The following is a 55,814-nucleotide window of genomic DNA, read 5'->3' on the forward strand; positions in this document are numbered from 1 at the left end:
TCGCCGAAAGCGCAAGGTTTCCTACGCAACGTTCATCGGCGTAGGGTGAGTCGGCCCCTAAGGCGAGGCAGAGATGCGTAGCTGATGGGAAACAGGTAAATATTCCTGTACCGATCAATAGTGCGATGTGGGGACGGAGAAGGTTAGCTCAGCCAACTGTTGGAATAGTTGGTTCAAGCGTGTAGTCGTGCTCTTTAGGCAAATCCGGAGAGCTTAGATGAGGCGTGATAACGAGTCTGCTTGCAGACGAAGTGAGTGATACCTGCTTCCAGGAAAAGCCACTAAGCTTCAGCTATTGACGACGTACCGCAAACCGACACTGGTGCGCGAGATGAGTATTCTAAGGCGCTTGAGAGAACTCTGGAGAAGGAACTCGGCAAATTGACACCGTAACTTCGGAAGAAGGTGTGCCTCTAGTATGTGTAGAGATTTACTCTCGAAGCAGAATGGGGCCGCAGAGAATCGGTGGCTGCAACTGTTTATTAAAAACACAGCACTCTGCAAAGACGAAAGTCGACGTATAGGGTGTGACTCCTGCCCGGTGCTGGAAGATTAAATGATGGGGTGCAAGCTCTTGACTGAAGTCCCAGTAAACGGCGGCCGTAACTATAACGGTCCTAAGGTAGCGAAATTCCTTGTCGGGTAAGTTCCGACCTGCACGAATGGAGTAATGATGGCCACACTGTCTCCTCCAGAGACTCAGCGAAGTTGAAATGTTTGTGATGATGCAATCTCCCCGCGGAAAGACGGAAAGACCCCATGAACCTTTACTGTAGCTTTACATTGGACTTTGAACAGATCTGTGTAGGATAGGTGGGAGGCTTTGAAGTGAGGACGCTAGTTCTCATGGAGCCAACGTTGAAATACCACCCTGGTGTGTTTGAGGTTCTAACCTTGGTCCCTTATCGGGATTGGGGACAGTGTATGGTGGGCAGTTTGACTGGGGCGGTCTCCTCCCAAAGTGTAACGGAGGAGTTCGAAGGTACGCTAAATACGGTCGGAAATCGTGTTGATAGTGCATTGGCATAAGCGTGCTTGACTGCGAGACTGACAAGTCGAGCAGGTACGAAAGTAGGACAAAGTGATCCGGTGGTTCTGTATGGAAGGGCCATCGCTCAACGGATAAAAGGTACTCTGGGGATAACAGGCTGATACCGCCCAAGAGTTCATATCGACGGCGGTGTTTGGCACCTCGATGTCGGCTCATCTCATCCTGGGGCTGTAGCCGGTCCCAAGGGTATGGCTGTTCGCCATTTAAAGAGGTACGTGAGCTGGGTTTAAAACGTCGTGAGACAGTTTGGTCCCTATCTTCCGTGGGCGCTGCAAGATTGAGAGAGCCTGCTCCTAGTACGAGAGGACCGGAGTGGACGCACCTCTGGTGTATCGGTTGTCACGCCAGTGGCATCGCCGAGTAGCTAAGTGCGGAAGAGATAACCGCTGAAAGCATCTAAGCGGGAAACTCGTCTCAAGATGAGTCTTGCCGGGGCCTTGAGCCCCCTGAAGGGTCGTTCGAGACCAGGACGTTGATAGGCTGGGTGTGGAAGCGCAGTAATGCGTTAAGCTAACCAGTACTAATTGCCCGTGAGGCTTGACCCTATAACTTTGACAGTTCAGGCGATGGAAACATCAGCCGATCTGATCAAGGATTATTGAGGACACAAGTTATACCGTTCTTCAGAAGTCAGATCATTCAACGAAATGATCCAACGTGTGAACGCAATCAAAACCAGCTGATTCGAAGTGCAATACATGACGAACTCATGTATACTGCGCAGCTCTACAAATTGGGCCTGTTGAAAATCTCTGACGAGACTTCAGCAAGCCAACCAGTTAAGCCTGATGACCATAGCGAGGCGGTCCCACTCCTTCCCATCCCGAACAGGACAGTGAAATGCCTCAGCGCCGATGATAGTGCGGGTTCCCGTGTGAAAGTAGGTCATCGTCAGGCTAATATCTAAGCAGCGCCCCCGGTTCGAAAGAATCGGGGGCGTTTTGCTTTACAGGTCGCAAATCCTTGTGACGATGAAAGCTTTGTCTTCGATCGGCCAGGCACCTTGCGTCGTGCCTTTGGATTCAATATGAAGCAAAGGCGTAGCGGGAAGATTGTTTCGGCGCGCTCTTTCTCAGGCGCTATCAACCCCTAGGCTCGCCCCCATGCGTTCGATACGTCGACGCAAAAAATCTTCGGCGAGGCCGGGTTCCGGTTGTAGGCGTTGGCCGATATAGAGCTCCTGGCGACGTTCTGCAATTTGGCTGCGCAGGCGTTGGACCATCACATGGAATGGGTCCAGCCCCAGTTTTTCGGCCCGACTGATGGCCTGCCAGAGTTGATGCATGGGGTGAGCTTCGAGCGCAACGCGGTGGGCTTGAACCACGCGGAGACGGCCTTGTACCGAGTTCTCGCAGCGGCTGAGCCATTCGTGCAAGGCATCGGCATTACCTCCGGTGACTTTGAGTGGATCTTCTCCGGCAGCCAGGAGTAGTGCTTCCAGGCGTGTTCGGTTTTCTGAGGCGTAGGCTTCGTTCACCAGCATCATGGCTTGCTCGCGGCGCTGACGCTCGTTCTCGTTGTCGGCGAAATCAGGATGCAGACGCATGGCTGCGCGCCGATACAAAGTCTTTAAGCTCGGCGGCGGCAGATCGATCACCCCGGCAGCGGGTTCCGCGGGAAGCGGTGGCGCTGTGGGCAAGAAAGGGATGGTTGGCAAGGCCGTGGCTTGCGGCGCACGTGGCGTGCGAGCTGAAATGCCATTGCGGCGCAAAGCTTCGGCCAAGTATTGGGTGGCCGTGTGTAACTGCGATTCCAGAGCATCCAATTCCAAATAGGAGGAGCCAAGCGTGGCCACATACCGGTCGACGAAAGCCCTCAGTTGGCCATGCAGTTCGAAGAATTCCTGCTCCTGGGCTTGCAAATAGCGCTGCAGCTCACGCAATTGAGCCCTTCGGCGGTCCAGTCCATGCCTTGAAAGCGCAGAATTGTTCATGGCACCGAGTGAGTGGGTTGGACGGTCATTCAAACAGTTCTATTGTGGCGTGACGAGTGAAGTTCCTGAAATGAAAACAGCCCCCGCAGGGGCTGTTTTATCTCGGGGCTAACCCGTGTGAGCCTGCCAATCGGCGAATCGCTCGCTCCAGTACTTTTGATTCAGTCTGTCAAGGTTGAGAGGCGGCGGCGCTGGCTTGTTCCGCAGCTGAGCCTGGCGCCGCGGTAAGCACCTTGGTGTCGGACGCAGCCTGTGGCGAATCGGTCGGTTGTGCAGCAATGGCGGCTGGGCTGTTCGTGCCGTGGGCTGCGGCCGGTGCCGTGGTGGGCAAAGGCAGCAGCGGAACGATCAGCAAGGCCACGATGTTGATGATCTTGATCAGCGGGTTGACGGCAGGGCCGGCGGTGTCTTTGTAGGGGTCACCGACCGTATCGCCCGTCACCGCGGCCTTGTGAGCTTCCGAGCCCTTGCCGCCGTGGTGGCCGTCTTCGATGTATTTCTTGGCGTTGTCCCAAGCGCCGCCGCCGGTGCACATGGAAATGGCGACAAAGAGGCCGGTGACGATGGTGCCCATCAACAGGCCGCCCAATGCGGCGGGGCCGAGCAGCAGGCCGACCAAGACCGGTACCACCACGGGCAGCAGTGAGGGCACGATCATTTCCTTGATCGCTGCAGTGGTCAGCATGTCGACGGCGGTGCCATACTCGGGCTTACCGCTGCCATCCATGATGCCCTTGATGTCGCGGAACTGGCGGCGAACTTCGACGACCACCGCGCCCGCAGCACGGCCGACCGCTTCCATGGCCATGGCGCCGAACAGATAGGGGATCAGGCCGCCGATGAACAGGCCCACGATGACTTTGGGGTCGCTGAGGTCGAAGCTCACGCTCAGGCCGCGGCTTTCCAGCGAGTGGGTGTAGTCCGCGAACAGCACCAGCGCGGCAAGGCCGGCCGAGCCAATGGCGTAGCCCTTGGTCACGGCCTTGGTGGTGTTGCCCACGGCGTCCAGGGGGTCCGTCACGTCGCGCACGCTGGAAGGCAGTTCGGACATCTCGGCAATGCCGCCGGCGTTGTCGGTGATGGGACCGTAGGCGTCCAGTGCAACGACGATGCCGGCCATGCTCAGCATGGAGGTGGCGGCCACGGCGATCGCGTACAGACCGCCGAGTTGATAGGTCGCCAGAATGGCGGCGCAAACAAACAGCACGGGCCATGCTGTCGAACGCATCGACACGCCCAGGCCCGCGATGATGTTGGTGCCGTGACCGGTGGTGGACGCTTGTGCGATGTGTTTGACGGGCGAGTACTGGGTGCCGGTGTAGAACTCGGTGATCCAGACCAGGGCCGCGGTCAGCACCAAGCCGACGGCGCATGCGCCGAACAAGCGCATGCGGGTGCCGGCACCCAGGGCGTCATCGGGCACGACTGCATTGGTGACGAAGTAGAAGGCGATCAGGGACAGCACGCCGGCCACTGCGAGGCCTTTGTAAAGCGCCGGCATCACATTCTTCATGCCAGGTGAGGCTTTGACAAAGTAGCAGCCGATGATGGACGCGATGATGGACACGCCCCCCAGCATCAGCGGGTAGAGGATGGCGGCCATCGGTGCAGCAGTCACCACCAGAGCGCCCAGCGCCATGGTGGCGATCAGGGTGACCGCATAGGTCTCGAACAAGTCAGCGGCCATGCCGGCGCAGTCGCCGACGTTGTCGCCGACGTTGTCGGCGATCACCGCCGGGTTGCGCGGGTCGTCCTCGGGAATGCCGGCTTCGACCTTGCCCACCAGGTCAGCGCCCACATCGGCGCCCTTGGTGAAAATGCCGCCACCCAGGCGAGCGAAGATGGAGATCAGCGAAGAGCCGAAGGCAAAGCCCAGCAAGGGCTTGAGCGTGGCGGAATCCACCTTCTCGCCACCACTGAGGTACCAGAAGAACAGGCTCACGCCCAGCAAGCCCAGGCCCACGACCAGCATGCCGGTGATGGCGCCGCCCTTGAACGCGACATCCAGCGCCGGGCCGATGCCCTTGGTGGCGGCCTGGGCGGTGCGCACATTGGCACGCACCGAGACATTCATGCCGATGAAGCCGCAGGCGCCCGAAAGCACCGCGCCCAAGACAAAGCCGATGGCGGTGCGCAGGTCCAGGAAGAAGGCAATCAAGAGGGTCAGCACGACGCCGACCACGGCAATTGTCTTGTACTGCCGTGCGAGGTAGGCGGCGGCCCCTTGCTGGATGGCCGCGGCGATTTCCTGCATGCGGGGATTGCCCGCGTCCTGACTCAAGATCCAGCTTCTCTGGATGAAGCCATACAAGACTGCGGCGATACCGCAGGCCAGCGCGAAGTACAGCGCCAATTGGGTCGTCATGAACGGGTCTCCTGTTGGTGTAACTGCCAAATCGGAATGCGCCTCGATGCCCCTACGCCAGACCTGCACGGTGGCGGCTCAGGTCGCTGCGTTTGATGCTACGGGATGGGCTTTGCGTAAAGCAATCGAGCGCTCTGGGTGTTTACCCAGTGTTTGCGGGTAAACGATGCGCTGACGTCCAAGTCCAGCGGTGTGTCGTAGCCTGGGGTGTTGCAGCTTGCGCCACCGCTGTCACGGCGGTGTAAGCGCAGCCCTTAGAATCCGGGTTTCCCCTCGCGTTAGACCAAGAGAATCATGAGCCTGCACAACGTCACACCCGGCGCCAAGGCGCCAGAACAGTTCAACGTCATCATCGAGATCCCGATGAACGCCGACCCGATCAAGTACGAGGTCGACAAGGAAACCGGCGCCATGTTCGTGGACCGTTTCATGACCACGGCCATGCACTATCCCTGCAACTACGGCTACATCCCGCAGACCCTGTCGGATGACGGCGACCCGGTGGATGTGCTGGTGGTGACGCCGTACCCGCTGACCCCGGGCGTGGTGGTGACCTGCCGCGCGGTGGGCGTGCTGAAGATGGAAGATGAAGCAGGCGGCGATGCCAAGCTGCTGGCCGTGCCCATCGAGAAGATCCTGCCGATGTACACCCACTGGCAAAAGCCCGAAGACGTGAACAAGATGCGCCTGAACGCCATCCAGCATTTCTTCGAGCACTACAAGGACCTGGAGCCCGGCAAGTGGGTCAAGGTGCAAGGCTGGGAAGGCCCGGAAGCCGCCAAGGCTGAAATCACCGCCGGCATCGAAAACTACGCCAAGGCTCAGGCCAAGGCCTGAGTGCCTGCTGGCTGAGGCTGGCTCCTCAGCAACGCTGCGTTCAGCCCGCCGCCGCAAAAGCGCCCGCACAGCCTTGTGCCGGCGCTTTTTTTGTGGCCTTTGAGGACGGCAAGCGCCGGACAGGGGTCAGCTGGGCTTGAAGGGCTGGTGCAATTCCAGCTCGTTGACGTAGGCATGCATTGCTTGCCCCTCGCGCCCGAGGAATTCCGCCACGGCCTGGCTGAAGTCCGGGTGTGCCAGCCAGTGGCTGGAGCCGGTGCTGACCGGCATCAGGCCCCGCGCCATCTTGTGCTCGCCCTGCGCGCCTCCTTCGAAGCGCTGGTAGCCCCGGGCGATGCACCAGCGCAAGGGCTGGTAGTAGCAGGCCTCGAAGTGCAGGCAGGAGATGGCTTCGGTCGCCCCCCAGTAACGTCCAAACGCCACGCCTTGCTCCGGGTCCAGCGCGATCAGTGAGGCGGCCACCGCCTGTCCCTCGCGCCGGGCGATGAACAGCAGCCAGTGTTCGGGCATGCGCTGTGCCATGAGCCGAAAGAAGTCCCTCGTCAGATAGGGCCGGCTGTGGTGGGCGCGGTAGGTCAGCTGGTAACAGCGGTAGAAGAAATCCCAATCCGCCTCTTGAATCTCCGTGCCCTGGCGAGCTTCGAAGCTCACGCTGGCCTCGCGCACTTTGCGTTCTTCCTGCAGAATCTTTTTGCGCTTCTCGCGCTGCAGCGAGGCGAGGAAGTCCTCGAAGTCTCGGTAAGGTGTATCTGAGCGATTGCTCCAATGGAACTGCACGCCGTTGCGCGTCATCCAGCCCCCCGTGCTTGCCGCGGACTGCTCCGCTTCGTTTGCAAACAGGATGTGCGCGGAGGACAGCGATTGTTGGCGCGCCAGAGTCAGCAGCGCATCCAGGAGCAACTGTCGCGCAGCCCCATCCGCGGCCAGCAGCCGAGCGCCGGGCACCGGGGTGAAGGGCACGGCCACCAGCAGCTTGGGGTAGTAGTCCAGGCCATGGCGTTGGTAGGCATCGGCCCAGGCCCAGTCAAACACGTATTCGCCGTAGGAGTGGCTTTTCAAATAGGCCGGGCAAGCTGCAATCAAGCGCTCGCCCTGCCAGACACTCAGGAACTGCGCTTGCCAACCGGTGGCCGCCGTGGCGCTGCCCGATTGCTGCAGCGCTTGCAGGTATTCCAGGCGCATGAAAGGCGTGGCCTGGGCTTGCTCAGCCAGCAAGGCATTCCAGGCGTCGAGAGGCAGCTCCTGCAGGTCGGAATGGACCCGGATGACATAATCGGCCGAGCTAGTTTTCATCTGTGTGAGGCCCATGTCCGTGAAAGTCGCGCTTGCGCAAATCAATGTCACCGTCGGTGATCTCGCGGGCAACGCCAGAAAGATTGTCGAGTTCGCGCGCCGCGCCCATGAGGCCGGCGCCCAGCTCTTGCTGACCCCCGAACTGAGCCTGTGCGGCTATCCGCCCGAAGATCTGTTGCTGCGGCCCGCATTCATGCAGGCCTGCGATGAGCAGCTGCATTGGATCGCCAGCGAACTGGCTGATTGCTCGGGTTTGCATGTCGTCGTCGGCCATCCACTGCAACGCGAGGGAGCGGCGGATCTTAGGTCCAAGAGCTGGGCCGTGCCGGCGCGCTTCAATGCAGCCTCAGTGCTGGCAGGGGGACAGGTCTTGCGCAGCTATGCCAAGCGCGAGCTGCCCAATTACCAGGTCTTTGACGAGCGGCGCTATTTCGTCTCGGGTCGTGATGCGGGCGAGGCGCCTCTGGTCTTTGATGTCGGCGGTTTGCGTTTTGGCTTGAACATCTGCGAAGACGCCTGGTTCGACGAACCCGCCCGCGCCGCCAAGGCGGCCGGCGCCCAGGTGCTGTGCGTGCTGAATGCCTCCCCCTTCCATTTGGGCAAGGTGGCCGAGCGCGAGGCGCGCATGGCCGAGCGGGTGGCCGATGTGGGCTTGCCCTTGCTCTACGCCCATCTGGTGGGCGGGCAGGACGAGGTGGTGTTTGATGGCGCGTCGTTCGCGCTCGACGCCCAGGGCCAGCTCGCTGCTAGGGCAGCCATGTTCGAAGAGGAACTGCTGCTGATCGAACTGGATGCCCAGGGGCGCGTCCAGGGTCAGGTCTTGCCTCTGCCGGAGCTGGAAGCCCAAGCCTGGGGCGCTTTGGTCACCGGCGTGCGGGATTACATCGGCAAGAACGGCTTCCCGGGGGCTTTGATCGGCCTGTCCGGCGGCATCGATTCGGCCCTTGTGTTGGCCATTGCGGTCGATGCGCTGGGCGCCGACAAGGTGCGCACGGTGATGATGCCGTCGCCCTACACGGCGGATATTTCCTGGATTGACGCCCGCGACATGGCGGAGCGCCTGGGCGTGCGCTACGACGAAAAATCCATCGTGCCCATGTTCGAGGCCTTCAACGCCAGCCTGGCTGAGGAGTTCCAGGGTCTGCCACTGGACGCGACCGAAGAAAACATCCAGGCCCGCATCCGCGGCACTTTGCTGATGGCGCTGTCCAACAAGTTTGGCTCCATCGTGCTGACCACCGGCAACAAGAGCGAAATGGCCACCGGCTACTGCACGCTGTACGGCGATATGGCCGGTGGCTTCGCCGTGATCAAGGATGTCGCCAAGACCTTGGTCTTCCGCCTGGCGCGCTGGCGTAACGAGCAGCCCACGCGGCGTGCCGATGGTACGGTCGGCCCCATCATCCCCGAACGCATCATCACCCGGCCGCCCTCGGCCGAGCTACGCCCCGATCAGAAGGATCAGGACAGTCTGCCGCCGTACGAGGTGCTGGACGCCATCCTCGCCCGCTATATGGAAGAGGATCAGTCTCTGGCCGAGATTGTCGCGGCGGGCTTTGATCCGGCCGATGTCGAGCGTGTGACCCGGCTGATCAAGATCAACGAATACAAGCGCCGTCAGGCGCCCATCGGTATTCGCATCACCCATCGCGCTTTCGGGCGGGATTGGCGCTATCCGATTACCTCGAAGTTCCGTGCTTAAATCCCCAGGTCCCCATCTTTCCAGGAGCATTCGTCCATGAAGCAGATCACCGCCATCATCAAGCCTTTCAAGCTGGACGAAGTCCGCGAATCGCTGGCCGAGGTGGGCGCATCGGGCTTGACCGTCACCGAAGTCAAGGGCTTTGGCCGCCAGAAGGGCCACACCGAGCTCTACCGCGGCGCCGAGTACGTGGTGGACTTCCTGCCCAAGGTGAAGGTGGAGGTGGTGGTCAAGGACGAAGATGTCGAGCGTTGCATCGACGCCATCCTCAAGGCAGCCAAGACCGGCAAGATTGGCGACGGCAAGATTTTCGTCACCCCGGTCGAGCAGGTGGTGCGCATCCGCACCGGTGAGACCGACGAAGCCGCGGTCTGAGACCTCGCGTCAGCGGTTCGCGCCGCTGACGCCATGAGGCGCTCGGCCGCCTTGGCTCAGGCCATGAAGCGCTGCCACAAGGCTGCGCCCCACACACCGACGCACAGCAGCAGAGCCAGCAGCACGGCGGCGCTGGCCAGGTCCTTGGCCCGCTTGGACAAATCGTGGATCTCGAAGGACACACGGTCGATCGCGGCTTCGATGCCCGAGTTCAGCAACTCGACGATCAGCACCAGCAGCAGCGAACCCAGCAGCAGCGACACCTGCACCCAGCCCTCGCCCAGCCAGAAAGCGGCCGGCGTGGCCAGGATCAACAGCCAGACCTCCTGGCGAAACGCACTTTCCCCGGTGTAGGCCGCCTTCAGTCCGGACATGGAATAGCCGGCCGCATGGATGATGCGGTCGATGCCGGTACGGCCCTTGTGCGGGTTGCTCATCTCGAAGTGCTCACTTGGATTTAGGAGTCGGGACCTGGCTGACCAACTGGGTGCGGCCGATCACATCATGCAAAAACTGCCCGCCAGGCAGTACCCGGCTCAGTGCGGCATAGCCCAGCAAACCGAGCAGGCCCACCACACTGATGGCGCCAAAGCCCAGGCCGTGCTGGCGCATCTGCAGTGCCGCCATCACCGGCAGCAGCCACCAGGCGAAGCTCAAAACATAGCGCAGCAGGGCCTGACCCACGCTCAGGGGCTGGCCATCGAGGCGCAGCACACGGATGTGCCAGGTCTTCATCGGCAGGGTCTGGCCGCTGCGGCTCCAGAAATAGACGAAGTAGGCGCCAAAGCTGCAAGCCAAGGCCAGCATCAAGCCGTTGCGGTGCTCCAGTGCGTGGCGTTGTTGCGCCAGCGGTGAGTACACCAGGCCCGTGACCATGGCCACCGCAAACAGCAGGATTCCTTCATACAGGAAAGCCGCCAGGCGTCGTGCCAAGCCGGGCGCCCGCGCCGGCGCGGGTGTCAGGGAATCAGAGTCGCTCATGGATCAGGGGGCGGAAGCGGCAGTGCTCGCTGCGAGAGGGGCGGAAGCCGTGGCGGCCGCAGGTGTGGCCGACGCCGGGCGCCGCTTGGGCAGCAAGGTCTTGCTGTCGACCAAGCTGGGGTCGGCCCACACCTTGGTTTGGCCCGCGCGCTGGTGGCTGGGGCGCAGCGCATGCTGTGTGATCAGCACCGTGCTGACCCCCGGTTTTGCTTGCAGCACAGAAGGGGCCACGGGCTTGACAGGCAAGCTCTTGGGCAGGGCTGGCACAAGATTGGACTTGGTCTGGCTTGCGATGGCGGCTGCAGCCGGAACGCCGACCTTCTTCGGCGCCTGCTTTTTGGCTGCCTTGTCCGCAAGTTGCTGGCGCTTCTCCGGCGGCAGAGCCTGGTAGGCCTCCCATTTGGCCTGGCGGTCACCTGGATTCAATTGCTGGGCGGCGGCTTGGAAGCCGGCTCGCGCTTGCTGGCGCTCGGCGGCACTGAGTCGCGTCCAATCGCGCATACGCTCTTGCATGCGCGCTTGCTCTTCCGCCGGCAGACCGGGAAAGCGTTGTGCCACTTCCAGCCATTTGCTCTTGCGGCCGGTGTCCAGACCGTCCCAGTCGCGTTCGAGCGGGGCCAAGATCTTCTTTTGCGCCGCGCTCAAGGCTGTCCAGTTCGGAGGTAGCAAGGCCGTCCCCGCACCGAGGATAGGAGCGGGCGCTCGCTTGACCGCCGAAGCGGCGGTGGCGGGGGGCAGAGCTTTGGGCGGTGGCACGGCGCTGGCCGCAGGAGCGCTTGCGCCCGGCACGCTGGCGGCTTCGCTGACCGGCGTCGGAATCTGCGCCAAGGCTGTCGACGTGATCAGGCTCAGCAAAGCGGCAGCGAGCCCGCCGCAGAAAGTCGTGGAGAGGTCGGACCGGATGGACGCGCCTTTCGAGGGGGCAATGGTGCGCATCCGTCAGTCTTGCTCGTCGCTCAAGAATTCAGAGAAACCTGGGTCGCTGTAAGCCGAAGGGGGCAGGTTGTCGGCCAGCAAGGCCGTGTCCACTTCGGCAGCGGCCAGAATTTGCTCGTAGAACTGACCATGCTGAATCAGTGCCAGGCCAAGAACCAGCATGAACAGCGGCATCAGCGAGGCGAACTTCAGCCAGCGCGGCGACCCTTTGCCCCCGAACAGGGCCAAGCTGGCGCCGTTGCGCACCAGCTGGGTGCTGGGCGCGAGTTCGCTCTGGGCCGCGCGGGCGCTGCGCGCCTTGAGCAGGGCCTGCTCGCGGGCGAAACGCAGGCGTTCGGAAACATCGGCCGGCAAGGCCTGGTTGCGTTCGCTCAGGCCAGCGGCCACGCGCAGGCCGAAACGTGCCACGCGGGCGTCCAGCTCTTGCGCAAACTGTGAGTGCTTCGACGTGTTCATAGTGTGATTCCCTTGGCCTTCAGCGATTTTGCCAATGCATGCGTGGCTCGGGAGCAGTGAGTTTTAACACTGCCTTCCGAGCATCCCATGACGCTGGCGGTCTCCGCGACATCCAGTTCCTCCCAGTAACGCAGCAGGAAGGCTTCCCGTTGACGCGCCGGCAGCTCCGCCACTTCCGCATCAATGACCTGCAAGATCTGGGCCCGCGACACCTCGTCGGCCGCGCTCAAGGCGCCCAGCGCGCCCTCCTGGCCTTCCAGCATTTCGAGCAGGTCGAAATCGCCGTCTTCGTCGCTGCCTTCGAAGTCCGACATGTTTTGCATCACCCCGTTGCGCACCTTCTTGCGCCGGAAGTAATCCATGGTCGCGTTGGACAGGATGCGCTGGAACAGCATGGGCAGTTCGGCCGCCGGGCGGTCGAAGTACTTTTCGGCCAGGCGGATCATGGCGTCTTGCACGATGTCCAGCGCGGCATCGTCGTCACGCACCATGTAGGCGGTGCGTTTGAACGCGCGTTGGTCGACGCTGCGCAGGAAATCGTTGAGTTCTTTGTCGGTGGCCAAGGAGGAGGAGGGCGGCAAGCCCGGACTGGCAAAACAGCGCGAAGTATCGCATTGCGTGGCGCTGGAGCGCCGTTCTAGGCGAGCAAGTCGACGGAGGCGCACCCGAGTCGGTGCATAATGTTGCTTCGCACAATGAAGTCACTGGTCTCAGACTGGCTTGCCCGACCCGGGTGCCAAGTTTTTTGATCGCGCAGGTTCCGAGTCCACCTCACAAGGGTGCGAGAAGGGACACCGATGGTTTTTCGTTAGAGAAATTCACAAAGGTTCGAAATGGACATGTCTAGCGCGGAAGTCAAGCGCGTTGCGGCCTCTGATGGTCGTGCGCAGCCTCACTCCTCAAACCCCTCTCCCTCCTCGTCGGACCTCAACGGTTCCGAGATCCTGGTTCGCTGCCTGCAGGCCGAAGGTGTTCAATTCCTTTGGGGCTATCCCGGCGGCGCGGTGCTGTACATCTACGACGCACTGTACAAACAGGAAACCATCCAACACGTTCTGGTTCGCCATGAGCAGGCTGCCGTGCATGCCGCTGACGGCTATGCCCGCGCCACCGGCGATGTCGGCGTGGCCCTGGTGACCTCCGGTCCGGGCGTGACCAATGCCATCACCGGCATCGCCACCGCCTATATGGACTCGATCCCCATGGTGATCGTGACCGGCCAGGTGCCCACGCCGGCGATCGGCCTGGACGCCTTCCAGGAATGCGACACCGTCGGCATCACCCGGCCCATCGTCAAGCACAACTTCCTGGTCAAGGATGTGCGCGATCTGGCCATGACGATGAAGAAAGCCTTCCACATCGCCCGCACCGGCCGGCCCGGTCCGGTGGTGGTGGACATCCCCAAAGATGTCTCCATGGCCAAGCTGGGCGCTGCCTTCGAGTACCCCAAGCATGTGGAGATGCGCTCCTACAACCCGGCGCGCAAGGGCCACTCGGGCCAGATCCGCAAGGCCGTGCAGCTCTTGCTGCAGGCCAAACGCCCCTACATCTACTCGGGTGGCGGCGTCATCTTGGGCGAGTCCTCAGCCGAGCTGCGTGAGCTGGTCAATCTGCTGGGCTACCCCTGCACCAACACCTTGATGGGCCTGGGCGCCATTCCCGCCAGCGACCCCAAGTTCCTGGGCATGCTGGGCATGCACGGCACCTACGAAGCGAATATGACCATGCAGCACTGCGATGTGCTGCTGGCCGTGGGCGCGCGTTTCGATGACCGGGTGATCGGCAACCCCAAGCACTTCGCCCAGGTCGAGCGCAAGATCATCCATGTGGACATCGACCCGTCCTCGATCTCCAAGCGTGTGCGCGTGGACATCCCCATCGTCGGTGACGTCAAGGACGTGCTGCAAGAGCTGATCTTTCAGATCAAGGAAGCACAGGCCAAGCCCGATTCGGCCTCCATCAATGCCTGGTGGAGCCAGATCAACGAATGGCGTCGCCGCGAATGTCTGGCCTACAAGCCGTCCACCGAGGTGATCAAGCCGCAGATGGTGGTCGAGACTTTGTGGAACCTGACCAAGGACCGCGACGCCTACATCACCTCCGATGTGGGGCAGCACCAGATGTGGGCGGCCCAGTTTTACCGCTTCGAAGAACCGCGTCGCTGGATCAACTCCGGCGGCCTCGGCACCATGGGTGTGGGCCTGCCCTACGCCATGGGCATCAAGCTGGCCAAGCCGGAATCGGACGTGTTCTGCGTCACCGGCGAGGGCAGCATCCAGATGTGCATCCAGGAACTGTCCACCTGCCAGCAGTACAAGACGCCGGTCAAGATCGTCGCCTTGAACAACCGCTACCTCGGCATGGTGCGGCAGTGGCAGGAGCTCGACTACGGCAAGCGCTACTCCCACAGCTATATGGAAGCGCTGCCCGATTTCGTCAAGCTGGCCGAGGCCTACGGCCATGTCGGCCTGCTGGTCGAAAAGCCCGGTGATGTCGAAGGCGCGCTGCGTGAAGCCATGCGCCTGAAGGACCGCACGGTCTTTCTCGACATCCGCACCGATCCTGCCGAGAACGTCTGGCCCATGGTCCAGGCGGGCAAGGGCATTTCGGAAATGCGCCTGGGGTCCGAGGACCTGTGAGTGCCTGAGGGCAGGGCCTGGGCGCCAGCGTTACCGCGCTGATGTCAAAGGCCTCGCCCGCAGCACTCCGCCCAAGCCTCGCACCTGTTTCCCTCCATCGAAGAGCGTGGCCAAGAGCCGTCGGTTACCGCCGCCGGTTTGAAGAGCGCGAAGGACGAGACCACACCCATGAAACACATCATTGCACTGCTCATCGAGAACGAGCCGGGCGCGCTGTCGCGCGTCGTCGCCTTGTTCTCCGCCCGTGGCTACAACATCGAGAGCCTGACCGTGGCGCCGACCGAGGATGCATCCTTGTCGCGCATGACCATCGTCACGACGGGTTCGGACGAGGTGATCGAGCAGATCACCAAACACCTGAACCGCCTGATCGAAGTGGTCAAGGTCGTGGACCTGACCGAAGGCAATTACACCGAGCGCGAGCTCATGCTCATCAAGGTGCGCGCGGTCGGCAAGGAGCGCGAAGAGATGAAGCGCACCGCCGACATCTTCCGCGGCCGCATCATCGATGTGACTGAGAAGACCTACACCATCGAGCTGACCGGCGATGCCAGCAAGCTCGATGCCTTCATCGGTGCGATCGACCGCGCCTCCATCCTAGAAACGGTGCGCACAGGCACTAGCGGCATCGGCCGCGGCGAGCGCATCTTGCGCCTTTGATGACGCCCGATTTCATCTGACCCTTCTGGCAGTACCCACCCCTCTTTTTTCGACCGATTCACTGAATTTTTCTGGAGACCGACATGAACGTTTTTTATGACAAGGACGCCGACCTCAGCCTCATCAAGGGCAAGAACGTCACCATCATCGGCTACGGCTCACAAGGCCATGCCCATGCGCAAAATCTGAACGACAGCGGCGTCAAGGTCACCGTCGGTCTGCGCCGCAGCGGCGCGTCCTGGGCCAAGGCCGAGAACGCAGGCCTGAAGGTGGCCGAAATCGCCGAGGCCGTGAAGGCCGCCGATGTGGTCATGATCCTGCTGCCCGACGAGCAGATCGCCGAGGTCTACAAGAACGAGGTCGAGCCCCATATCAAGCCCGGCGCTTCGCTGGCCTTCGCTCACGGCTTCAATGTGCACTACGGCCAGGTCACGCCGCGCGCCGATCTGGACGTCTGGATGGTCGCGCCCAAGGCCCCCGGCCACACCGTGCGCGGCACCTACACCCAGGGTGGCGGCGTGCCCCACCTGATCGCTGTCTACGCCGACAAGACCGGTCGCGCCCGCGATCTGGCTCTGAGCTATGCCTCCGCCAACGGCGGTGGCAAGGCCGGCATCATCGAGACCAACTTCCGCGAAGAGACCGAGACCGATCTGTTCGGCGAACAAGCCGTGCTGTGCGGCGGTGCCGTGGAGCTGATCAAGGCAGGCTTTGAAACCCTGACCGAAGCCGGCTACGCGCCCGAGATGGCCTACTTCGAGTGCCTGCACGAGCTGAAGTTGATTGTTGACCTGATTTATGAAGGCGGTATCGCCAACATGAACTACTCGATCTCCAACAACGCCGAGTACGGTGAGTACGTGACCGGCCCGCGCGTGGTGACCGAGGCGACCAAGAACGCCATGCGTCAGTGCCTGAAGGACATCCAGACTGGCGAGTACGCCAAGAGCTTCATTCTGGAAAACAAGGCCGGCGCACCGACCCTGCTGAGCCGTCGCCGCCTGACCGCCGAGCATCCGATCGAGCAAGTGGGCGAGAAGCTGCGCGCCATGATGCCCTGGATCAAGAAGAATCGCCTGGTTGACCAGTCGAAGAACTGAGTGTGGACCGAGTCGAGCGCCTGCGCGCTCGACGACGCCTCACGAAGGCCGGGCCGCATGCTTGCGGCCGGGCTGAGGGGTGAATCATCTCAAAGCCGCGACATGTTCGCGGCTTTTTCTTTGGAGCCCCTGTTGTATCCTTGCGCCCCATGACCGATCCCAAGAATCCACTGCCCGCAGCCCTGCCTGACGATGAGGACATCGAGGCGCACGAGCCGGTGCGCCGGCGCCGCAAGGGCATCTACATCCTGCCCAATCTCTTCACCCTGGCGGCCCTGTTCAGCGGCTTTTACGCCATCGTGATGGCCATGAATGGCCGCTTCGAACAATCGGCCTACGGCATTTTTGCGGCCATGGTGCTGGATAGCCTGGACGGCCGTGTGGCGCGCATGACCAACACGCAGAGCACCTTCGGCGAGCAGATGGACAGCCTCTCTGACATGGTCTCCTTCGGCGCCGCGCCGGCGCTGATCATGTACATCTGGGCCTTGTCCGGCTTGGGCAAGTGGGGCTGGTTCGCAGCTTTCGTTTACATCGCCGGTGCCGCCCTGCGTCTGGCGCGTTTCAACACCAATATCGCGGTGGTGGACAAGCGTTTCTTCCAGGGTGTGCCCAGCCCGGCTGCCGCGGCCCTGGTGATGGGCCTGGTCTGGGTGGTGGATGACGCCGGCTTCAAGGCCATCCACAGCACGCCGTCGCTGGCTTGGGTGGCGTTCGGCTTCACGCTGTACGCGGGCCTGACCATGGTCACCAATGCGCCGTTCTACAGCTTCAAGGATGTGAGCTTCAAGCGTTCGGTCCCCTTCATCGTGATCGTGGCGATTGCGCTGGGGATTGCCGTTATCAACATCGACCCGCCGCGCGTGCTCTTTGGCTTGTTCTGTGCCTACGGCCTTTCGGGCTATGTGGTCTACGGCTACAAGCGCATGAAGGGCAAGCCGGTCAGCGTGATCGCCACATCGACCGACGAGCCCGATGAAAAGGGCTTGCACGACTGAGGCGCCCGTGCTTTGGCGTGCATTTCGCGTGCTATATTCAAGCCCATGTTGTCGACCACCGCATCCGCACTGCTGCTACTAGCCATCGAGCCCCGGGCCCGCTGATCGCGCACGTCGTTACACACCAGTTTCCTCGCACATCACCGGCCCGCCAAGCATCTGCTTCGCGGGCCGTTTTGTTTTTCTGTCCCTCAACCCGAGCCACTTGGAGACCCTCATGGCTGACCAGCTGATCATCTTCGACACCACCTTGCGCGACGGCGAGCAATCGCCCGGCGCCTCGATGACGAAGGACGAAAAGCTACGCATTGCGCGTCAGCTGGAGCGGCTCAAGGTCGATGTGATCGAGGCGGGCTTTGCGGCTTCCTCGAACGGTGATTTCGAGGCGGTCAAGGCGATTGCCGACGCTGTGCGTGAAAGCACCATCTGCTCGCTCGCCCGTGCCAACGATCGCGACATCGCCCGTGCGGCCGAGGCGCTCAAGGGCGCGGCGCGCTCGCGCATCCACACCTTCATCGCCACCAGCGAGCTCCATATGGAGAAGAAGCTGCGCATGACACGTGAACAGGTGCTGGAGCAGGCGATCCAGGCCGTGCGCTTTGCCCGCAATGTGACCGGCGATGTGGAGTTCTCGCCGGAAGACGGTTATCGCTCCGATCCGGATTTCCTGGCCCGCGTGATCGAAGCGGTGATCAAGGAAGGCGCCCGCACCATCAACATCCCGGACACCGTGGGCTACGCCATCCCGGAGCTCTACGGCAATTTCATCAAGACCCTGCGCGAGCGCGTGCCCAACTCGGATCAGGCGATCTGGTCCGTGCACTGCCACAACGACCTGGGCATGGCCGTGGCCAATTCCCTGGCCGGCGTGAAGATCGGCGGCGCGCGTCAGATCGAATGCACCATCAACGGCCTGGGCGAGCGTGCGGGCAATTGCTCGCTGGAAGAAGTGGTGATGGCCGTCAAGACCCGTCGCGACTACTTCGGCCTCGATTGCAATATCGACGCGTCGCACATCGTCGCCGCCTCGCGCCTGGTCTCGCAGACCACCGGCTTTGTGGTGCAGCCCAACAAGGCGGTGGTGGGCGCCAATGCTTTTGCCCATGCCTCCGGCATCCACCAGGACGGCGTACTCAAGGCACGTGACACCTACGAAATCATGCGCGCCGAAGACGTGGGTTGGAGCGCCAACAAGATCGTGCTGGGCAAGCTGAGTGGCCGCAATGCCTTCAAGCAGCGCCTGCAAGAGTTGGGCATCGCGCTCGAGTCCGAGGCCGAGGTCAATGCCGCGTTCGTGCGCTTCAAGGATCTGGCCGACCGCAAGAACGAGATCTTCGACGAGGACATCATCGCCCTGGTGATGGACGAGTCGGTCAGCTCGGACCAGGAGCACTACCGCCTGGTCGCGCTGTCGCAGCGCTCCGAGATGGGCGAGCAGCCGCACGCCAGCGTGGTGTTTGCGGTCGGCGCGCAAGAACACCGGGCCGAGAGCAGCGGCAACGGGCCGGTGGATGCGGTTCTACGCGCCATCGAATCCACCGTTCAAAGTGGCGCCGAGATGCTGCTCTATTCGGTCAATGCCATCACAAGCGGCAGCACAGAATCGCAAGGCGAGGTGACGGTGCGCTTGCAGCATGCCGGTCGCGTGGTCAATGGCGTGGGGGCCGATCCCGATATCGTGGTCGCCTCAGCCAAGGCATATTTGAGCGCGCTGAACAAGCTGCAAAGCAAGACCGAGCGGGTCGCGGCGCAGGGCTGATCGGTCGCTGAGGCCCGCGGCCCCGGGGCCTTCGGCGGCGCGCCAGCAGGCTGGAGAAGGCTGTTTTGACGGCTTTCTCCAGCTTTAAGAGTCTGCGCTAAGCGATTGATCTTGCCTGTATTTTTCCTTTCACCTACACTGCCGACAGTTGTTGGGGGCCCAGTTTGAAGAACAATTTCTCGAAGCAGTTGACGCACCTGTCTGCCAGCCTGGCGCTGGTCATGGCCGGTTTTCTCGGCGCCGCACCGGTGGCCGAGGCTGCCAGCTCGAACAAGGCCCCGGTGGCCAAGAATGCCCGCGCCGCCAAGCCTGCCGCGCGCAGCACACACCTGAGCAAAGCGGCTCGCGCCGCGCAAGCCAAATCGCCGGTCAAGGCGAGTGGCCGGACTTCGGTGAAGTCCAAGGCCGGCAAGACCGCAGTGGCGCTCGGCGCAGCGGCGGCCGTTGAGGCGGCGGCCAAGCCGACGTTTGGTCAGCTTTACGGCCTGCACGCGGTTGAGGACTCGCTCAAGCTCAAGTCCAGCGTCGCGCTGGTGCTCGACCAAGACACCAACGAAGTCCTGTTCGCCAAGAACTCGCAGGCCGTGCTGCCCATCGCCTCGATCACCAAGCTGATGACGGCCTTGGTGGTGGTGGAAGCCGGCCAGTCCATGGACGAGAAGCTGACCATCACCGAGGAAGACATCGACTCGGAGAAGTACACCCGTTCGCGCCTGACCGTCGGCGCCACGCTGACCCGGGGCGAGATGATGCATCTGGCCCTGATGTCCTCGGAAAACCGCGCCGCCAATGCGCTGGGTCGCAATTACCCCGGCGGTCTGGCCTCCTTTGTGGCCGCCATGAACCACAAGGCTCAGTCCCTGGGCATGACGGACACGCACTATGTCGAGCCCACCGGCCTGTCCAGCCGCAATCAGTCCAGCGCCAAGGATCTGGCGGCACTGGTGAAAGTGGCGCACGAGGTGCCCCTGCTGCGCGAGCTGTCCACCTCCAAGGAATACCAGGTTGCCCTGGGCCGCCGCCAGCTGCAGTTCCACAGCACCAATGCCCTGGTCAGCAACCCCGCCTGGGACATCGGCCTGCAGAAGACCGGCTTCATCAATGAGGCGGGCCGTTGCCTGGTCATGCAGGCCCGCATGGCCGGCCGCAAGCTGATCATGGTCTTCCTGGATTCGACCGGCAAATACACCCGAATCGCCGACGCCGAGCGCGTTCGCAAGTGGATCAGCAGCAACCCCAGCGCCACTGCGGCGGTGCACGCCAAACCGACGATCTGAGCGGGCTCCGCTTCAGCCATGAAAAACGCGCTCCTCGAGCGCGTTTTTTTATTGCCTGTCGACCTGATGCAAGCAAGCCTGAGGCTTCAGCCGCGGTAGCCCAAGGAGGCCGAGATCTGCGCGGCGGTTTCCTTGAGCCGCGCCAGCCAGCTTTCTTCCAGCCGGTCGGCCGGGGCCGAGATGGACAGGCCGGCCACCAGCTTGGCCTGGTCGTCGTAGATGCCGGCGGCCATGCAGCGCACGCCCAGCTCCAGCTCTTCGTCGTCGCGCGACAGGCCGCGCTGGCGGATGATGGCCAGTTCGCGCTCCAGGGCGCCAATCTCGGTCAGGCTGTTGCGGGTGTGGCCGGCCAGACCGGTGCGGGTGGCGTAGGCGCGCACCCGTGTCGGGTCGTCGCTGGCCAGAAAGAGCTTGCCCACCGAAGTCAGGTGCAGCGGGGCACGTCCGCCGACGGCGCGCACCACCTGCATGCCCGAGCGTTCGCTGTAGGTGCGCTCGATGTAGACGATCTCATCGCCCTGGCGTACCGAGAGATTGACCGGCTGGTGGGTGAATTTGTGCAGCTCGCGCATGGGGCCCAGGGCGGCGTCGCGGACATCAAGCCGCGCCTTGACCAAATTGCCCAGCTCCAGCATGCGCATGCCCAAGCGGTAGCTGCCGGCTTCGGGCCGATCGACGAAGCGGCCGATGGCCAGGTCGTTGAGAATGCGGTGCGCGGTCGAGGGGTGCAGGCCTGTGGTCTCGGCGATTTCCTTCAGCGAGACCGGGTCCTGGTGGCTCGCCAGCACATCGAGCAGCGCAAACGTGCGCTCCAGCACCTGGATGGCAGGCGTTTGAGCTTCTTTGTTCTTCATTCGCAGATTGTGCGAGGTTTCGGCTTGTTTTGCATTGCGAAAAATAGATTCAGCTCACGACATGGTTTCGCCTGCGCAACAGCGCCGGCAGTTCGCATCGTGCAATGGCTGGGCTTGGCAGCCGCCGGCATCTCGCTGGCGCTGGCGGTGCAGGCTCAAGCGCTCATCGATCCCGCCGCGGCGCTGACCGAGGCGCCACCGGCAGCCGGGCCGCAGCAGCCGGCATCCAGCGCGGCGGGCAGCTCATCCGCGTCTTCGAGTGCCAACTCGGCAGCCAGCGCGTCAGCGCGGGCCGCTCCGGCTCCGAGCTGGTTGCGTCTGCCCAAGCTGCAAGGCCGTCTGACCGCGGCCGACCTGGGCCTCCTGATCAACAGCAAGGACCCCTATTCCGTGGCGGTGGGTGAGTACTACGCGCGCCGGCGCGGCATCCCTGAGGCTCAGATCCTGCGCGTGCAGCTCCCTGTGCGTGCGAGCTTGAGCCTGCCCGAATTCGAGGCCTTGCAAGCCACCGTGCGTCAGCGCATGGGCCCCCAGGTGCAAGGCCTGGCCCTGGCCTGGACCCAGCCCTATGCGGTTGAATGCAACTCCATCACCTCGGCCCTGGCCCTGGGTTTCCAGCCGGAGATATGCAAGCAGAGCTGCGCGCCGAGCCGCCCGTCGCCCTACTTCAACTACTCAGGTCGCAAGCCCTTCAGCGATCTGGGCCTGCGCCCCTCCATGCTGCTGGCCGCCCGATCGGTCGAGAGCGCCCAGGCCTTGATCGAGCGCGGCATCGCTGCCGATCACAGCCTGCCATCCTTCGTGCCGGCCCAGGCCTATTTCGTCAGCACGCCCGATGCGGCGCGCAGCGTGCGCTCGGTCCTGTTCCCGCCGGCCAGCAGCATCCGGGCCCTGGGCCTGGAGGCGCGGCGAGAGTCCAGTGAGGCCTTGCCCGCCCGCCTGCCTCGCGCCTTGTTGATGGTGACCGGCTTGGCCCGGGTGGAGGGCCTGGACCGTATCGAGTGGCTGCCCGGCGCGCTGGCCGATCACCTGACCTCCTTCGGCGGTCTGCTGGAGCGCAACAGCCCGCAGGAGCAGATGAGCGCACTCGACTGGTTGGAGTCGGGCGCCACGGCCAGCTACGGCACCGTCAGCGAGCCCTGCAACCACCTGCAGAAGTTCCCGCATCCACAAATCCTGCTGCTCAGCTATGCCCAGGGTTTGAGTGCGCTGGAGGCCTACTGGCACAGCGTGGCCTGGCCGGGGCAGGGGGTGTTTGTGGGTGAGCCTCTGGCGGCGCCGTTTGCGCCGCCTTTCTAGCCCTGTGGCGCCGTTTGCGCCGCCTTTCTAGCCCTGTGGCGCCGTTTGCGCCGCCTTTCTAGCCCTGTGGCGCCGTTTGCACAGCCTTTTTTGAGGCAAGGAAGCGGCGACCGGGCTATAGATTCGCCGCCGCAAACTCCCCCGCCATGACTGCGCCCTCGAGCGTGGCCGGGTAGGGGCCCTCGACATAGTCGCCTGCCGCCCACAAGCCGGGAGCGATGGCCGCGGGCGGGCGCTGCAGCCCCGGGGTGCAGGCAAAGGTCGCGCGTTTCTCGGCCAGCACGCGGATCAAGGTCGGCGCCTCTGTCCAGCCCAGCTCTTGTTGGGCCTGCAGTCGCACGGCTTCCGCGGCGGCGTCCAGCCCGCGCTCGACCCAGGGCGCGGCCCCGCTGATCACCCAGGCCGAGCGGCCGGCGGCCTCGGCGCTGAGCTGCCCCAGGTCGAAGGCAAACTGGGCCGGCGCCTGCGGCCCTTCTTGCAAGGCCAGCATGGGGGCGGGCCAGGCGGGGCCCGGGTGCTGCAGATAGACCGTGATGATGGGTTGGTAGTGCAGGGCACCGGCCTGGGCGCTCCAGGCCGGTGCCAACGGGAAGCTCAAACGGGCAGCCTCGGCGGCGCTGCAGGCGAGGATGACGCGGTCAAAGGCCTGGCCATCGACCTGCCAACCGCCCTCGGCGCTGCGGGTCAGCGATTGCACCCGTTGGCTGAGCCGCAGCACGGCGCCCTGGCCCAGCAGCCACGCCTGCGCCGGCTCGGCCAGCAGCTCGCTCAGCGGCCGGCGTGGCAGCAGCAGGTCCGAGCTGCCGGGGCCGCTGAACAGGGCGTCGTGCAGCACGCGCAGGAAGACGCTGGCGCTGGCCTGCGCGGCCGGTGTGTTGAGCGCCGCGACGCAGAGCGGATCAATCAGCTCGTCCTTGATGGGCTGCGGCAGGCCTTGGCAGAGCTCGGCCACGCTGAGCTCGGGCGCGCAGCGAAAGCCGCGCAGCAGCCAGCCGGTCGCGCCGAGCAGCAGGCCCAGCCGCGCCGACCAGGGCCAGCGCCTGCAGGCCAGCACGCCGCGCACAAAGGCGGGCAGGGCCGCGCCGGGCGGCAGGCGCAGGCCTTCATGCCCGGGGTAGCGCAGACGCAGGGGCAGGCGCAGCAGGGCGGCCTCAGGAGCGAGGCCCAGGTGGCGCATCAGCGCCAGGCTGCGCCGGTAGGCGCCGATCAGGATGTGCTGGCCATTGTCCAGACGCAGGCCGGCTTCGTCGGGCGGCAGGCTGCGCGCGCGGCCGCCGGGCTGGCCGGCCATGTCGAACAGCTCAATCTGGTGGCCGGCCTCGCAGGCTCGCACCGCAGCAGCGAGACCGGCCCAGCCGCCGCCGATCACGGCCACGCGCAGGCCGCGCGCTTTTGCCAGCATCAGCGACCCAGCCAGTTGGTGCGCATGGCCAGCCAGAGCTTGCGCAGCGGTGTCAGCGAGATGCGCTGCTCCAGCACGCGGAAGTTCTCGGCCTCGATCTCGCGCAGCAGGGCGCGGTAGATATTGGCCATCATCAGGCCAGGCTTCTGCGCCTTGCGGTCGGCCTCGGGCAGCAGGGCAAAGGCTTCGTCGTAGAGCTGGTGGGCGCGTGCCGCCTGGAACTTCATCAAGGCGGTGAAGCGCTCGCTGTAGCCCCAGGGCTTTTTGCGCAGCAGGATCTCGTGCGCCTTGACGTCGAACTGCTGAAGCTCCGAGATGGGCAGGTAGATGCGGCCGCGGCGCGCGTCATCGCCGACGTCTCGGATGATGTTGGTCAGCTGCATGGCCTGGCCCAGCTTGTGGGCGTAGGCGATGGTTTCTGGCTGGCTGCGGCCGAAGATGCCGGATGCCACCTCGCCCACCACGCCGGCCACCAGATGGCAGTAGCGCTGCAAGCCGGGGTAGTCGAGGTAACGGGTTTGCTCCAGATCCATCTGGCAGCCCTCGATGACGGCGTTCAGGTGCTCGAGCCGGATGTCGAAGGCCGTGCAATGCGGCATCAAGGCCTTCATCACCGGATGCTGGGGCTGGCCGGCGAAGGCCTGGCTCGCTTCCTTGCGCCACCAGGCCAGCTTGGTCGAGGCCACGCCCAGGTCTTCGATCTCGTCCACCACATCGTCCACCTCACGGCAGAAAGCATAGAAGGCCGTGATGGCCGCACGCCGCTCGGGCGGCAGAAAGAGAAAGGCGTAATAGAAACTCGAGCCGCTCTTGGCGGCCTTGTCCTGCACATACTGTTCCGGGCTCACAGACGGCCCTCGGTGCGGGCGGCGCTCAGCCGCAGGTCGGCCGTGGCAGCCTGTTTCAGCGTGCGGCTGCGACCCATGCGCAGGCAGGCCCAGAGCAGGGCCGGGGCGTCAAATGGCCCAATGGCCGGGCGGTGAAGAAGACTGGCGTGATGCATGGCGCGGATTTTCGCAAGAATGCGCAGGCCGCCTTGTACCACCGCCCGCAACTCCCAGCCGGCCCGCCCGGGAATCTGGTGCACCAGGGGTGCGCCCTGCTGCATCAAGGCTTCAGCCCAGTCGCACAGCTCGGCAATCAGGCGCCGCGCCGAGGCGCTGTCCCGGCAGGCCAGGATGTCGTCGCCGCTGAGCCCGTGGCGCTGCAAATCACGCTCGGGCACGTAGAGCCGGCCGCGCGGGCCGTCGCGGCTGAAGTCCTGCCAGAAGTTGATCAGTTGCAGGCTGCTGCAGATGGCGTCCGAGCGTTGCAAGGCCACGGCATCGCCGATGCCGTAGAGATGCAGCAGCAAGCGGCCGATCGGATTGGCCGAGCGCCGGCAGTAGTCCAGCAATTCCGTGCGGTCGCGATAGGAGGTCTTGACCAGATCCTGCTCGAAGGCCGAGATCAAATCATTCAGCAAGGGCGCGGGCAGCCGATATTGGGGCAGGACCCGGGCCAGGCCGGCGAAGACGGTGGTGTGCCAGCGGCCGGAATCGGGCCGGCCCGCCAGCACGGCGTTCAGGTCGGCACGGTAGGCCTGCAGCTCCTGCTGGCGCTGCTCGGTGCTGACCTGACCCTCATCGGCCAGATCGTCGGCGCAGCGGGCGAAGTGATAGATCGCTGCCACAGCCGGCCGCAAATGCGGCGGGCACAGCCAGGAAGCAACAGGAAAGTTTTCGTAGTGTTCTATGCTCACGGCCAGGATTGTGGGTGCGTTCAGGCTTGTCGGCGGCAAGACAAGCCTGCAATGCGCCGTTTTCACTGGTTTGACAGTGCCGAATCGCTTGAATACATTGCTGACCGGTTGGTCAGTAACGGCGATTCTGGCCGGTCAGGCCCTGGTTTTTCTGCTCCACGCTCACCGGCAAGCCGCGGCGCTGACTCCAGCGACCGCGCGGCGGTGAAGCACGATTCGAGGTCATTCATGCCCCACACCGTCACCCGCCGTGCCCGCCAGCTTTCTGCGCTCGCCCTTGTTTTTCCGCTCGTGGCCTTGCTGGGTGCCTGTGGCATGCAGGAGGCCGCCCCCGAGCCCGAGCGGGCCGTGCGCACCCTGACCCTGCAATCGGCCTCGAGCGGCCAGGTTCATGAGTACGCCGCCGAGGTTCGCGCCCGGGTGGAGTCCCGTCTTTCCTTCCGTGTCGGTGGCAAGGTGCTCAGCCGCAAGGTCAATGTCGGCGATCGGGTGCAGGCCGGCCAGGTGCTGGCTGTGATCGACCCGCAGGATCTGGTGCTGGGCCAGCAGGCGGCCAAGGCCGGTTTGCAAGCCGCTCGCGCCAACCGCGATCAATTGGGCGCCGAGCTCAAGCGCTTCATCGAGCTGCAGCAGCAGGGCTTCATCAGCGCCGCCGAGCTGGAGCGCCGCGACCTGGCTTTCAAGGCCGCGCAAGCTCAGCTGGAGCAGGCCCGCACCCAGTTCGAGGCCCAGAACAACCAGGTGGCCTATGCCCAGCTGACCGCCGATGCGGCCGGCGTGGTGACGGCCGTGTTTGCCGAGCCCGGTATGGTGGTCGGCGCCGGCACGCCGGTGCTGCAGCTGGCGCATGACGGACCGCGCGATGTGGTGTTCTCTGTGCCCGAGGACCAGCTCGGCCGCCTGCGTGAGGCGGCCGGTCTGCCCGGCGGCTTGACGGTGCGTCTGTGGAGCGAGATCAAGCCCGGCGCCGCGGACGCCGCACCCAGCCATGCGCTGAGCCTGCGCGAGGTGTCGGCCGCCACCGATCCGGTGACTCGCACCTTCCAGATCAAGGCCGATGCCGGCAAGCTCGATGCGCGCATCGGCCAGACCGCGGCCGTGCTGCTGAGCTCGCCGCGGGTGGCCGAGGTGATCAAGCTGCCGCTGTCGGCGGTCTTGCAGACCCAGGGCCAGACTTCGGTCTGGGTGCTGGAGCCGGGCACGATGACGGTCAAGCAGCAGCCGGTGCAGGTCGGCGGCGCCGACGGCAATGAGGTGGTGGTGGCTGCGGGCCTGAAACCGGGCCAGGAGGTGGTGGTGGCCGGTGTGCATGTGCTCAAGGCCGGCCAGAAGGTCAAGCGCTACGAGCAGGCGCTGCCTGCCGCAGCATCTGCCGCGGCTTCGCGCTGATCCGGAGCACGCTGCATGAGCCTTCACGAGCCCCACGCGCCCGCGGCTGCCGGCCGCCATTCTTTCAATATGTCACGCTGGGCGCTGGAGCACCCGGCGCTGACCCGCTACCTGATGATCGTGCTCATGGTCATGGGCTTTGCCGCCTATTTCCAGCTGGGCCAGGATGAGGACCCGCCCTTCACCTTCCGGGTGATGGTGGTGCAGGCCTTCTGGCCGGGCGCCACCGCCCAGCAGATGGCCGAGCAGGTGACCGACAAGATCGAGAAGACCCTGCAGGAAGTGCCGCTGGGCGACAAGATCCTCAGCAGCACCAAGCCCGGTGAATCCTTGACGGTGTTCCAGCTCAAGGACGATTCGGCTGCCAAGGATGTGCCCGAGGTCTGGTACCAGGTGCGCAAGCGCCTGGGCGATATGAAGGGCACCCTGCCGCAAGGCGTGTACGGGCCTTTCTTCAACGACGAGTTCGGCGATGTCTACGGCTCCATTTTCGCGCTCTCGGCCGATGGTTTTTCGCCGGAAGAGCTGCGCGAGCATGCCGAGCGCGTGCGTTCGCAGCTGCTGCGTGTGCCCGATGTGACCAAGGTCGAGACCTTTGGCGCACAGCCCGAGAAGGTCTTCATCGAGGTCTCGCAGAAGCGACTGGCCAATCTGGGCCTGGACTTCGGTCAGGTGATCAACCAGCTCGGCGCGCAGAACGCGGTCGAGGGTGGCGGCGTGCTCAATGCCGGTGCCGGCAATCTGCAGGTCCGCATCGGCGGGCAGTTCAATTCGGTGGAGGCACTCAAAGACTTTGCCATCCGCGCCATCAACCCGGTGACCGGCCAGGCCAGCAATTTGCGCCTCTCGGACATCGCCGAGGTGCGCCGCGGCTATGCCGACCCACCGGCCGTGATGGTGCGCCATCAGGGCAAGGATGTGATCGCCCTGGGCGTGTCCATGGGCAAGGGCGGCGACATCATCGCCATGGGCAAGGCCTTGCAAAAGGCCACGGCCGCCATTCGCAAAACCCTGCCGGCCGGCATCGAGCTGGTGCAGGTGCAGGACCAGCCGCAGGCGGTGACCCGCTCGGTCAACGAGTTCGTGCAGGTGCTGCTGGAGGCGGTGGTGATCGTGCTGGCCGTCAGCTTCATCGCCCTGGGCCTGCACACACGGCCGCTGCGTGTGGACATCTGGCCGGGCCTGGTGGTGGCGATCACCATCCCGCTGGTGCTGGCCATCACTTTTGTGACCATGTTCTATTGGAGCGTGGGCCTGCACAAGATTTCGCTGGGCTCGCTCATCATCGCCCTGGGCCTGCTGGTGGACGACGCCATCATTGCCGTCGAGATGATGGTGCGCAAGCTGGAGGAGGGCTACGACAAGATGTACGCCGCCACCTTCGCCTACGACGCGACGGCCATGCCCATGCTGACCGGCACGCTGATCACGGCGGTGGGTTTCTTGCCGATCGGCCTGGCCAAGTCGGTGACCGGCGAGTACACCTTTGCCATCTTCGCCGTCACCGCGGCGGCGCTGATGATTTCCTGGTTTGTGTCGGTCTACTTCGTGCCCTATCTGGGCGCGCTGCTCCTGCACACCCATGCGGCCAAGGAGGGGCAGGCGCACGAGATGTTCGACACGCCCTTCTACAGCCGCTTCCGCACGGCCGTGGGTTGGTGCGTGCAGCACCGCTGGCTGACGATTGGCGCCACCGTGCTGGTGTTCGCACTCGGCCTGCTGGGCATGACCCGGGTGCAGCAGCAGTTCTTCCCGGATTCCAGCCGGCCCGAAATCCTGGTCGACATGACCTTGCCCGAGGGCTCGACCATCCAGCAAAGCCGTGCCGTGGCGGAGCGTTTCGAGGCGCGCATGCTGAAGGAGGAGGGGGTCTCGACGGTCAGCACCTGGATCGGTTCGGGCGTGCCGCGCTTCTACTTGCCCATGGACGTGGTCTTCCCCGATCCGGCGGTCAGCCAGGCCATCGTCCTGCCCAAGGGCATGAAGGAGCGCGAGGCCTTGCGCAAGCGCCTGCCCGAGCTGCTGGCGGCGGAGTTCCCTGAGGTGCGCGCCCGCGTCAAGCTGCTGCCCAACGGACCGCCGGTGGCGTATCCGGTGCAGTTCCGCGTTTCGGGCGAGAAGGTCGAGCAGGTGCGCTACTGGGCCGATCAGGCCAAGGAGATTGTTCGCGCCAACCCGCATATGCGCGGCGTCAATGACAACTGGCGCGAGTCCATCAAGGTGCTCAAGCTCGATGTCGACCAGGACAAGGCGCGCGCGCTGGGCGTCACCAGCCAGAGCCTGGCGCAGGCTTCGCGCACCATGTTCTCCGGCACCACCATCGGCCAGTACCGCGAGGGCGACAAGCTGGTGGACATCGTGCTGCGCCCGCCGCAGGAAGAGCGCAACGCCATCACCGACATCGGCAATGCCTATGTCATGACCGGCACCGGCCGCTCGGTGCCGCTGACGCAGATTGCCAAGGTTGGCTTTGCCTGGGAGCCCGGCGTGTTGGCGCGCCAGGGTCGCAGCTATGCGGTGACCGTGCAGGGCGATGTGACCGAGGGCATGCAGGGCGCCACGGTCAGCGCGCAGATCTGGCCGCAGTTGCAGGCGTTGCAGGCCAAGATGCCGCCGGGCTACAGCATCTCTGTCGCCGGCGCCGTGGAGGAAAGCAGCAAGGGCCAGGGCTCGATCGCGGCCGGCGTGCCGGTGATGCTCTTCATCACCTTCACCCTGCTGATGCTGCAGCTGCAGAGCTTCTCGCGCTCCATGCTGGTGTTCCTGACCGGGCCGCTGGGCATTGCGGGTGTGGCGGCGGCGCTGCTGATCCTGGACAAGCCGTTCGGCTTCGTGGCCCTGCTCGGTGTGATCGCGCTGATGGGCATGATCATGCGCAACTCGGTCATCTTGATCGACCAGATCGAGCAGGACCGGGCGCGCGGCGTGCCGGCCTGGAACGCCATCGTCGAGTCAGCGGTGCGGCGTTTCCGGCCCATCGTGCTGACCGCGGCGGCGGCCGTGCTGGCCATGGTGCCGTTGTCGCGCAGCGTGTTCTGGGGGCCGATGGCCGTGGCCATCATGGGCGGCCTGATCGTCGCCACGGCCCTGACGCTGCTGGCGCTGCCGGCCATGTACGCGGCCTGGTTCCGCGTGCGCCGGCCGGAAGAGGGGCATTCTCAGCTGCCGCCCTCGCAGCTCAGCGCCGACCAGCTGCTGCACTCGCGGCTGTGATCGGGCTGTGATCGGACCATCGCTTGCGGGGCGCTTTCTGCCTCGCAAGCGCGGTGCTTGACCCTGCGCGCGCGGCCTCGCGCAGCGGGGCGCACCGGGGGTTTTCCTTGGGGCCAATTTTTGGCCCTCCAATTGGCTACAATCCACGGTTTGCCGAAATGCCACGGGCTTGCAAGGCAGGGTTCCTGAGAGGGGGCCGGGCCAAGCAGGCTTGAATCCACTTAGCGCGGGTGGCGAAATTGGTAGACGCACCAGGTTTAGGTCCTGACGCCTTCACCGGCGTGCCGGTTCGAGTCCGGCCCCGCGCACCAGATAACTTTGTTTGTACTGAGTCAAAAATGGCTGTCACCGTCGAAACCCTCGAAAAGCTCGAACGCCGCATCACGCTCACGCTGGCGGCCGCTGACATCAACAGCGAAGTCGAGAACCGTCTCAAGAAACTGGCCCGCACCGTCAAGGCCGATGGCTTCCGCCCCGGCAAGGTGCCGATGAGCGTGGTCGCTCAGCGTTATGGCTACTCCGTCCAGTACGAAGTCATGAACGACAAGCTGGGCGAGGCCTTCTCGGCCGCCGCCAACGAAGCGCAGCTGCGCGTCGCCGGCGCACCGAAGATCGCCCAGAAGGAAGAGTCGCCCGAAGGCCAGATGGCCTTCGACGCCACCTTCGAGGTCTACCCGGAAGTCAAGCTGGGTGATCTGTCGGCCGCCGACATCGAGCGCGTCGCCAGCGAAGTGACCGAAGAAGCGATCGACAAGACCGTCGACATCCTGCGCAAGCAGCGCCGCACCTTCGCTCAGCGCGCCGCCGCTGAAGCTGCCGCCGATGGCGACCGCGTCACCATCGACTTCGAAGGCAAGCTGGACGGCGAGCCCTTCGCCGGCGGCAAGGCCGACGGTTTCCAATTCATCATTGGCGAAGGCCAGATGCTGGAAGCTTTCGAGAAGGCCGTGCGCGGCATGAAGGTGGGCGAGTCCAAGACTTTCCCCCTGGCCTTCCCCGAGGACTATCACGGCAAGGACGTGGCCGGCAAGGAAGCCGACTTCCTGGTGACGGTCAAGAAGATCGAAACTCAGCACCTGCCGGAAGTGAACGAAGCCTTCGCCAAGTCCCTGGGCATTGGTGAAGCCTCGGTCGACGGCCTGCGCGCTGACATCAAGAAGAACCTTGAGCGCGAAGTGAAGTTCCGCGTGCTGGCTCGCAACAAGGGCGCCGTGATGGAAGCCCTGGTGGCCAGTGCCGAACTCGACGTGCCCAACGCCCTGGTGGCAGGCGAAGCCGAACGCCTGGTGGCCGCAGCCCGCGAAGACCTGAAGAAGCGTGGCGTGAAGGATGCCGACAAGGCGCCGATCCCCGAAGAAATCTTCAAGCCCCAAGCCGAGCGCCGCGTGCGCCTGGGTCTGGTGGTGGCCGAGCTGGTGCGCGCCAACAATCTGCAAGCCAAGCCCGAGCAGCTGCAAGCGCACATCGAAGAGCTGGCCCAGAGCTACGAAAAGCCCGCTGAAGTGGTGCGTTGGTACCTGAGCGATCGCAACCGTCTGGCCGAAGTGGAAGCCGTGGTCGTTGAAAACAACGTCACCGATTTCGTGCTGTCCAAGGCCAAGGTCAGCGACAAGACCCTGCCCTTCGACGAGCTGATGGCCACCGCCGGCAACTGATCTCGTCGGCTGCCCGCAGCCTGAGAGGCGCCGTACCGCAAGGCCGGCGCCTTTTTTCATTTTTTCAGGCTTTCTCTTGCGGCCACATAATCAGTCCCCATACCTAGTCGGTGCAAGCAAGTCGTTCGGTCATCAAGCCCATTTTTCTGAGGAAGAACATCCATGAGCGCGCTGGAAATCAACAACCTGGGCATGGTGCCCATCGTCATCGAACAATCGGGTCGCGGTGAGCGCGCCTACGACATCTACAGCCGCCTGCTGCGCGAGCGCATCATTTTCCTGGTCGGCCCGGTGAACGATGCCGTGGCCAATCTGGTGGTGGCGCAGATGCTGTTCCTGGAGAGCGAGAACCCCGACAAGGACATCTTCCTCTACATCAACTCGCCCGGCGGCAGCGTCTCGGCCGGCATGTCGATCTACGACACCATGCAGTTCATCAAGCCCCAGGTGTCGACCCTGTGCATGGGCATGGCCGCCAGCATGGGCGCCTTCCTGCTGGCCGCAGGGGCCAAGGGCAAGCGCATGGCGCTGCCGAATGCCAAGGTCATGATCCACCAGCCGCTGGGCGGCACGCAGGGCCAGGCCACCGACATCGAGATCCACGCCCGCGAGATCCTCAAGACCCGCGAGCAGCTCAACCGCATCCTGGCCGAGCGTTCGGGTCAGAGCCTGGAGAAGATCCAGAACGACACCGAGCGCGACTACTACATGTCCGCCGCTGAAGCGCAGGCCTATGGCCTGATCGACCAGGTGGTGGAAAAGCGCGCCTGAGCATCCGCTCGCTGGCGGCCTGAATCCAGGCCCAATTGACGGCAGGAGGGGGCCCTTATCCAGAAAAGGGCCCCTTGTCCGTTTGAACTATCATCACTGCAGGCATTCACGCCTGAAAGACAAGCAGATCCATGGCCGAGAAAAAAGGCAATTCCAGCGAAAAAGTCCTGTACTGCTCCTTCTGCGGCAAAAGCCAGCATGAGGTGAAGAAGCTGATCGCTGGCCCATCGGTGTTCATTTGCGACGAGTGCATCGAGCTCTGCAATGACATCGTCCGCGACGAAGTGCCGGCCGACACGCCGCAGGCGCGCGCCAGCAAGTCTGATCTGCCGGTGCCCAGCGAGATCAAGGCCAGCCTCGATCAGTATGTGATCGGCCAGGATGTCGCCAAGCGCACCTTGTCGGTCGCGGTCTACAACCACTACAAGCGCCTGCGCCATATGGCCGGCACCAAGGACACGGTCGAGCTGTCCAAGAGCAACATCCTCTTGATCGGCCCCACCGGCTCCGGCAAGACCCTGCTGGCTCAGACCCTGGCGCGCTTGCTGAATGTGCCCTTCGTCATCGCCGACGCGACCACGCTGACCGAAGCGGGTTATGTGGGCGAGGATGTCGAGAACATCATCCAGAAGCTGCTGCAGAACTGCAATTACGACGTCGAGCGCGCCCAGCGCGGCATCGTCTATATCGACGAAATCGACAAGATCAGCCGCAAGGCCGACAACCCCTCCATCACCCGCGATGTGTCGGGCGAGGGCGTGCAGCAGGCTTTGCTGAAGCTGGTCGAGGGCACCATGGCTTCGGTGCCGCCGCAAGGTGGCCGCAAGCACCCGAATCAAGACTTCCTGCAGATCGACACGACCAACATCCTGTTCATCTGCGGCGGCGCTTTCGATGGCCTGGAGAAGGTCATCCAGAACCGTTCGGAAAAGTCCGGTATCGGCTTCGGCGCTTCGGTGCAGAGCAAGACCGACCGCCGCGCGGCCGAGCTGTTCCGCGAAGTGGAGCCCGAAGATCTGATCAAGTTCGGCATCATTCCCGAGCTGGTTGGGCGTCTGCCGGTGGTGGCCACCCTGGGCGAGCTGACCGAAGACGCCTTGGTGCAGATCCTGACCGAGCCCAAGAACGCGCTGGTCAAGCAGTACCAGCAGCTGTTCGCCATGGACGGCGTCGAGCTGGAAGTTCGCCCCTCGGCCCTGACGGCCATTGCCCGCAAGGCGCTGGCGCGCAAGATCGGTGCCCGCGGTCTGCGCTCCATCATGGAGCTCTCGCTGATCGACACCATGTTCGAGCTGCCAGCCCTGGACGGCGTGGCCAAGGTGGTGCTGGACGAGCACAACATTGACGAAGCCGCCAAGCCCTTGCTGGTGTATCGCGAGCAGGCCAAGGCCAGCGCCTGAGGTCGAATGAAGACAAACGAACTGGCGGTGAATTGCCGCCAGTTCCATGCCCCCGGGCATCTTGCAATACAGCCCTCAGACCGCATCTGGGTCTGAGAAAGAGAGGTTTTCATGTCCGGTCATCCTGTTTTGCCTGCGGAACCCATCACCCTGCCGCTGCTGCCGCTGCGCGATGTGGTCGTGTTCCCGCATATGGTGATCCCGCTCTTCGTGGGTCGCCCCAAGTCCATCAAGGCCCTCGAGGCCGCGATGGAAGCAGGTCGCCAGATCATGCTGGTGGCCCAGAAGGCTGCCGGCAAGGACGAGCCCAAGTCGGACGATATGTTCGAAGTCGGTTGCGTCTCCAGCATCCTGCAAATGCTCAAGCTGCCCGACGGCACGGTGAAGGTGCTGGTCGAAGGCCTGCAGCGCGCCACCACCACCTCGATCACCGACGGTGAAGAGCATTTCGTGGCCGAGGTGCTGCCCATCCCGCCCGAGACCGATCCCAAGCCCGAGGTCGAGGCCCTGCGCCGCGCGGTCACGCAGCAGTTCGACCAATACGTCAAGCTGAACAAGAAGATCCCGCCCGAGATCCTGACCTCGATCGGCGGCATCGACGACGCCGGTCGCCTGGCCGACACCATCGCCGCCCACTTGCCGCTCAAGCTTGACGCCAAGCAGTCGGTGCTGGACCTGGCCGAGGTCAGCAAGCGCCTGGAAACCCTGCTCGATCTGCTCGAGCATGAGGTCGACATCCTGCAGGTGGAAAAGCGCATCCGTGGCCGCGTCAAGCGCCAGATGGAGAAGAGCCAGCGTGAGTACTACCTGAACGAGCAGGTCAAGGCCATTCAGAAGGAACTCGGCGACGGCGAAGAAGGTGCCGATCTGGAGGAGCTGGACAAGAAGATCCAGGCCGCCCGCATGCCCAAGGAAGCGCGCAAGAAGGCCGACGCCGAGCTGAAGAAGCTCAAGCTGATGTCGCCCATGTCGGCCGAGGCCACGGTGGTGCGCAACTACATCGAGACCTTGGTCAATCTGCCCTGGAGCAAGAAGACCAAGATCAAGTTCGATCTGTCCAATGCCGTCGACGTGCTGAACGAAGACCATTACGGCCTGGACAAGGTCAAGGACCGCATCGTCGAGTACCTCGCCGTGCAACAGCGCGTGGACAAGGTCAAGGCGCCCATCCTGTGCCTGGTCGGCCCTCCGGGTGTCGGCAAGACCTCGCTGGGTCAATCGGTGGCGCGTGCCACCGGCCGCAAGTTCGTGCGCATGGCACTGGGTGGCGTACGGGATGAAGCCGAAATCCGCGGCCACCGCCGCACCTACATCGGCTCCATGCCGGGCAAGGTGCTGCAGAGCCTGTCCAAGGTCGGCACGCGCAACCCGCTTTTCCTGCTCGACGAGATCGACAAGCTGGGCATGGACTTCCGCGGTGATCCGTCTTCGGCCCTGCTCGAAGTGCTGGACCCGGAGCAGAACCACACCTTCGGTGACCACTACGTCGAGGTCGACTTCGACCTGTCCGATGTGATGTTCATCGCCACCTCCAACTCGATGAACATCCCGCCGGCGCTGTTGGACCGGATGGAAGTGATCCGCCTCTCGGGTTACACCGAGGACGAGAAGGTCAACATCGCCCAGCGCTATCTGCTGCCCAAGCAGAGTAAGAACAATGGCGTCAAGGACGAGGAGATGGAAGTCACCGAGTCCGCCATTCGCGGCATCATCCGCTACTACACCCGTGAAGCCGGTGTGCGTTCGTTGGAGCGCGAAGTCTCCAAGATCTGCCGCAAGGTGGTGAAGGGCCTGACGCTCAAGACCATCGAGGGCAAGGCGGTGGTGACCGAGGACAACCTCCACGACTTCCTGGGCGTGCGCAAGTACGACTTCGGCCGCGCCGAGAAGAAGAACCAGGTCGGCCAGGTGGTCGGACTGGCCTGGACCGAGGTGGGCGGCGATCTGCTGACCATCGAAGCCACGGCCATGCCGGGCAAGGGCAACATCATCCGCACCGGTTCGCTGGGCGATGTGATGAAGGAATCCGTCGAGGCGGCGCGTACGGTGGTGCGTTCACGCGCCCGCCTGCTGGGCATCAAGGACGAGCTGTTCGAGAAGCGCGATGTGCACGTCCACGTGCCCGACGGCGCCACGCCCAAGGACGGCCCGAGCGCGGGTGCCGCCATGACCACGGCCTTTGTCTCGGCCCTGACGGGCATCCCGGTGCGTGCCGATGTGGCGATGACCGGTGAGATCACCTTGCGCGGTGAAGTCACAGCCATCGGCGGCCTGAAGGAGAAGCTGCTGGCGGCTCATCGTGGCGGCATCAAGACCGTGATGATCCCGGAAGAGAACGTCAAGGACTTGCAAGACATCCCCGAGAACGTGAAGAACCAGCTCGAAATCGTGCCGGTGCGTTGGATCGATCGGGTGCTGGAAGTGGCGCTGGAATCCATGCCTGTGCCGTTGCCCGATGACGAGCCGGCGGCTGCGGCCAAGACCGAGCCGGTGGTGGCCGCGCCTGCGGCCACGCACTGACGCTGCGAAGTCGTCTCCCCGCTCGTTCCTCCGAATCTGGCAGGGGGCTTGCAGAACAGCAAAAATCTGGTTTAGAATCTGCGCTTCGACAGGTTGCCGAGGCAGCTGGAAACAGCAAAATCAGCAAGGTGTTGAAGTAGCAAGCGATGCGGGTGTAGCTCAGTTGGTAGAGCGCAACCTTGCCAAGGTTGAGGTCACGAGTTCGAGCCTCGTTACCCGCTCCAGAAATACAAGAATCCACTCATGTTTGCATGAGATGATTCGCAAAAAGGGAGGCCCCGGCTTCCCTTTTTTAATCAGCTGAAATCTCGGTTTCTGCTGATTAAAGGAAGAAGAGTTTGGCGCGATAGCAAAGCGGTTATGCCCCGGATTGCAAATCCGGTTAGTCCAGTTCGACTCTGGATCGCGCCTCCAAAATTTGATGTGCATATGCGGGTGTAGCTCAGTTGGTAGAGCGCAACCTTGCCAAGGTTGAGGTCACGAGTTCGAGCCTCGTTACCCGCTCCAAACAGGCGATTGGCCGGTGTTTGAAGAAACTGCTTCATGCAGAGACTAAGAAACCAGGCGCCGTTGGAATTGAAGAAGGGAAGCCTGATGGCTTCCCTTTTTGTTTTGCGCCGTGAATTCAGCATTGCAGACATGGCGCTATGGACGCCCGGTGTTCAATGACCTGCGCAACGGAGGCCGGCGGTGGCAGCTGGGCCTGAACAGAGTTCGCGTCAATTCAAAAATCTCGCGAGAAGGCTTGCGAGAAGCAAAATATTCGGTATAGAATGCAAGACTTCGCTGATGACGCATTTGATGATTCAAGTGCAAAAACAGCGAAGCGAAAACAAGATGGACACAGTGTCATCAGTTCGGAAGCTGGTTTGCTCGGCAAGCTGGTGGAAGAAAACGATGCGGGTGTAGCTCAGTTGGTAGAGCGCAACCTTGCCAAGGTTGAGGTCACGAGTTCGAGCCTCGTTACCCGCTCCAAATTTGTTTTCACAACCCTACCAACGGGTTTGCTGCCGGTGCGGAGTAGATTCGAAAAATGCGGGTGTAGCTCAGTTGGTAGAGCGCAACCTTGCCAAGGTTGAGGTCACGAGTTCGAGCCTCGTTACCCGCTCCAGATCTGCAAAAGGGAAGCCAGCGGCTTCCCTTTTTGCATTCCACAGTCGCCGTGCATTCGCGTCAGCAGACGCAGCGATAATGCGCGACCTGACCGCCGCCCGGGTGGTGAAATTGGTAGACGCAGCGGACTTAAAATCCGCCGACCTCACGGTCGTACGGGTTCAAGTCCCGTCCTGGGCACCAGCAGCGCGCCAGCGTTTCAGGTGAAGGCTGCCAGCAAGCGCTCCAGCGCCACGGTGAAAGGCGTTTGCATCAGCGGCAGGGTGGCGACCATGCCGATCAGCCCAATGCTCACGGTTAGCGGGAAGCCGACCGAGAACACGCCGATCTGCGGCGCCACGCGCGAGATCACACCCAGCACCAGGTTCACAAACATCAGCATGGTGATCAGCGGCAAGGCGATCCACAGGCCGATGCGGAAGATCTCGGCGCCCCAGACCTGAGGCTTGGCCACGCGCAAGAAGTGGAAGGGCTCATCACCGACCGGGAAGACCTGAAAGCTCTGGATCAAGGCATTGATCAGCAGCAGATGGCCGTTGATGGCGATGAACAGAAAGGCCACCATGCTGCCGAAAAAGCGCGCGCTGGCCGTGCCCTGGCTGCCCGTGGCGGGATCGAAAAAGCCAGCGTAGTTCAGGCCCATCTGCAGGCCGATCAATTCGCCCGCGAACTCCAGCGAGGCGAACACCAAGCGAACCGCAAACCCCATGGACAGGCCGATCAGCATCTGCTGAGCCAGTAGCAGCAAGAGCATGGGCAAGGAGTCCAGCGGCGCCAGTGGCATGACCGGCAGCGAGGGCTGGGCCGCCAGCGAGATGAAGAGCGCCAGGCCGACCTTGACCCGCGCCGGCACATTGCGCTGGCTGAACACCGGCATGCCGGCAAACAGCGCCAGGGTGCGGACGAAGGGCCACAGCAGCGGGTTCAACCACGCCAGCAGCTGCGCCTCCGTGACGGAAAACATCAGCTGACCACTTGCGGAATGGTTTTCAGTGTGCGCTGGATGTATTCGACCAGGGTGGTCACCATCCAGGGCCCGGTGATGGATAGCACCAGCACGGCCGCCAGCACCTTGGGCACAAAGCTCAAGGTCGATTCATTGATCTGCGTGGCGGCCTGGAACACGCTGACCAGCACCCCGACGGCGAGCACGGTCAGCAGCACCGGCGCCGACACCAGCATCAGGACATAGAGGCCTTGCTGGCCGAAGGTGAAGACTTGTTGTGCGTCCATGAGTTGAGGGCTCCGGGGCTTCAGGTGACGAACGATGCGGCCAGTGAGCCGAGCAAGAGGTTCCAGCCATCGGCCAGAACGAAGAGCATGAGCTTGAAGGGCAGGGCCACCAGCACCGGTGACAACATCATCATGCCCAGGCTCATCAGCACGCTGCTGACGATCATGTCGATCACCAGGAAGGGGATGAAGATCAGGAAGGCGATCTGGAAGGCGCTCTTCAGCTCGCTGGTCACAAAGGCCGGCACCAGCACCTTGAAGGGCACATCCTCGGCCTTGACGCTGTCATCGAGCTTGGCCAGACGCGCAAACAGCGAGACATCGGCCTGGCGGGTCTGTTTGAGCATGAAGCTGCGCATCGGCGGCTCGGCCCGCTTGATGGCTTCCTCGAAGGGCAGGGCGCCGGTGCTGTACGGCTGCCAGGCTTCGGCGTAGACCTTGTCCAGCGTCGGGCTCATGACGAAGAAGGTCAGGAACAGCGACAGGCCGACGATCACCTGATTCGGCGGCGCGGCCTGGGTGCCCAGGGCCTGACGCATCAGCGAGAGCACGATGACGATGCGGGTGAAGCCCGTCATCATCAAGAGCACCGCGGGCAGAAAGCCCAGCGCCGTGAAGAACAGCAGGGTCTGGATGGGCACCGAGAAGCTGCCGCCATTGGCGCCCTGGCCCAGCAGCAAAGGGATTGTGGCCGGCGGGGTGCTGCTCTGGGCCCAGGCGCTGGCAGACAGCAGCAGACCGGTGCTCAGCAAGGCAGCTCGGCCCAGCCAGGCTTCAGCTCGCATCGCGGCCTCCGGCAGATTTGTCCTCGACATGGGCTGGCGTCTGGCCGCGCAGGCGCGCGCCCAGCTGCTGCGCGAAACTGCCGTTAGCAAAGGGCGCCAGGCCCGTGGCACTCGGGGCTTCGGCCTGCGGCGGCATCACATGCAAGGTGTTGATCTGCTGGCCCGTCACCCCCAGCACCAGCCAGCGGCGGTCGTCGCCCTGGCCGACTTCCACCGTCAGCAGGCGTTGATTGGGGGCGATGGGCAGTTGCGCGACCAGGCGCATGGCGCCGTGAGTCTGGCTGCCCGCGCCGCCCAGAGGCGTGCGCTTGAGCAGCCACAAGGCCAAGGGAATCAGGCACAGAATGGCCAGAAACCAGAGCAGGGGCAGCAGGGGTGAGGAGTTCATGGGCCCGATTGTGGGCCAAGCCAGGGCGGCGATGCGCCCTGAAGTGCCGGGTCTTGCCCCGGGAACTCAGGCTTTTGCGTGCAGGGGCGCTCCAGCCTTGCGAACGAATCTCGCGATCAGGCCTTGGAGAGACGGCGCATGCGCTCCGAGGGTGTGACGATGTCGGTCAGGCGAATCCCGAACTTGTCGTTCACCACCACCACCTCGCCCTGTGCGATCAGGTAACCGTTCACCAGCACGTCCATCGGCTCACCCGCCAGGGCGTCCAGTTCCACCACCGAGCCCTGCGCCAGTTGCAGGATGTTCTTGATCGGAATGCGGGTGCGGCCCAGTTCCACGGTCAGCTGGACGGGGATGTCCAGGATCATGTTGATGTCGCCGCTGGGCAGATTGTTGGGCGAGGGCGAGAAATTGGCGAAGCTGGCCGGCGCGACCTGCTCGCTGGGCTGGGACACTTCTTCGGCCACTTCGGCCGGTTTGGATTCCGCCAGGGCCGCCGCCCATTCGGCGGCCATGGCGTCTTGTTCTTCGGCGGAGGGGGTATCAGGTGACATTGCGTGCTCCCAGCCAACCCTGGTCAGGGCTGGTCAGCATTTGTTCCACTTTGATCGCGTACTTGCCATTCGAGGTGCCGTAGTGGCAGTCGTAAATCGGCACGCCGTCGATCTTGGCCTTGATCATGGTTTCCAGGTCCAGCTCGATGAAGTCACCCGGCTTGAAGGCCAGCAATTGCTCCACCGTGGCCGGCGCCGTACCCAGCTCGGCCACCAGCTCCACCTGCGCGGCCTGGATCTGGTGCTTGAGCAGATTGACCCAGCGGCGGTCGGGCTCGGTGGAATCGCCCACTGTGGTCGAGTACAGCACGTCACGGATCGGCTCCAGCGTCGCGTAGGGGATGCAGAAGTAGACCGTGCCGCTGGTCTCGCCGATTTCCAGCGTGAACGAGGTCGACACCACGATCTCGCTGGGGGTGGCGATGTTGGCGAACTGGGGCTGCATTTCCGAGCGTTGGTATTCCAGCTCCAGCGGATAGATGCCTTTCCAGGCCTTGTGGTATTCGGCCGTGATGACCTCGACCAGGCGCAGGATCACGCGCTGCTCGGTGGCCGAGAAATCGCGGCCTTCGATGCGGGCGTGGAACTTGCCGATGCCACCGAACAGCGAGTCGATGACGGCGAACACCAAGGTCGGGTCGCAGACGATCAGACCCGAGCCGCGCAGCGGCTTGACCGAGACGATGTTGAAGTTGGTCGGCACCACGATCTCGCGCAGGAAGGCGCTGTACTTCTGCACCTTGATGCCGCCGATGGCCACTTCCGGGCTCTTGCGGATGAAGTTGAACAGGCCGACGCGGATGTTGCGCGCAAAACGTTCGTTGATGATTTCCATCGTGGGCATGCGCCCACGGACGATCCGTTCCTGGCTGGCCAGGTTGTAGTCGCGTATGCCACCAACCTGCTCCTCCTCGGCGTCGAGCTTCTGGCTCTCGCCGGTGATGCCCTGCAGTAGCGCATCAACTTCGTCTTGGGAGAGGATTTGCTGATTCATGGCGAATCACCGATCTGCTTCAACAGCGGGCTCACTGGACGATGAAGGTGGAGAACAACACCTGGGTGACCGGGCTGACCACGGCTGGCTTCTTCTTTTTCTTTTTCTTCTTCGGCGCGGCCTCTTCCTCGTGCTCGTCTTCGTCCTCGAGCTCGATGCCCATGGGGCGCACCGATTCACGCAAAACTTCGCGGGCCAGCTTTTCCTTGCCCTCGCGGCTCAGCAACTCGGCCGATGTTTTGTGTGAAAGAACCATCAGCACATTGCTGCGGATGGCGGGCAGGTAGGCCTTGATCTGATCGGCGGTCTTGGCGTCGATCACCTCCAGCGTGATGCCGACCTGGGCAAAGCGATCCACATCCTTGTCGGACAGATTGACGGTGAAGGGGTCCAGGGGCACGAACACCGGCGGTGTGCCTGGCTTGGGCGCAGCGTGGGCCGGGGCTTCCTGATGGGCGGCGGCTTCACCACCTTCCTCATCGTCCGCGGGCGGTTTCTTTTTCATCAGGAGCAAGGCGGCACCGCCGCCACCCAGAACCAGCACGAGCACGGCCGCGATGATGATGATCAGTTTTTTGTTGCCTCCGCCTTTGGGGGCATCGGCAGGCGCTGCGGCCGGTGTAGACATGAGGACTCCTGTGTACTTTCTTGCTCAAACAGCCGGCCACCACCGTGGCGCAGTCGCGCCCGGGCGCAGGGGCCAGGGTTCGGGTTGAAGCTGATTATTGATGCTGCTGTCCTGTCTCAAGGGGAGAAAAGGCCGACCGGCGCTCGTCATTTCAGGGCTGCCGAATGGGCTTGCATCTAGGCGTACAGATCGACCACGCCCTGGCTGCGTCGCGTGCCGCCGGCCGGGCCAGAGAGGCTGGCTTCGCTGCTGCTCACGCCCATCTCGAGTCGGTTGCCGCGGCCCTTGTGGCCGCGTCCGCTGTCGTCTCGTGCTTCGGTCTGGGCCGAGGGGTCCCGGGCTTGCTGGAACACGCCGCCGCCGCTCAGTGTCAGGCCGCTGTCGCGCAGGGCGGCTGCCAAGTCGGGCAGGCTTTGCTCCAGAATCTGGCGCGTCTCGGCATGCTCGGCGTGGAAGGAAATCTGTGCCTGCTGGCCTTCCAGCACGATTTGCACCTGCACCGGGCCCATCTCGGCCGGATTCAGGTGGAGCTGGGCTTCTTGCACGCCATCGGCGGCCAGCACACTGAGTCTCGCGCCCAGCTCGGGAGCGAAGGCCGGGGCATGCAGCGGCGACTGCAGATGCAACTGGGCGCTCTCGGCGCTGCCGCTGTTGGCCGGTGTTTGGGCGGTGGCGTCGGCGGCCTGGCCGCGGCTCAGCGCATCCAGGCCTGTGGCAGCCTGGGCTGCGGTCAAGGCGGCGGTGGCGGGGCTGTTTGCATCCGGATAGCCGCTGGCGCCTTGAAGCATGCGGGCGAAGCTGCTGCCTTCGCTGCCGGCCAAGGGCAGCGTGCCAGCCGCGCCTGTGGCGGCTGGGCTGGCGCCCGTGGCATTCAGGTCCTTGCCGAACACCTGAGCCTGGGCGCGGTCCACGGTGCTGGCGCGCCGGCTGCCGAGATCGCTGGCACCGGGGATGCTGTCGCGCCGCAGGCTGCGGCTGCCGTCCGGGCGGGCCGTTGTGGGGGTCGTGGTGGCGTCGAGTTCACCCATCTCGCCGGGCCGGCCGCCGCGAGCGGCCTCGATGGCGAGTGCGTCGGAATCGCTGTCTTCTGCTTTGTCCTCAGGTTGAGCCTGCTCGCGGCTCTGGCCGTTCCAGGCCTGCGTGTCGCTGCGCGGTGTGCTGGGCTCGGCCGTGGCTGGGGCTTTGGGGGCGGCAGCGGTGTCGCCGCTGCGTTCATCGGCTGTGGGCTTGCGGGTGCTGGCGCTGCTGCGATCGAGTTCGGCACCGCTGTCGCTGCCGCCCGCTTTGCTGGGCGGCTGTGCGCTCAAGGCCTGGCGCTCGGCCGCGCCCGCGGGTTTGGCGGCGGACTGATTCTGGGCGCGGCGTGCGGCCAGCTTCTGTTCCTGGCTTTGCGTTTCGCTGCGGCGTTCGGCCAGACGTTCGGCGCTGCGCTCGGGCGTGGCCGGGCGCAGATTGGCCGGGGATGTGCTTGGGGGCGTGGGCGCTGCTGCAGCCGCGACCGTGGGCTTGGGTGCGGCGGCGGCCACATCCAGCTTGTTCAACATCTGCTTGAACTGCAGGGCGGTTTCTTCGCTGCTGGCGCTGGGCGTGAAACGTGGGGCTGCGGCGCCAGACTGGCGCAGGGCGGCCGCGCGGGCGCTGTCCTGGGCGGCCAGCAGTTGGGCATTCAAAGGGCTGGACATGGGGGCACTCCTGGCTTGCGCGGCCGGCTCAGGCGCTCAGGCGCACAAAGGGATTGGCGCCGGCGTAGGCAGCGCGCGAGGCCTGCTCGTCGGTGGCCTTCTGTTCCTGGCGTTGCGCGCTGCGGCTGATTTCCAGACGGCGGCGCTCCAGCAGCTTGCGCACCGAGGCCACGCGCATTTCCAGCGCTTGCAGCTGTTCGCGTGCGTTTTGCACGCGCTGGTCGGCGAACTCGGCAATGTGGCTCTGGCTGGTGATGGCGTCGTTCAGGCGCATGCCGAAGTTCTGGTAGCAGCCGACGATGTCCATCGTGCCCTGGCGGGCGAACTGCTGGCTCCAGCGCAGCTGGTAGTCGTTGCGGTACTGGGCCAGATCGCCGTGCTGGGCGCGCGCGCGCTGGGCGCGGGCCTGGGCGTCTTGCAGCTGGCGCAGGCCCTCGTCACGTTCGGCCTCGGCCCGTTCGAGCAGGATGCTCAGGACCTGGAGATTGCTGGAACTGCTCATTTAGCGATCCTCGGTAGTGCGGCGAGGTCCGATGCGGACCTCTGGTGTATCGGCAGAATTCAGGCGTCCTTGATCACGGCCGACAGCTGGCGAACGCTGTCGGCCAGCAAGGCCGGGCTGTGCATGTCCTGCTGCAGCAGGCGGCTGATGTCGGGGTGCAGGCGCACGGCCAGGTCCAGTTCATGGTCATGTCCGGGCGCGTAGGCGCCCAGCTGGATCAGGTCGCGGGCCTTGTTGTATTTGGCGAGCAGCTGGCGGCAGCGGCGGGCGGCGTCGATATGGCTTTGCGGCGCCACATTGGTCATCACCCGCGAGATCGAGCGCTCGATGTCGATGGCCGGGTAATGGCCGGCCTCGGCCAGCTCGCGGCTCAGCACGATGTGGCCGTCCAGAATCCCGCGCGCCGCGTCGGCGATCGGGTCTTGCTGGTCGTCGCCTTCGCTGAGCACGGTGTAGAAGGCGGTGATCGAGCCTTCGCCCGGCAGGCCGTTGCCGCTGCGTTCCACCAGCTGGGGCAGCTTGGCGAAGCAGCTCGGCGGATAGCCCTTGGTGGCCGGCGGCTCGCCAATGGCCAGGGCGATCTCGCGTTGGGCCATGGCATAGCGGGTCAGCGAGTCCATCAGCAGCAGCACGTGCAGGCCTTGGTCGCGGAAGTTTTCGGCGATCGCCGTGGCGTAGTGCGCACCTTGCATGCGCACCAGAGGCGGGGCATCGGCCGGCGCGGCCACCACGACCGAGCGCTGCAGGCCTTCCTCGCCGAGGATGTCCTCGATGAATTCCTTCACTTCCCGGCCGCGTTCGCCGATCAGGCCGACGACGATGACATCGGCCTGCGTGTAGCGGGCCATCATGCCCAGCAGCACCGATTTGCCGACGCCGGTGCCGGCGAACAGGCCCAGGCGCTGGCCTCGGCCGACGGTCAGCATGGTGTTGATGGCGCGCACGCCGGTGTCCAGGGCGCTGCGCACCGGGTCGCGATCCATGGCATTGATGGGGCGGCGCACCATGGGCTCGGCATGGGTCATCTGCAGGGGGCCGCGGCGGTCCAGCGGATGGCCGTGCGAATCGACCACGCGGCCCAGCAGGCCCTGACCCATGGGCAGGTGCAGGCCGCGGTCTTCGTTGCGGCGCCAGGGGTGCAGGGGTTTGCCCAGCTGCGGGCCCATCAGGGGCAGGGCGCGCGGCACGACCATGGCGCCGCTGGACAAGCCCTGGATTTCATCGGTGGGCATCAGGTAGGCGCGGTCGCCCGAGAAGCCCACCACCTCAGCCTTGACCGGTCGCTGGCCGCGTTGCGGGTTGGCGCTGGAGCTGGGCATGTGGATCTCGCAGACCGAACCCACCGGCACCTTGACCCCCGTGGCTTCCAGCACCAGGCCGGCCACACGCACCAGCTTGCCTTGCGATTCCAGTGGCGTGCTGTTGCTGGCGAACTCCTGCAGATTGCTCAGGTACTGCAGCCAGCGGCCTTGGCGGCCAGCGGCTGGGCTGTCGTCCTGGGCTTCGTCGTCGGTGCGCTCGGCCTCGATCTCATCAGCCAGCGTTCCGTAGTACTGCTCCATCACAGGTCCTCCTGCGTGGGCTGGGTGGGCTCGGCATCGTTGCGGCCGCTGCGGCGGTCTTCCCACAGCGAGGCCTGGCCCATGGCCGCGGCGGCCTGCTGCCAGCGGGCGGCCAGGCTGGCGTCGACGCTGCTGATGTCGGAATCGACCCGGCAGCCGCCGCGCGGTACTTCGGGGTCGGGCAGGAGCTGGGCATCGCGCGCGCGCAGCTCCTCGCCGGCGCCTTCCTGCACCAGCGGGTAGTCGCTGGGATTGACGCGCACGCGCACATGGCGGGCCGAGAGCTGCAACGCTTCCACGGCATCGTGGGCCACCTTGGCGATGTGCTCCGGGCGCTGCGTGATCTCGCTGCGCACCACCTGGCGGGCCAGCTCCACGGCGCAGCGCGCCAGGCTGCGGGCCATCTCGTCCTCCAGGGCGCGGAAATCGGCGTCGAAGCTGCTCACCAGCTGGCCGATCTGGGCGCTCATCTGCTGGGCAAAGCTTTTCTTGAAGGCATCGAGCGCGGCCATGCCGTCGCGGTAGCCGTCCTGGTAGCCGGTTTGACGGGCGGCGTGCAGCAGCTCCTGCAGATCGGGTTCCGGCGGCGGTGCGGGCTCGGCCACCTCGGGCTGGGCGTTGGCCGGGGCCGGTGCGCTGATCGGTGCGCGCTGGGTGTTCACGGCACCGTGGAAGGCATCCGGGTTCCAGGCGGCAAAGCTCTGCACTTCTTCGCGCGGAATGAAGCGGCTGTAGCTGCTGGTGCGCGGCGGCGCCGACGGGTCACGCGGCGGCGGTGGCACTTGGCGGGGCGGGCGAGGGGTCATGACTCAATCGCCTCAAACGAATTGGTCGTCGCCGCCGCCCGCCAGCACGATGGTGCCTTCGTCCACCAGACGGCGCACGATCTTGAGCATTTCCTTCTGCTCGGCTTCCACCTCGGACAGGCGCACCGGGCCGCGCGATTCCAGGTCTTCGCGCAGGGTTTCGGCCGCGCGGCTCGACATATTGCGCAGGATCTTTTCGCGCAGCTCGGCGCTCGCGCCCTTGAGGGCCACCACCAGGGATTCGCTCTGCACTTCCTTGAGCACGGCCTGGATGCCTTTGTCGTCGATCTTGTCGAGATCGTCGAAGGTGAACATGTTGTCCATGATCTTCTGGGCCAGGTCGGCATCGGCTTCGCGGATGTAATCCAGCACCGAGGCTTCCACGCTGGAGCCCAGCATATTGATGATCTCGGCCGCGGTCTTGACGCCGCCGAGGTTGGATTTCTTCATGCGCTCGCCGCCGGCCAGCACCTGGCTCATGACCTCGTTCAGGTCCTTCAGCGCCATGGGCTGGATGCCGTCCAGGGTGGCGATGCGTACCAGCACCTCGTTGCGCTGACGCTCGGTGAAGACCTTGAGCACCGAGCTGGTCTGGTCAAAGTCCAGATGGGCCAGGATGGCGGCAATGATCTGCGGGTGTTCGTTGCGCAGCAGCTCGGCCACCGAGGCCGCGTCCATCCACTTCAGGCTTTCGATCGAGGACACATCGCTGCCTTGCAGGATGCGGTCGAGCAGCAGATTGGCCTTGTCTTCGCCCAGGGCCTTGCGCAGCACCTGACGCACGTATTCATCGGTGTCGGAGACCAGGGTGCTCTGGGTTTCGGCCACGGCGTCGAAGCGGGTCAGCACCTGCTCGACCTTGTCACGGCCCACGACCTTGAGCTTGGCAATGGTCTCGCCCAGCTTCTGCACCTCTTTCGGGGCCAGATGCTTGAAGACTTCCGACGCTTCCTCCTCGCCGAGAGACATCAGCAAGATGGCAGCGTCTTCGATTCCTTTGTCATCCATGGTCGGGCTCGTTGGTCAATGTGGCGGGGGAGACGCGCGGCCGGTCCGGCTCACTCGACCTCACCGTTGATCCAGTTGCGCATGATGTTGGCCACGGCAATCGGGTTCTCGCGAGCCAGTGCGCGGGCACGCTCAAGTTTTTCGTTAGCCACCGGGCCGCTCAGGGCGGGCAGGCCGCCGTCGGCGCCCAGGGCGGGCAGTTCGTTCTCGTCGTCGACCACGGCGTTGAGCTGCGAGGCGGTGTCGCTGGCTTCCGGCGGTGGCGGGTTGGCGGCCTTGATGGCCGGGCGCACCATGCCGAACACGGCAATCAGGGCCACCAGCACCAAGGCCAGTGGCACGGCAGCGCTGCGCAGCAGGTCCAGCACAAAGGGCTGCTTCCACAGCGGCAGTTCCACTTCTTCTTGCTTGTCTTGCAGGAAGGGCGCGCTGATGATCTTGAGCGAGTCACCACGCTCCTGGTTGAAGCCCATGGTCTCCTTGACCAGAGCGGTCAGCTTGTCCAGCTCTTCCTGCGGAACCGGGATGTTGGCAACCTTGGACTTGGGGTCGGTGTTGGGGCGGTGGTTGATGACCACGGCCGCATTCAGTCGGCGCACATTGCCGGTGGCGTTGCGCACCACGCGCACGGTCTTGTCGAGCTCGTAGTTGGTGATGGAGTCGCGCTTGGTGCTGTTGCTGGGCGAACCGCCGGCGGCCTGCAGTGGCGCAGCTTCGCCTTCGATGGGTGCGGTGGCCGGGGCTTGCGGCTGGTTGGCGGCGGCACCGGGCACGCCGGTCGGTGGCGCGGGCGTGCCGTTGACGGACTCGTTGGTCTGGGCGCTGCGCACCGCGGCGGTGGCGCCTTGGCCTCGATTGGGCTTGTACTCTTCGGCCGTGCTCTCGATCTGCGAAAAGTCGACATCGGCCGTCACCGTGGCGCGCAGATTGCCGCGGCCCACCACTGGCTCCAGCAGCTCATAAATGCGCTTGTTGAAGTTCGATTCGATTTGCTGCTTGTATTGCAGCTGTTGGCTGTCCAGGCCATTGCTGGCTTCCGGGCTGTTGGACAGCAGGGCTCCGGTCTGATCCAGCACGCTGACGGCCTTGGCCGACAGACCCGGCACGCTGGCCGAAACCAGGTGGACGATGCCGGCGATCTGGGCGCGGTCCAGCGAGCGGCCGCCGCGCAGGGTCAGCATGACCGAGGCGCTGGGCTTTTGCTGCTCGCGGAAGAAGCCGTTTTGCTCCGGCATGGCCAGGTGCACGCGGGCATCGGCCACATCGGCCAGGGCGGTGATGGTGCGGGTCAGTTCGCCTTCCAGGCCGCGCTGGAAGTTCAGCCGTTCGTTGAACTGGGTCTGGCCGATGGAGCTCTTGTCCATCAGCTCGAAGCCCACGCTGCTGCCCTTGGGCAGGCCGGCCGAGGCCAGCTTCATGCGCACGTCGTAAACCTGGGCCGCCGGCACGAGAATGGTGCCGCCGGGTTCGTGGCGGTAGGGCACGTTCAGCTGGGCCAGCTGGGCGATGACGGCGCCGCCGTCCTTGTCGGACAAGCCGGTGAACACCGGCCGGTAGTCGCCCTGGTTGGACCACAGGGTGATGGCCAGCACGGCGGCGGCCAGCATGGCCAGGCCGCCGCCCATCATCAGCTTGTTGCGCACCGGCAAGGCTGCAAGGCGGGCACCGAAGCTGGCAGGCTCGGGTGTCACCAAGGGCAGGGTGTTGGCGGCGGGGCTGAGGGCGTTGTCCATGAGTCGGGCCGGGCTGGAGGGCGGGTCTGTCGGTCTGAAAGTGAAGAGGCGGGTGCCAATCCGTGATGGTTTTCACGGCGGGCGACAGGCATTGCCGATGCATTGAATTATTCGGATTTGCCCCCTCAAGAAAGCCTGGAACAGGCCGAAGAACCGAGCGCAGTTCCCTCCTTCAGGCGGCGCGTCCGGGCCTACAGTTCCCTCCATCGCTCCGGCTCTGGCTTCGCCTTGGCCACGGGGCGTGGATGGAGTCCCTTGTCATGGAACTGAAGCTCAGACCTTTTGATTTCGCCCAGGCCACCGCGCGCGCTGGCCTGAACATCAATGGCGAGCCGCTGTCCAAGGCCAAGGCCACGGGCGGCGCCAGTTTTGGCGACGCCATGGCCCAGGCCATGCAAGGCGTGAGTCGCTCGCAGAACGAGGCCTCACGCTTGCAGCGCGAGGTGCAGCTGGACAACCCGACCGTCAGCCTGGAAGAGACCATGGTGGCCATGCAGAAGGCCCAGATCGGTTTCCAAGCCACCTTGCAGGTCCGCAACCGCCTGGTGTCCGCCTATTCGGAAATCATGAACATGCAGGTCTGACGGGGTAGGGGGGGGCTGAGGCTCCGCCCGTCCCGCGGCATTCGATGCTGTTTCTTGCGCAAGGCTTCCCGCGTTGCGCTCCAGGCCCGAGGCCTTCAGCAGGGCGAGGCCGTCTGGGCTGCCGGCCCGCACACCTGCACCCGCCCCATGCTGTTGAGTTCTACGCGCAGGGCTTGGCCCTTGCCGGTGCTGAAGGCCGTGGCGCCATGTCGCGGCGCCTGGCCCAGGGCTGGCTCAAACTCGGCATCGACGGCTGAATCCATTCGCACATCGGGGTAGTCACGCCCCTTGCTACGGGTCAGTGTGCAGGCGGTGGCTCGCCCAGTGGCTGGATCGAAGGACTTGCTGCTGCCGGCCACCGTGGGGCCGCAGTCGCAGGGGTGGTCGCGGCTGATGCCCCAGCACCACTCTGGCCCGGCCTGAAAGCTCACGAACACCGGGCTGCGCTGGGACACGCTCATCTCCCGCGCGTTGCGCAGGTCCATCAGCAGGCTGTTGGCCGCGTCGCGCAGCTGCTGGCGCTGGATGAAGCTGCGGTAACTGGGCACGGCAACGGCCATCACCACGGCCAGCACGGCCATGACCACGGCCGCTTCGAGCAGGGTGAAGCCGCGGTGCATGTTCGGGCGGCTTTTGTGATTCATGGGGTGCCCTGGGCCTTGCGCAGCAGGCGTGCCATCTTCTGCGCCTGTTCCACATAGTGTTGCAGATCACGCTCGGCGAGTGGGTCGAGGTTCTCGAAGGTCAAGCCCAGCTGGCGGCTGCCGTCGGTTTGCGGGCGCACATGCTGCAGGCGCAGATCCACCATCAGGCGGGTGTGCCGGTCCAGCTCCACCCGCACGGCCTGCAGCAGCTGGCCGGTGGCCGGCGCGGCCGGCCCGGGCGGCAGCAGCAGGGCCAGGCCACCGAGGCTCAGGTCCAGCACGCGCAGGCTGAGGGTGATGGGGCTGGCCTCGTCGGCGCCGGGCACGCAGACATGGGCTTGCGGCGTGCGGCTGGTCGGGCGCACGCGAAAGGCCTGGCGGCGCTGAAAGCGGTAGAGCTGCTGAGGCAGATTGGCGCGCAGCAGATCATCCTGGCTGGCTTGCGGGCCGGCTTGCAAAAGCATCAGCCCCTCCAGATCGAACTGCAGGCGGATCTGGTCCAGATAGGCCACGGCTGTCAGCTCCTGGGCGCCCAGCAGGTTCGGCAGCGGGCTGGCGGCTGCGGGCCGGTCCAGCAGCAGTCGGCCCTTGTCGGCATCGAGTTCGCAGACTCGGGTGGAGAGGCTGAGGCCCTCCGGTGTGCTGAGGATCAGCGGGGTCTGCTCCTGCTGCAGGCGCTGCAGCAGACCGAGAATCTCGACCGGGGACTGGATACGAAAATCGCCCGAGTCGGCAGAGGCAGCCGAGTCGGGCGAGGTGGAGGGAGGCGGAGTGGAGCTCATGCGGGAGGGGCGGTTTCGCCCGGGGGGTCTGGCAGGCTCCCGGGCGGCGCGTTGAAAGACCGTGGGCCGGTGTTCAGTGCAAGGTTTTGCTCTTGCCGGACAGCACCTGGTCCAGATCATCCAGCCAGGGTTCGGCCAGATGGCGGATCTCGGCGTCGTTGAGCAGGATGCGCTGCATGATGCGTGTCTTCAGCTTGTTCTCTTCGGGGGCCAGTTTTTCACCGGCAGCGGCATGCTTGAGCTGGGAGATCAGCAGCACGCAAGCGCCCTCGAGCTTGACGACTTCGTCCCAGTTGCCGGTGCGTGCGGCGGACAGCATATCGGCGCTGGCTTGCTCAATGGCTTCGTAGTAGCTCAGAAGTTGGGTGTTCATCACAATTTCCGCAAGAAACAAGTGTTAGATGGATCAGGCCGCGCGCTGCACTTCCGGCGACTGGCCGATGGCGGTCCAGGCGTCTCGTACCGGGGTGAGCAGGCGTTGGCACTCTTCGATCAGGGTTGCATCGCTGCGCAAATTGGCCTGAGTCAGGCGCATGCACAGGTAGGCGTAGAGGTCACCCAGGTCCTGGGCCAGCGGGCCGGCTTCCAGGTTCAGCGTGGCTTTGAGGCCCTCGTCCAGAATCCGAACCGCGCGGCACAGCGAGTTGTTCTTCAGCTCGGTGTTGTTGGTCTCGATGGCGACCAGGGCTTGATTCATGGCGGCAAAGATGCCGTCGAACAGCATGGCGACCAGACGGTGCGGGCTGGCGCTTTGAACATCGGTCTCCAGTCCGACCTTGCGGTACATCGAGGCGCGCTGTGTCCTGGATGCGAACGGAGAGGCTGCGTTGCCGTACATGGTGGGATTCTTTCCGGGGAAGCTCGTGTTGAATTGTTTTCGACCCCGGGGCGCTGAACTTGAGTGCTGGAAGACACCGCATCTGCCTGCAAACGCGGGCTTGAAGAAAGTGCGAATTTGTGCCGGCTGGACGGCGGTCGGCGCCGTGCTTTTGCATGCTTCACAAAGCAAACAAGCGGTGGCTTCTTGCGAAACCACCGCTTGCTCGGAGGGGATCAGACGCTGCAGCGCGCGTGCAGGGTCGAGGGGCCGCGGCCCTTACTTGTTCAGCAAAGCCATTTGCTGGCTGACATAGCTGGACAGGTTGTTGAGCTTGCCCATCTGCACATCGAGTGCGGTGTAGCGCGCGCGCAGCCGGGTCTCGGCCAGTGTGGCCTTTTCTTCCAGTTTGGTGCTTTGCAGAGCGTTGCCGTTGATGCGGTCCTGCAGGCCTTTTTGTCGCGTGCTCAGGCTGCCGTCAATGCCCAGGGCCTGGTCGGCGAACTTGCGCATGCGCTGCGCAATGCCGCTGTTCTCGGCGTTGCCGTTGTCCACGGCCATGAAGAGCTGCTTGAGGCTGTCCAGATCGGCCATGGATTTGTCCAGCTTGGTCGTGGTGACCTTGAGGCTGCCGTCGGCCACGGGGTCCAGGCCGATGTCGGCCAGGCGGCTGAACTTGCCACCCAGGGTGGTGGTGCCGCCGCTGACGCCTCGCATGGCCGATTGCACACTCAGCACCGAGCCTTCGCCTTGCAGGGTGCCGGCGGTTTTGTTGGCTTGGTCGTACTTGGTCTGGTCCTTCACCAGGGCCGCCAGGCTGCTGTAGGCGGTGGCGAAATCCGTGACGGCTTTCTTGATGGCCTCTTTGTCCGCCGAGATGGTCAGGTTGACGTCGGCGGTGGTGGGCTTGAGCAAGTTGATGGTCAGGCCGTCGATGGAGTCCTTGAGTGTGTTGGCTTCCGATTCAATGTCCAGCCCGTTGAGCTTGGCCAGGGCATTGCCGGCGGCCTGGTTCTGGGTGGCCTTGGAGGCGTCGGGCGTGCGCGGGTCGAAGGACAGCGCGTCCAGGCCTTGGCCGTCCAGCAGACCATCGCCATCGATCACACCGATGCGAAAGCCATTGCTGGCGCCGGTTTCGGTGGATCGCATGACCAGACGGGAACCGCCCTGATCGGTGACGATGGAGGCCGTGACGCCGGCCTTGGCGGCGTTGATCTTGTCGCGGATCTGGGCCAGGGTGTTGCCACCCTCGCTGATGTCGATGGTCACCGCGCTGCTGCCGGCCTTGGGGTCAAAGCTGGTCTGGTCGGCATTCCATTTGCCGAGCTCGATGGTGATGCTGCCTTGGCCGATTGGCCCGGTGGCGGGCTGGTAGCTGGTGGAGACCGACTGCGCCGTGGCCAGCCGGCTGACTGAGACGGCCACATTGCCTGCAGCGGCGCCTGGGCCCGGGGTGACGCTGACGCTGCTGGCGTCGCTGGAGGTGCCCAGGCCCGCGCCCCAGGTGTCGGGGTTGGTCAGCTTGGCCGCGGCATCGCGCAAGGCCGAGAGGCTGCTTTGCACCTTGCCATAGGCCGAGAGCTGTGTTTTCAAGCCGTCGGTGGCGGTCTTCAAGGTGGCGATCGGCTTCCGTTCCACCGAGACCAGCTTGGTGATCAGTGACTCGATGTCGAGGCCGCTGCCAATGCCGGCGGAGGTGATGCTTGCCATGATGGGACTCCCTGTGGCGTGCGAAAGATCCGCGTCCGAGTCTTGTGGTCCAAACGGCGACAGATCGCGGGGTCGAGACAAAAAAGGCCGATACGCAAAGGCGGTATCGGCCGAAGGTGCTCAAAACTTGAGAGAAACCGTGCGCGCGCTCGTCGGCACCAGGCCGGCGAGGCGGGGCCGATCAACCCTTCAGCAGACTCAGCACCTGCTGTGGCAGCTGGTTGGCCTGGGCCACCATGGCATTGCCAGCCTGTTGCAGGATCTGGGTGCGGCTGAGGTTGGAGGTTTCTGCCGCGTAGTCGGCATCCATGATGCGGCTGCGTGCGGCGCTTTGGTTTTCCACCGAAACCTGCAGGTTCGAGATCACGGCCTCGAAACGGTTCTGCGAGGCGCCCAGCGTGGCGCGCTGGCTGCTGACCGTGTTCAGGGCGATGTCGATGTTGTCGATGATGACCTTGATATCGGCTGTGGTCGAGGCATTGCCGATGGTGGCACCGGTGACTGCGGTGATGGTGGGGTCCACCGTCATGTCCGAGGTGGTCACCGTGATGGTGTCTTCCGCGCCGGTGTTGGGGCCGACCTGGAACTCCTGCGGGATCACCGCATCGGCGCCCAGGATCTTCTTGCCGTTGAAGGTGGTGCCCGCCAGCACGCGGCCGATTTCCAGAGCCAGCTCGCCGAATTCCTTGCCGATGGAATCCAGGTCGGTGGTGGTGTTGGTGGCGTTGCGGGACTGCACCGACAGCTCACGCATGCGTTGCAGCGTGTCGCCGACCTTGGACAGCGCGCCTTCAGCGGTCTGTGCCAGCGAGATGCCATCGTTGGCATTGCGGATGGCGACGTTCATGCCTCGGACCTGGGCATGCATGCGCTCGGCAATCGCCAGGCCTGCCGCATCGTCCTTGGCGGAATTGACTCGCATACCCGAGGACAGGCGCTGCATGGACACCCCGAGGGAGCCCTGCGACATGTTCAGATTGCGCTGCGCGTTCAGCGAGGCAATATTGGTATTGATGGTTTGCGGCATTTGAGCACTCCTACAGAATCCGGTAACTCCCGGCCAGGCCGGCGCGTCAATCCAAGTGTGGGGAGCCGGCCGAGCCGGCGCCTTCGCTTGTCAACTCGCCCGGTCTGTTCAAGCTTGGGCCTGGTGGGGCCGGGGGCTTGGGTCCGGACGTCGGGTGATGCTTTCCATGTTTCAACCCGATGGCCAAATTCTTGAGCAGTCTGTCGTGCCTCGAAAGCAGGAAAAGGCCGTGAAACCACGGCCATAAAAAAGCTCCGCGCCCTGGAGCAAGCCAGGGTGGCGGAGCGAGCGGAGAGTCTGTTGTCGGGGCCGGCGAGCCGGCCTTCGGTGGCGTTTCAGTCGAGCGGTGGCTCAGCCGCCACGCAGCAGCGACAGCACTTGCTGCGGCATCTGGTTGGCCTGCGACACCATCGCCGTGCCGGCCTGCTGCAGGATCTGCGCGCGGCTGAGGTTGGCGGTTTCCGAGGCGTAGTCGGCATCCATGATGCGGCTGCGCGAAGCGCTCTGGTTTTCCACCGACACCATCAGGTTGGAGATCACCGCTTCGAATCGGTTCTGCGCCGCACCCAAGGTGGCTCGTGTCGAGCTGACCGTGTTGATGGCCGTGTCGATGTTGTCGATGGTCGTCTTCAGATCGGCCACGGTCTTGGTGTTGT

49 protein-coding genes, 7 tRNA genes and 2 rRNA genes (1 of these 58 running past the window's edge) are annotated in these 55,814 nt (G+C 64.2%); 26 read left to right on the forward strand and 32 right to left on the reverse strand.

Annotated elements, in window-relative coordinates:
• Positions 1–1,596: ribosomal RNA gene (locus tag C1O66_RS19645) — 23S ribosomal RNA — on the forward strand; the annotation flags it as partial.
• Between the two features lie 239 nt (positions 1,597–1,835).
• A 5S ribosomal RNA gene (gene rrf / locus C1O66_RS19650) occupies positions 1,836–1,948 on the forward strand.
• A 175-nt stretch (positions 1,949–2,123) separates the two neighbouring features.
• Here rrf and C1O66_RS23790 read toward each other — a convergent pair.
• Both C1O66_RS23790 and C1O66_RS19660 read right to left on the reverse strand, forming a co-directional pair.
• On the reverse strand, positions 2,124–2,984 hold the full coding sequence (locus C1O66_RS23790; RefSeq protein WP_133155084.1) for a J domain-containing protein: 861 nt from the start codon (positions 2,982–2,984) through the stop codon (positions 2,124–2,126).
• Between the two features lie 169 nt (positions 2,985–3,153).
• Positions 3,154–5,349 (reverse strand): sodium-translocating pyrophosphatase, encoded by a 2,196-nt coding sequence (locus C1O66_RS19660; RefSeq protein ID WP_102769752.1) that lies wholly within the window; start codon positions 5,347–5,349, stop codon positions 3,154–3,156.
• A 294-nt stretch (positions 5,350–5,643) separates the two neighbouring features.
• Here C1O66_RS19660 and ppa point away from each other — a divergent pair, with 294 nt between their 5' ends.
• A complete protein-coding gene (gene ppa / locus C1O66_RS19665) occupies positions 5,644–6,186 on the forward strand; it encodes an inorganic diphosphatase (RefSeq protein ID WP_102769753.1) in 543 nt (180 codons plus the stop codon).
• Positions 6,187–6,312: 126 nt separating this feature from the next.
• On the opposite strand, the gene C1O66_RS19670 is transcribed toward ppa, so the two are convergent.
• Complete coding sequence (locus C1O66_RS19670; protein ID WP_102770381.1) at positions 6,313–7,479, reverse strand: GNAT family N-acetyltransferase; 1,167 nt, start codon at positions 7,477–7,479, stop codon at positions 6,313–6,315.
• 13 nt (positions 7,480–7,492) lie between these two features.
• On the opposite strand from C1O66_RS19670, the gene C1O66_RS19675 reads away from it, so the two are divergent.
• The gene (locus tag C1O66_RS19675) at positions 7,493–9,181 is read left to right on the forward strand and encodes an NAD+ synthase (RefSeq protein WP_102769754.1); all 1,689 of its coding nucleotides are present in this window, start codon (positions 7,493–7,495) and stop codon (positions 9,179–9,181) included.
• Between the two features lie 36 nt (positions 9,182–9,217).
• The gene (locus tag C1O66_RS19680) at positions 9,218–9,556 is read left to right on the forward strand and encodes a P-II family nitrogen regulator (RefSeq protein ID WP_102769755.1); all 339 of its coding nucleotides are present in this window, start codon (positions 9,218–9,220) and stop codon (positions 9,554–9,556) included.
• Positions 9,557–9,612: 56 nt separating this feature from the next.
• Here the strand turns inward: C1O66_RS19680 and C1O66_RS19685 are convergent, their stop codons facing one another.
• Genes C1O66_RS19685 through C1O66_RS19705 form a run of 5 tightly spaced genes read right to left on the reverse strand, consistent with a single transcriptional unit; the run spans position 9,613 to position 12,492 of the window.
• Positions 9,613–9,993, reverse strand: a complete 381-nt coding sequence (locus C1O66_RS19685) for a diacylglycerol kinase (RefSeq protein ID WP_102769756.1) — start codon at positions 9,991–9,993, stop codon at positions 9,613–9,615.
• Between the two features lie 10 nt (positions 9,994–10,003).
• A complete protein-coding gene (locus tag C1O66_RS19690) occupies positions 10,004–10,537 on the reverse strand; it encodes an RDD family protein (protein WP_102769757.1) in 534 nt (177 codons plus the stop codon).
• A 3-nt stretch (positions 10,538–10,540) separates the two neighbouring features.
• Positions 10,541–11,473 (reverse strand): DUF3106 domain-containing protein, encoded by a 933-nt coding sequence (locus C1O66_RS19695; RefSeq protein WP_102769758.1) that lies wholly within the window; start codon positions 11,471–11,473, stop codon positions 10,541–10,543.
• Between the two features lie 3 nt (positions 11,474–11,476).
• Positions 11,477–11,929 carry a DUF3619 family protein gene (locus C1O66_RS19700; RefSeq protein WP_102769759.1) on the reverse strand — a complete coding sequence of 151 codons (453 nt, stop codon included), beginning with the start codon at positions 11,927–11,929 and terminating at the stop codon, positions 11,477–11,479.
• On the reverse strand, positions 11,926–12,492 hold the full coding sequence (locus C1O66_RS19705; protein ID WP_102769760.1) for an RNA polymerase sigma factor: 567 nt from the start codon (positions 12,490–12,492) through the stop codon (positions 11,926–11,928). Before C1O66_RS19705 ends, C1O66_RS19700 begins: the two co-directional genes overlap by 4 nt.
• Positions 12,493–12,762: 270 nt before the next feature.
• On the opposite strand from C1O66_RS19705, the gene C1O66_RS19710 reads away from it, so the two are divergent.
• The 6 genes from C1O66_RS19710 (at position 12,763) to pbpG (ending at position 20,362) form a co-directional block, all read left to right on the forward strand.
• Positions 12,763–14,568 carry an acetolactate synthase 3 catalytic subunit gene (locus tag C1O66_RS19710; RefSeq protein WP_102769761.1) on the forward strand — a complete coding sequence of 602 codons (1,806 nt, stop codon included), beginning with the start codon at positions 12,763–12,765 and terminating at the stop codon, positions 14,566–14,568.
• Positions 14,569–14,736: 168 nt separating this feature from the next.
• The gene (gene ilvN, locus C1O66_RS19715; protein WP_102769762.1) at positions 14,737–15,228 is read left to right on the forward strand and encodes an acetolactate synthase small subunit; all 492 of its coding nucleotides are present in this window, start codon (positions 14,737–14,739) and stop codon (positions 15,226–15,228) included.
• Positions 15,229–15,311: 83 nt separating this feature from the next.
• Positions 15,312–16,328 carry a ketol-acid reductoisomerase gene (ilvC, locus tag C1O66_RS19720; protein WP_102769763.1) on the forward strand — a complete coding sequence of 339 codons (1,017 nt, stop codon included), beginning with the start codon at positions 15,312–15,314 and terminating at the stop codon, positions 16,326–16,328.
• A gap of 149 nt (positions 16,329–16,477) precedes the next feature.
• Positions 16,478–17,326, forward strand: coding sequence for a CDP-diacylglycerol--serine O-phosphatidyltransferase (pssA, locus tag C1O66_RS19725; RefSeq protein ID WP_102769764.1), 849 nt, complete (start codon positions 16,478–16,480; stop codon positions 17,324–17,326).
• 217 nt (positions 17,327–17,543) lie between these two features.
• Positions 17,544–19,085: a 2-isopropylmalate synthase gene (locus C1O66_RS19730; RefSeq protein ID WP_102770382.1), complete on the forward strand. Its 1,542-nt coding sequence runs from the start codon at positions 17,544–17,546 to the stop codon at positions 19,083–19,085.
• A gap of 221 nt (positions 19,086–19,306) precedes the next feature.
• The gene (gene pbpG / locus C1O66_RS19735) at positions 19,307–20,362 is read left to right on the forward strand and encodes a D-alanyl-D-alanine endopeptidase (protein ID WP_102770383.1); all 1,056 of its coding nucleotides are present in this window, start codon (positions 19,307–19,309) and stop codon (positions 20,360–20,362) included.
• Between the two features lie 86 nt (positions 20,363–20,448).
• On the opposite strand, the gene C1O66_RS19740 is transcribed toward pbpG, so the two are convergent.
• The gene (locus C1O66_RS19740; protein ID WP_102769765.1) at positions 20,449–21,216 is read right to left on the reverse strand and encodes an IclR family transcriptional regulator; all 768 of its coding nucleotides are present in this window, start codon (positions 21,214–21,216) and stop codon (positions 20,449–20,451) included.
• Between the two features lie 99 nt (positions 21,217–21,315).
• Between C1O66_RS19740 and C1O66_RS19745 the strand changes: the two genes are divergently transcribed.
• The gene (locus tag C1O66_RS19745) at positions 21,316–22,515 is read left to right on the forward strand and encodes a TIGR03790 family protein (protein WP_243392894.1); all 1,200 of its coding nucleotides are present in this window, start codon (positions 21,316–21,318) and stop codon (positions 22,513–22,515) included.
• A gap of 115 nt (positions 22,516–22,630) precedes the next feature.
• Here the strand turns inward: C1O66_RS19745 and hpnE are convergent, their stop codons facing one another.
• Genes hpnE through hpnC form a run of 3 tightly spaced genes read right to left on the reverse strand, consistent with a single transcriptional unit; the run spans position 22,631 to position 25,658 of the window.
• Complete coding sequence (hpnE, locus tag C1O66_RS19750; protein ID WP_207796040.1) at positions 22,631–23,917, reverse strand: hydroxysqualene dehydroxylase HpnE; 1,287 nt, start codon at positions 23,915–23,917, stop codon at positions 22,631–22,633.
• Positions 23,917–24,765 carry a presqualene diphosphate synthase HpnD gene (gene hpnD, locus C1O66_RS19755; protein ID WP_102769766.1) on the reverse strand — a complete coding sequence of 283 codons (849 nt, stop codon included), beginning with the start codon at positions 24,763–24,765 and terminating at the stop codon, positions 23,917–23,919. The genes hpnE and hpnD overlap by 1 nt, the downstream gene beginning before the upstream one ends.
• The gene (hpnC, locus tag C1O66_RS19760) at positions 24,762–25,658 is read right to left on the reverse strand and encodes a squalene synthase HpnC (protein WP_102770386.1); all 897 of its coding nucleotides are present in this window, start codon (positions 25,656–25,658) and stop codon (positions 24,762–24,764) included. The genes hpnD and hpnC overlap by 4 nt, the downstream gene beginning before the upstream one ends.
• Before the next feature lie 228 nt (positions 25,659–25,886).
• Here hpnC and C1O66_RS19765 point away from each other — a divergent pair, with 228 nt between their 5' ends.
• From C1O66_RS19765 to C1O66_RS19825, 13 genes are all read left to right on the forward strand, one after another.
• On the forward strand, positions 25,887–27,047 hold the full coding sequence (locus tag C1O66_RS19765; RefSeq protein ID WP_102769767.1) for an efflux RND transporter periplasmic adaptor subunit: 1,161 nt from the start codon (positions 25,887–25,889) through the stop codon (positions 27,045–27,047).
• Positions 27,048–27,062: 15 nt separating this feature from the next.
• Positions 27,063–30,260, forward strand: coding sequence for an efflux RND transporter permease subunit (locus C1O66_RS19770; protein WP_102769768.1), 3,198 nt, complete (start codon positions 27,063–27,065; stop codon positions 30,258–30,260).
• Positions 30,261–30,484: 224 nt separating this feature from the next.
• Positions 30,485–30,571 (forward strand) — tRNA-Leu (locus C1O66_RS19775).
• A 27-nt stretch (positions 30,572–30,598) separates the two neighbouring features.
• The gene (tig, locus tag C1O66_RS19780; protein WP_102769769.1) at positions 30,599–31,915 is read left to right on the forward strand and encodes a trigger factor; all 1,317 of its coding nucleotides are present in this window, start codon (positions 30,599–30,601) and stop codon (positions 31,913–31,915) included.
• Positions 31,916–32,077: 162 nt separating this feature from the next.
• A complete protein-coding gene (clpP, locus tag C1O66_RS19785; protein WP_102769770.1) occupies positions 32,078–32,686 on the forward strand; it encodes an ATP-dependent Clp endopeptidase proteolytic subunit ClpP in 609 nt (202 codons plus the stop codon).
• 131 nt (positions 32,687–32,817) lie between these two features.
• Complete coding sequence (clpX, locus tag C1O66_RS19790; RefSeq protein ID WP_102769771.1) at positions 32,818–34,086, forward strand: ATP-dependent Clp protease ATP-binding subunit ClpX; 1,269 nt, start codon at positions 32,818–32,820, stop codon at positions 34,084–34,086.
• A gap of 111 nt (positions 34,087–34,197) precedes the next feature.
• Positions 34,198–36,606: an endopeptidase La gene (lon, locus tag C1O66_RS19795; RefSeq protein ID WP_102769772.1), complete on the forward strand. Its 2,409-nt coding sequence runs from the start codon at positions 34,198–34,200 to the stop codon at positions 36,604–36,606.
• 148 nt (positions 36,607–36,754) lie between these two features.
• Positions 36,755–36,830: transfer RNA gene (locus C1O66_RS19800), tRNA-Gly, on the forward strand.
• Positions 36,831–36,946: 116 nt separating this feature from the next.
• Positions 36,947–37,020, forward strand: a tRNA-Cys gene (locus C1O66_RS19805).
• Between the two features lie 17 nt (positions 37,021–37,037).
• Positions 37,038–37,113, forward strand: a tRNA-Gly gene (locus tag C1O66_RS19810).
• Between the two features lie 392 nt (positions 37,114–37,505).
• A tRNA-Gly gene (locus C1O66_RS19815) sits at positions 37,506–37,581 on the forward strand.
• A 60-nt stretch (positions 37,582–37,641) separates the two neighbouring features.
• Positions 37,642–37,717: transfer RNA gene (locus tag C1O66_RS19820), tRNA-Gly, on the forward strand.
• Positions 37,718–37,815: 98 nt separating this feature from the next.
• Positions 37,816–37,902, forward strand: a tRNA-Leu gene (locus C1O66_RS19825).
• 16 nt (positions 37,903–37,918) lie between these two features.
• Here the strand turns inward: C1O66_RS19825 and fliR are convergent.
• The 13 genes from fliR to fliF form a co-directional block, all read right to left on the reverse strand.
• On the reverse strand, positions 37,919–38,683 hold the full coding sequence (gene fliR, locus C1O66_RS19830) for a flagellar biosynthetic protein FliR (RefSeq protein ID WP_102769773.1): 765 nt from the start codon (positions 38,681–38,683) through the stop codon (positions 37,919–37,921).
• The gene (gene fliQ / locus C1O66_RS19835; protein WP_102769774.1) at positions 38,683–38,952 is read right to left on the reverse strand and encodes a flagellar biosynthesis protein FliQ; all 270 of its coding nucleotides are present in this window, start codon (positions 38,950–38,952) and stop codon (positions 38,683–38,685) included. Before fliQ ends, fliR begins: the two co-directional genes overlap by 1 nt.
• Positions 38,953–38,972: 20 nt before the next feature.
• Entirely contained in the window at positions 38,973–39,737 is a 765-nt protein-coding gene (gene fliP / locus C1O66_RS19840; RefSeq protein ID WP_102769775.1) for a flagellar type III secretion system pore protein FliP, read from the reverse strand.
• Positions 39,727–40,125 (reverse strand): FliO/MopB family protein, encoded by a 399-nt coding sequence (locus tag C1O66_RS19845; RefSeq protein WP_102769776.1) that lies wholly within the window; start codon positions 40,123–40,125, stop codon positions 39,727–39,729. Before C1O66_RS19845 ends, fliP begins: the two co-directional genes overlap by 11 nt.
• A gap of 116 nt (positions 40,126–40,241) precedes the next feature.
• Positions 40,242–40,679 (reverse strand): flagellar motor switch protein FliN, encoded by a 438-nt coding sequence (gene fliN / locus C1O66_RS19850; protein ID WP_102769777.1) that lies wholly within the window; start codon positions 40,677–40,679, stop codon positions 40,242–40,244.
• Positions 40,669–41,673, reverse strand: coding sequence for a flagellar motor switch protein FliM (gene fliM, locus C1O66_RS19855; RefSeq protein WP_102769778.1), 1,005 nt, complete (start codon positions 41,671–41,673; stop codon positions 40,669–40,671). The genes fliN and fliM overlap by 11 nt, the downstream gene beginning before the upstream one ends.
• Before the next feature lie 31 nt (positions 41,674–41,704).
• Entirely contained in the window at positions 41,705–42,301 is a 597-nt protein-coding gene (locus tag C1O66_RS19860; RefSeq protein ID WP_102769779.1) for a flagellar basal body-associated FliL family protein, read from the reverse strand.
• A 176-nt stretch (positions 42,302–42,477) separates the two neighbouring features.
• Positions 42,478–43,983, reverse strand: coding sequence for a flagellar hook-length control protein FliK (locus C1O66_RS19865; protein WP_102769780.1), 1,506 nt, complete (start codon positions 43,981–43,983; stop codon positions 42,478–42,480).
• A 28-nt stretch (positions 43,984–44,011) separates the two neighbouring features.
• Positions 44,012–44,485, reverse strand: a complete 474-nt coding sequence (gene fliJ / locus C1O66_RS19870; RefSeq protein WP_102769781.1) for a flagellar export protein FliJ — start codon at positions 44,483–44,485, stop codon at positions 44,012–44,014.
• Between the two features lie 59 nt (positions 44,486–44,544).
• Entirely contained in the window at positions 44,545–46,047 is a 1,503-nt protein-coding gene (gene fliI, locus C1O66_RS19875; RefSeq protein WP_102769782.1) for a flagellar protein export ATPase FliI, read from the reverse strand.
• On the reverse strand, positions 46,047–46,853 hold the full coding sequence (locus C1O66_RS19880; RefSeq protein WP_102769783.1) for a FliH/SctL family protein: 807 nt from the start codon (positions 46,851–46,853) through the stop codon (positions 46,047–46,049). Before C1O66_RS19880 ends, fliI begins: the two co-directional genes overlap by 1 nt.
• 12 nt (positions 46,854–46,865) lie before the next feature.
• Positions 46,866–47,861 (reverse strand): flagellar motor switch protein FliG, encoded by a 996-nt coding sequence (gene fliG / locus C1O66_RS19885; protein ID WP_102769784.1) that lies wholly within the window; start codon positions 47,859–47,861, stop codon positions 46,866–46,868.
• A gap of 50 nt (positions 47,862–47,911) precedes the next feature.
• Positions 47,912–49,594 (reverse strand): flagellar basal-body MS-ring/collar protein FliF, encoded by a 1,683-nt coding sequence (gene fliF, locus C1O66_RS19890; RefSeq protein WP_102769785.1) that lies wholly within the window; start codon positions 49,592–49,594, stop codon positions 47,912–47,914.
• 260 nt (positions 49,595–49,854) lie between these two features.
• On the opposite strand from fliF, the gene fliE reads away from it, so the two are divergent.
• Positions 49,855–50,178, forward strand: a complete 324-nt coding sequence (gene fliE / locus C1O66_RS19895; protein WP_102769786.1) for a flagellar hook-basal body complex protein FliE — start codon at positions 49,855–49,857, stop codon at positions 50,176–50,178.
• A gap of 95 nt (positions 50,179–50,273) precedes the next feature.
• Here the strand turns inward: fliE and C1O66_RS19900 are convergent, their stop codons facing one another.
• The 7 genes from C1O66_RS19900 to C1O66_RS19930 all read right to left on the reverse strand — a co-directional run.
• Entirely contained in the window at positions 50,274–50,822 is a 549-nt protein-coding gene (locus C1O66_RS19900; RefSeq protein ID WP_102769787.1) for a pilus assembly FimT family protein, read from the reverse strand.
• Positions 50,819–51,604, reverse strand: a complete 786-nt coding sequence (locus C1O66_RS19905; RefSeq protein ID WP_165794710.1) for a flagellar brake protein — start codon at positions 51,602–51,604, stop codon at positions 50,819–50,821. Before C1O66_RS19905 ends, C1O66_RS19900 begins: the two co-directional genes overlap by 4 nt.
• Positions 51,605–51,677: 73 nt before the next feature.
• A complete protein-coding gene (locus tag C1O66_RS19910) occupies positions 51,678–51,977 on the reverse strand; it encodes a flagellar protein FliT (RefSeq protein ID WP_102769789.1) in 300 nt (99 codons plus the stop codon).
• 33 nt (positions 51,978–52,010) lie between these two features.
• Positions 52,011–52,442: a flagellar export chaperone FliS gene (fliS, locus tag C1O66_RS19915; RefSeq protein ID WP_102769790.1), complete on the reverse strand. Its 432-nt coding sequence runs from the start codon at positions 52,440–52,442 to the stop codon at positions 52,011–52,013.
• 258 nt (positions 52,443–52,700) lie between these two features.
• A complete protein-coding gene (fliD, locus tag C1O66_RS19920) occupies positions 52,701–54,131 on the reverse strand; it encodes a flagellar filament capping protein FliD (protein WP_102769791.1) in 1,431 nt (476 codons plus the stop codon).
• Positions 54,132–54,312: 181 nt separating this feature from the next.
• Positions 54,313–55,158: a flagellin N-terminal helical domain-containing protein gene (locus tag C1O66_RS19925; protein ID WP_102769792.1), complete on the reverse strand. Its 846-nt coding sequence runs from the start codon at positions 55,156–55,158 to the stop codon at positions 54,313–54,315.
• Positions 55,159–55,509: 351 nt separating this feature from the next.
• A protein-coding gene (locus C1O66_RS19930) for a flagellin N-terminal helical domain-containing protein (protein ID WP_102769793.1) crosses the window boundary here: on the reverse strand, positions 55,510–55,814 show its end. Its footprint extends 541 nt past the window's final position; the window shows 305 of its 846 coding nt (coding positions 542–846); its start codon lies off the right edge, out of view; its stop codon occupies positions 55,510–55,512.

This window comes from Paucibacter aquatile (genome assembly GCF_002885975.1).
In the GTDB taxonomy this organism is placed as follows: Bacteria; Pseudomonadota; Gammaproteobacteria; order Burkholderiales; family Burkholderiaceae_C; genus Paucibacter_A; species Paucibacter_A aquatilis.

Excerpts from the sequence above, each read along its gene's own strand:
- fliE (WP_102769786.1), top strand. The coding sequence starts at position 49,855 with ATGGAACTGAAGCTCAGACCTTTTGATTTCGCCCAGGCCACCGCGCGC.
- C1O66_RS19910 (WP_102769789.1), bottom strand. The coding sequence starts at position 51,977 with ATGAACACCCAACTTCTGAGCTACTACGAAGCCATTGAGCAAGCCAGC.
- C1O66_RS19685 (WP_102769756.1), bottom strand. The coding sequence starts at position 9,993 with ATGAGCAACCCGCACAAGGGCCGTACCGGCATCGACCGCATCATCCAT.
- pbpG (WP_102770383.1), top strand. The coding sequence starts at position 19,307 with ATGGCCGGTTTTCTCGGCGCCGCACCGGTGGCCGAGGCTGCCAGCTCG.
- C1O66_RS19845 (WP_102769776.1), bottom strand. The coding sequence starts at position 40,125 with ATGAACTCCTCACCCCTGCTGCCCCTGCTCTGGTTTCTGGCCATTCTG.
- ilvC (WP_102769763.1), top strand. The coding sequence starts at position 15,312 with ATGAACGTTTTTTATGACAAGGACGCCGACCTCAGCCTCATCAAGGGC.
- clpP (WP_102769770.1), top strand. The coding sequence starts at position 32,078 with ATGAGCGCGCTGGAAATCAACAACCTGGGCATGGTGCCCATCGTCATC.
- tig (WP_102769769.1), top strand. The coding sequence starts at position 30,599 with ATGGCTGTCACCGTCGAAACCCTCGAAAAGCTCGAACGCCGCATCACG.
- C1O66_RS19770 (WP_102769768.1), top strand. The coding sequence starts at position 27,063 with ATGAGCCTTCACGAGCCCCACGCGCCCGCGGCTGCCGGCCGCCATTCT.
- clpX (WP_102769771.1), top strand. The coding sequence starts at position 32,818 with ATGGCCGAGAAAAAAGGCAATTCCAGCGAAAAAGTCCTGTACTGCTCC.
- fliJ (WP_102769781.1), bottom strand. The coding sequence starts at position 44,485 with ATGAGCAGTTCCAGCAATCTCCAGGTCCTGAGCATCCTGCTCGAACGG.
- C1O66_RS19660 (WP_102769752.1), bottom strand. The coding sequence starts at position 5,349 with ATGACGACCCAATTGGCGCTGTACTTCGCGCTGGCCTGCGGTATCGCC.
- C1O66_RS19900 (WP_102769787.1), bottom strand. The coding sequence starts at position 50,822 with ATGAATCACAAAAGCCGCCCGAACATGCACCGCGGCTTCACCCTGCTC.
- C1O66_RS19880 (WP_102769783.1), bottom strand. The coding sequence starts at position 46,853 with ATGACCCCTCGCCCGCCCCGCCAAGTGCCACCGCCGCCGCGTGACCCG.
- C1O66_RS19865 (WP_102769780.1), bottom strand. The coding sequence starts at position 43,983 with ATGTCCAGCCCTTTGAATGCCCAACTGCTGGCCGCCCAGGACAGCGCC.
- C1O66_RS19695 (WP_102769758.1), bottom strand. The coding sequence starts at position 11,473 with ATGCGCACCATTGCCCCCTCGAAAGGCGCGTCCATCCGGTCCGACCTC.
- fliN (WP_102769777.1), bottom strand. The coding sequence starts at position 40,679 with ATGTCACCTGATACCCCCTCCGCCGAAGAACAAGACGCCATGGCCGCC.
- hpnE (WP_207796040.1), bottom strand. The coding sequence starts at position 23,917 with ATGCTGGCAAAAGCGCGCGGCCTGCGCGTGGCCGTGATCGGCGGCGGC.
- fliS (WP_102769790.1), bottom strand. The coding sequence starts at position 52,442 with ATGTACGGCAACGCAGCCTCTCCGTTCGCATCCAGGACACAGCGCGCC.
- pssA (WP_102769764.1), top strand. The coding sequence starts at position 16,478 with ATGACCGATCCCAAGAATCCACTGCCCGCAGCCCTGCCTGACGATGAG.
- C1O66_RS19690 (WP_102769757.1), bottom strand. The coding sequence starts at position 10,537 with ATGAGCGACTCTGATTCCCTGACACCCGCGCCGGCGCGGGCGCCCGGC.
- fliM (WP_102769778.1), bottom strand. The coding sequence starts at position 41,673 with ATGAATCAGCAAATCCTCTCCCAAGACGAAGTTGATGCGCTACTGCAG.
- C1O66_RS19710 (WP_102769761.1), top strand. The coding sequence starts at position 12,763 with ATGGACATGTCTAGCGCGGAAGTCAAGCGCGTTGCGGCCTCTGATGGT.
- C1O66_RS19730 (WP_102770382.1), top strand. The coding sequence starts at position 17,544 with ATGGCTGACCAGCTGATCATCTTCGACACCACCTTGCGCGACGGCGAG.
- fliF (WP_102769785.1), bottom strand. The coding sequence starts at position 49,594 with ATGGACAACGCCCTCAGCCCCGCCGCCAACACCCTGCCCTTGGTGACA.
- C1O66_RS19700 (WP_102769759.1), bottom strand. The coding sequence starts at position 11,929 with ATGAACACGTCGAAGCACTCACAGTTTGCGCAAGAGCTGGACGCCCGC.
- fliP (WP_102769775.1), bottom strand. The coding sequence starts at position 39,737 with ATGCGAGCTGAAGCCTGGCTGGGCCGAGCTGCCTTGCTGAGCACCGGT.
- fliI (WP_102769782.1), bottom strand. The coding sequence starts at position 46,047 with ATGGAGCAGTACTACGGAACGCTGGCTGATGAGATCGAGGCCGAGCGC.
- lon (WP_102769772.1), top strand. The coding sequence starts at position 34,198 with ATGTCCGGTCATCCTGTTTTGCCTGCGGAACCCATCACCCTGCCGCTG.
- C1O66_RS19860 (WP_102769779.1), bottom strand. The coding sequence starts at position 42,301 with ATGTCTACACCGGCCGCAGCGCCTGCCGATGCCCCCAAAGGCGGAGGC.
- C1O66_RS19765 (WP_102769767.1), top strand. The coding sequence starts at position 25,887 with ATGCCCCACACCGTCACCCGCCGTGCCCGCCAGCTTTCTGCGCTCGCC.
- C1O66_RS19675 (WP_102769754.1), top strand. The coding sequence starts at position 7,493 with ATGTCCGTGAAAGTCGCGCTTGCGCAAATCAATGTCACCGTCGGTGAT.
- fliQ (WP_102769774.1), bottom strand. The coding sequence starts at position 38,952 with ATGGACGCACAACAAGTCTTCACCTTCGGCCAGCAAGGCCTCTATGTC.
- C1O66_RS19905 (WP_165794710.1), bottom strand. The coding sequence starts at position 51,604 with ATGAGCTCCACTCCGCCTCCCTCCACCTCGCCCGACTCGGCTGCCTCT.
- fliG (WP_102769784.1), bottom strand. The coding sequence starts at position 47,861 with ATGGATGACAAAGGAATCGAAGACGCTGCCATCTTGCTGATGTCTCTC.
- C1O66_RS19680 (WP_102769755.1), top strand. The coding sequence starts at position 9,218 with ATGAAGCAGATCACCGCCATCATCAAGCCTTTCAAGCTGGACGAAGTC.
- ilvN (WP_102769762.1), top strand. The coding sequence starts at position 14,737 with ATGAAACACATCATTGCACTGCTCATCGAGAACGAGCCGGGCGCGCTG.
- C1O66_RS19740 (WP_102769765.1), bottom strand. The coding sequence starts at position 21,216 with ATGAAGAACAAAGAAGCTCAAACGCCTGCCATCCAGGTGCTGGAGCGC.
- ppa (WP_102769753.1), top strand. The coding sequence starts at position 5,644 with ATGAGCCTGCACAACGTCACACCCGGCGCCAAGGCGCCAGAACAGTTC.
- C1O66_RS19670 (WP_102770381.1), bottom strand. The coding sequence starts at position 7,479 with ATGAAAACTAGCTCGGCCGATTATGTCATCCGGGTCCATTCCGACCTG.
- C1O66_RS23790 (WP_133155084.1), bottom strand. The coding sequence starts at position 2,984 with ATGAACAATTCTGCGCTTTCAAGGCATGGACTGGACCGCCGAAGGGCT.
- C1O66_RS19925 (WP_102769792.1), bottom strand. The coding sequence starts at position 55,158 with ATGCCGCAAACCATCAATACCAATATTGCCTCGCTGAACGCGCAGCGC.
- fliR (WP_102769773.1), bottom strand. The coding sequence starts at position 38,683 with ATGTTTTCCGTCACGGAGGCGCAGCTGCTGGCGTGGTTGAACCCGCTG.
- fliD (WP_102769791.1), bottom strand. The coding sequence starts at position 54,131 with ATGGCAAGCATCACCTCCGCCGGCATTGGCAGCGGCCTCGACATCGAG.